The following is a 57671-nucleotide window of genomic DNA, read 5'->3' as shown; positions in this document are numbered from 1 at the left end:
CGACTTCACGCCGCGTGAAACTCTCGGTTACCTCAACTGGGCCGACAGCGATGGCAACCAAGTACTCAGCGCTTCCAGCCTAATGCGCCTGGCCAGCGGCGAACGCGTGCGCGTTTTGCTGTCCCTGGACCGCAGGGACGACCAGGCACTGCTCAGTGCCTACCTGCGCGCCACGGTGATCGCGTTGCCGATGCTCTTGATATTGATCGGCATGGGCGCCTGGTGGCTGGTGCAGCGCGGGCTGGCGCCGCTGAAGCAGTTCAGCCGAGTGGCGGCCAAAGTCACCACGCAGGACCTGACCCATCGCCTGTCCGTCGACAACCTGCCGCACGAACTGGGCGAGCTGGCGCAAGGCTTCAACGTGATGCTCGACCGCCTGGACGCCGGGGTGCAGCAGCTGTCGCAATTCTCCGATGACCTCGCCCACGAACTGCGCGCGCCGCTGACCAACCTGATGGGCAAGGCCCAGGTGACGCTGTCGCGCGAACGCCCGCCGGAGGCCTACAAAGCGGTGCTGGAATCCAACACCGAAGAGCTGGAGCGCCTGGCGCGTATCGTTTCCGACATGTTGTTTCTGGCCCAAGTCAGCCACCCGGCGGCGCGAGCTTCGTTTACTGCCGTGTCGCTGACGGCTGAGGCAAACCGGGTGATGGACTTGTTCGCCCTGAGTGCCGAAGACAAACAGCTGACCCTGACCCTCAGCGGCGAGGCCCAAGTACACGGCGATCGCCTGATGATTCAACGTGCCCTCTCCAACCTGCTGTCCAACGCCATCCGCCATAGCCCATCGGGCGCGCATATTTCGTTGCTGGTGGAGGCTTACGACAACAACGTTTCGTTGTCCGTCAGCAACCCAGGCTCGGGGATCGAAGCGCAACACCTGCCGTACCTGTTCGAGCGTTTTTACCGTGTCGACAGCAGCCGCGCACGCACTGAGGGCGGCACCGGCCTGGGCCTGGCGATCGTACGGTCGATCATGACCCTGCACCAAGGGCAGGCTGATGTGCGCAGCCTGCCCGGTGGCTTTACCTTGTTCCGCCTTTTCCTCCTTGCGATGCGCCCACTGATACAACGCCGGCAGCACCAGCAAGGTCAGCAACGTGGAAGAAATAATCCCGCCAATCACCACCGTCGCCAACGGGCGCTGCACCTCGGCGCCGGTGCCGGTGGCCAGGGCCATTGGGATAAACCCCAGGGACGCCACCAGCGCCGTCATCAGTACCGGGCGCAAACGGGTGAGCGCGCCTTCGTTGATCGCCACCGACAATTAGCGCCCTTCCTCGCGCAGGTTGCGGATGAAGGCAATCATCACCAGCCCGTTCAACACCGCCACACCCGACAACGCGATAAAGCCCACCCCCGCCGAGATCGACAATGGAATATCGCGCAACCACAGCGCCATGATCCCACCGGTCAACGCGAACGGAATCCCGGTAAACACCAGCAGCCCGTCCTTGAGGTTGTTGAACATCATAAACAGCAGCCCGAACACCAGCAGCAACGCCACCGGCACCACGATGCGCAAACGTTCGGAGGCTTCCTTCAACTGTTCGAACTGGCCGCCCCATGTCGTCCAGTAACCCGCCGGCACCTTCACCTGGCTGCTGATGGCCGTCTCGGCCTCATCAACAAACGAACCGATATCCCGCCCGCGCACGTTGGCGCTGACGATCACCAGACGCTTGCCATTCTCGCGACTGATCTGGTTCGGCCCGAGTACCAAATCCAAACTGGCAACCTGGGACAAGGCGATAAAACCCAACTGCCCCGACGCGTTACTGGCCAGCGCCGGTACCGGGATCAACAGCCGTGATAGCCCGTCGATATCGGTACGCAACGCGTCGGACAAACGCACAACCATGTCGAAGCGGCGGTCACCTTCGTACAACGTACCGGCCTGGCGCCCACCGACAGCGACGGCAATGGTGTCCTGCACATCGCCCACATTCAGGCCGAAACGCGCGGCCTTGTCGCGGTCAATATTGATCGTCAGTACCGGCAGCCCGGAAGTCTGTTCCACCTTCACTTCCGAGGCGCCCTCAAGCTTTTGCAGGGTCTCGGCGATTTCCCCGGCGGTCTTGTTGAGCACCGCCATGTCGTCGCCAAACACCTTCACCGCCACATCACTGCGCACCCCAGAAATCAGCTCGTTGAAACGCAGTTGGATCGGTTGCGACAGTTCATACGCACTGCCCGGCACAATCGCACTGGCGCGCTGGATATCTTCGATCAGCGCTTCACGAGATTTCTTCGGGTCCGGCCATTGGTCCTTCGGCTTGAGCATCACATAGCTGTCGGAAATATTCGGCGGCATAGGGTCGGAAGCGATTTCCGCGGTGCCGGTACGCGCGAAGACCCGTTCGATTTCCGGCACCTGAGCCATCAAGGTTTTTTCCAGCTGCTGCTGCATCTGCACCGATTGCGTCAGGCTGGTGCCCGGCACACGCAAGGCTTGCTGGGCGAAGTCACCTTCACTGAGGCTGGGGATAAATTCGCTGCCCATGCGGCTGGCCACCACGCCCGAGGCGACGATGGTCAGCACCGCCAAGCCAAACACCAAAGGGCGGCGCGCCATCACCCAATCCAGCACCGGCGCATAGACCCGACGTGCCGTGCGCATCACCAGGTTTTCTTCTTCCTTGACCTTGCCAGTGACGAACAGCGCGATCGCGGCTGGCACGAACGTCACCGACAGAATCATCGCGCCGAGCAGGGCAATCACCACGGTAAAGGCCATGGGGTGGAACATCTTCCCAGCCACACCCGTGAGGGCGAAGATCGGCAGGTACACCACCATGATGATCAGTTGCCCGTAGATCAAAGCCCGCCGAGCCTCCTTGGCGGCCGCGAACACTTCATGCAGGCGTTCGCTGCGGGTCAGCAGGCGGCCATGGCGCTGCTGCGCATGGGCCAGTCGGCGGATGGCGTTTTCGACGATCACCACCGCGCCGTCGACAATAATGCCGAAGTCCAGCGCGCCAAGGCTCATCAGGTTGGCGCTGACTTTGTTGGTGAACATTCCGGTAAACGTGAACAGCATCGCCAGCGGGATCACCATCGCAGTGATCAACGCCGCGCGGATGTTGCCCAGGAACAGGAACAGCACGGCGACGACCAGCAGCGCACCTTCGAAGAGGTTTTTCTTCACGGTGGCGATGGCTTTTTCCACCAGGTTGGTGCGGTCGTAGACGGTGACGGCCACCACGCCTTGGGGCAGCGAACGGTTGATCTCTTCCAGTTTTTTCGCCACCGCCTGGGACACGGTACGGCTGTTTTCACCGATCAACATAAACACCGTGCCCAGCACCACTTCACGGCCATTTTCCGTGGCGGCACCGGTACGCAGCTCACGACCGATTTCGACGTGCGCCACATTGCGCACGCGAATCGGCGTGCCATCCGAGGTGATGATGACGATATTAGCGATGTCATCGATGGACGCCACTTGCCCCGGAGCGCGGATCAACAGTTGCTCGCCGCTGCGCTCGATGTAACCGGCGCCGACGTTGGCGTTATTACGCTCCAGCGAAGTGACCAAATCGGTCAACGTCAGGTTGTAGGCCGCCAGACGCTTGGGGTCCGGGGCGATCTGGTATTCCTTGGCAAAGCCGCCGATGGTGTTGATCTCGGCCACGCCCGGCACATTGCGCAGTTGCGGCTTGATGATCCAATCCTGGATCACCCGCAGGTCGGTCGGTGTGTAAGGCGTACCGTCTTCTTTGAGTGCACCGTCTTCGGCTTCGACGGTCCATAGGAAAATCTCCCCGAGACCGGTGGAAATCGGCCCCATCGCGGTTTCGATGCCGGTGGGCAATTGTTCGCGGGCCACTTGCAGGCGCTCGTTGACCAATTGGCGGGCAAAGAACAGGTCGGTGCCGTCTTTGAAGATCACCGTGACCTGGGACAAGCCGGAGCGCGACAACGAGCGCGTCTGCTGCAAACCCGGCAAGCCGGCCATGGCGGTTTCAATCGGAAAGGTGATGCGCTGTTCGGTCTCCAGCGGCGAAAACCCGGCCGCCGCCGAGTTGATCTGCACCTGCACATTGGTGATGTCGGGCACTGCGTCGATGGGCAACTTCTGATAGCTGGCGATGCCGACACCGGCCATCAACAGCACCGCCAGCAGCACGATGATGCGCTGTTCGATGGCGAATTGGATAAGGCGCTCAAACATGGGAAATCACTCGCAGGATCAATGGGCGTGCTCGGCCGAGCCTTTACCCAGTTCGGACTTGAGGATGAAGCTGCCTTCGGTCGCCACTTGCGCCCCGACGTCGAGGCCTTTGCGTACTTCGACATAGCCGTTTTCACTCACGCCCAGTTCGAGGTGGCGGGTGATGAAACCGTCCGCAGTGCGCACAAACACCGAAGGTTTGTCCTCGACGGTCTGGATCGCGGTTTGCGGCACGGTGACCTTGGCCTGGTAGGTGTCGGTGGCCAATTGCACGGTGACAAACAGCCCGGGGCGCCAGGCGTCGTCGGGGTTGGGCACGGTCACGCGCACGGTGGCGGTACGCGTCTGCTCGCCGAGCAGGTTGCCGACGTAGGCCACGGAGCCTTGTACTTCAGTGCCCATTTCCGTGGAGGTGACTTTCACCGGTTTACCGACGCGCACCTTGTTCAAGTCCTTGGGAAACACGCCGAAGGTGACCCACACCTGGGACAAATCCGAGAGCGTGAAGGCATTGCTGGTTTCGCCCACCACCTCACCGACGCCCAGGTGTTTTTCCACCACCACACCGGCGAATGGCGCACGCAGCTCATAGCGATTGCCGCCCGCCAGAACGGCACTGCCGCTGAGCGCCGTCATCTTCTGACGAGCGTTGTTCAAGGCGATTTCAGCTTCCTGCAAGGTCTGGCGCGCCAGCAGGTAATCTTGCTCGGCGGAGATCTCGTCCTTCCACAGTTGGCGCTCGCGCTGGAAAGTGGTGCGTGCCAGTTCGACACGACGCTCACTGGCCGCCAGCTCGCTGCGTTGATCAGAAATCTGCTGGCTGGAGATCACCGCCAACAGTTCGCCTTTCTTCACCGACTGGCCGAGGTTGACCTTGACCTCCTCCACCACACCGGCCGCACGCGGGACGATGTGCGAGGTACGGTCCTCGTCAAAACGCACTTCGCCCGGCAGCGTCAGCAGGGTGCTGATCGCGCGGGGTTGGGCCTGGGCGAGTTGGATACCGGCAGCCTGGATCTGCTGCTCAGTGAGTTCGAGTTTGCCTTCTTCTTCCTCTTCGGCATGGGCAAAACCAGACAGCATCAGGCCCAGGGCGACGGCAAGCGCCACACCGTGTTTATGCTTCATAAAAGACTCCAGAAAAAATCAAAACCGGGCGAGGTCGCCGTAAATCCGTTCGATGCGTACCCAGGCGTCAGTCGCCTGGGCGGTCGCCGTGAGGTATTGGGTGCGGGCTGCGATCAAGGTGCGCTGGGCGTCGAGCACGTCGAGGAAGTTGAACTTGCCCATCTCGAAGCCACGAGTGGCGCTGTCCACCGCGCTTTGGGCGGCGGGCAGGATTTGTTGGTTGAACGTGCGCACTTCAGTGTTGGCGGTTTGCCACAGGTCCAGGGCCTGACGGGTTTCGGTGCGCAGGCGCAGCTCAACGGCATTGCGCAGGTCGCGGGCCTGATCGGCGCGGCGGCTGGCGGCGAGCACGTTGCCCTGGTTGCGGTTGAACAGCGGGATCGGCATCGACACGCCCACCAGGTTCACCCGCTCACGCACGCTGGCGTCGTACTGGCTGCCGATCGACACATCGAGGTCAGGAATGCGCTGGGCTTTTTCCAGGCCCACGCTGGCTTCGCTCTGGATAATCTGCATGTCGGCCAGGCGCAGTTCGGTGGTTTGCTCAAGTCGCGCCAGCAATTGTGCGGAGGCCGGCAAGGGCGGTGCGGATTGGCTTTGAGTGGCCACGGCCTGGAAGTCGGGGGTGGCGCTGCCGGTGCTGGCGGCAAGGCGGCGATAGGCATCGCTCAGGCCGACCTGCGCGCGGTTCAACTCCAGGCGGATCTCCGACAGCTGCACCTGCGCGCGCGTGGCTTCCACCGGCGATGACTTGCCGGCGGTGACGCGGCCCTTGGCGACCACTAGGCCGCGCTCGGCAAGCGCCATCGAGCGTTGCGCCAGGTCGAGGCGTTCCTGGGCTCGCAGCGCGCCGTAATAGCTGTCGATCACATCGGCGCGCAGGCCATTGCGACGCTGCTCAAGGGTCAGCGCGGCGGCATCCTGGGCACGTGTCGCCACGTCAATCCGCGCACCGCGCTTGCCGCCCAGTTCCAGGGTTTGGCTGAGTTTAATCGTGGTGGTGCGCGTGTTGCGGCGCGTGTCTTCGGCATCCCATGAGGCTACCGGGTTGGGGATCAAGCCAGCCTGTTGGCGACCGCCTTGGGCAATCTCGATTTCCCATTGCGCGGCAGCCAGGTCGGGGTTGTTGGCGAAGGCAGCTTGCAGGGCTGCATCAAGCGTGAGGGTTTGCGCCTGAGCAGCACTGGCTGCCACCCACAACGCAGTCGCCCCTAACAGTGTTCTAACGGCCAACAGTGTTCTAACGGAAAGTGCCATAACGAGAGTTCCAGGCCCAGAAAGTCGCTGAGGTTTCCCAGCGAGGGCAATGTAACTTTCGGTACTTATCAGGGCGGTGGGCGGAACATTACAAATCTGTTAGCCGGGATCAGGCATGCACGTCGTCATGTTCATCGTGCTCAAACCCCTCGCCTTCCACCTGCAAAGTGACGTGGGAAATATCGAATTGTTCGTGCAGCAACTCCGTCACCAGCGTGAGGATTTGTTGTTCGGTGCCCAGCGCCGAGTCCGCCACCAAGTGCGCACTCAGCACATTCTTGCCACTGGTCAGGGCCCAGATATGCAGGTCGTGCACGTCCTTGACCCCAGGCACGTTGCGGATGCCCTGCTCGACCTGATCAATATCAATGCCGTCGGGCACGCCTTGCAGCAGCACGTTCATGCTTTCCTTCAGCAAGATCCAGGTGCGTGGTAATACCCAGAAACCAATCCCTGCCGCCACCAAGGAATCGACCCAGCCCCAACCGGTGAGCATGATCACCAGCGCCGCGATGATCACGCCAATGGAGCCGAGCATGTCGCTCCACACTTCCAGGTAGGCGCCTTTGACGTTGAGACTTTCGCCGCTGCCGGCACTGAGCAGGCGCATCGAAATCAAGTTGATGATCAGCCCCAACACCGCGATCACCAGCATGCCGGTGGACTGGATTTCAGGCGGCGCCTGCAGCCGTTGATAGGCCTCATACAGAATGTAAAAGGCCACGGCAAACAGCAGCAGCGCATTGAACGACGCCGCCAGAATTTCGAAACGCGCATACCCGAAGGTGCGCTTACGGTCAGCGGCGCGCTTGGCCATCTGGATGGCAACCAGGGAAATCGCCATCGCCAGGGTGTCCGTCATCATGTGGGCCGCGTCGGACAACAGCGCCAGGCTGCCGGTGACGAAGGCGCCGATGACCTCGGCGATCATAAAACTCCCGGTTAAGCCGAGCGCCATCCACAACTTGCGTTCGTGACCTGCGCGTACCTGGGCGTGATTGTGTCCGGCGCTCATGTGATGTCCTCGTCATAACGGAATGGGCTGATCATAGGGCCATAAAACCATAGCACCGGCACGCCTTGCGAAATTGTCATTCAGCTGTCAGCCAAGCGTTAACCAGGCTCGCACCAAAACTGCGCAATAGCGCTGTGGCACGGTTCTATCAGGTATGCTTTTCGGACAGGAAACAAAAAGAAACAAATTAGCCAACCTGTTCGATAAGGAGCCCCGTTTTGGAGTTATCGACTGCCGCGTGGATGGTTCACGACACCCGCCTTATGTTCTGCGTGCTGCTGGCGATCGTCAGCATCATTGTGTTGATCAGCGCGACCAAGCTGCCGCCGTTCCTGTCGATTCTGATCGGTACGTTTATCGCCGGTGTCGGCGCCGGGTTGCCCCCGGAAGAAGTCGCCAAAGCCTTCAGCAAAGGCGCCGGGGCGATCCTCGGTGAAGCCGGGATCATCATCGCCCTGGGCTCGATGCTCGGTGCGTTGATGGCCGAATCCGGCGCGGCCGACCGCATTGCCACCACCCTGCTCGGGCTGGGCAAAGGCAAGTCGCTGCCCTGGGTAATGGCGCTGGTCGCCATGGTGATCGGCCTGCCGCTGTTCTTCGAAGTCGGCTTGGTGATGATGGTGCCGATCATCTTCGTGATGGCCAAACGCTCGAACCAACCACTGCTGAAAATCGCGATCCCGGCGCTGGCCGGCATGACCACCCTGCACGCCCTGATGCCACCGCATCCGGGCCCGCTGATTGCGGTGAGCGCGCTGCACGCCGACCTGGGCCTGACTATGCTGCTGGGCTTTTGCCTGGCGGTGCCGGCGGTGATTCTCGCGGGCCCGCTCTACGGCAACTGGCTGTCCAAACGCCTGCACGTGGATGAACCGGCCGACATCGGCGCGCTGTTCAGCGCACCGCCCAAGGCGCCACGCCAGCCGAGTTTCGGGGTGTCGTTGCTGATCATCTTGCTGCCGGTGATTCTGATGCTCGGCAGCACCTTGGCCAAGGTTGCGATGTCGCCGGAAAACCCGGTGGCATTGACCTTGAAATTCCTCGGTGAGCCGCTGATCGCACTTGGCCTGGCCGTCATCGCCGCTGTGATCTGCCTGGGCTGGGCCGCCGGTATGCCACGCAGCGACGTCGGCAACACCCTGCGCAAAGCCCTCGCGCCTATCGCCGTGCTGCTGTTGACCATCGGTGCCGGCGGCGGCCTCAAGCAAACCCTGCTGGACGCCGGCGTCAGCCAGACTATCAGCAAGGTCGCCGAAGGCGCACACATGCCCTACTTGCTGCTGGCATGGTTGATCGCCGTGGCCCTGCGCCAGGCCACCGGCTCGGCGACCGTTGCTACCACTACCACGGCGGGCATTCTCGCACCGATGATGGCGGGTTTGGCGGCGACCCAGAGTTCATTGGTAGCGCTGGCGATTGGCGCCGGCTCGGTGTTCTTCTGCCACGTCAACGACGCCGGGTTCTGGATGGTGCGGGAGTACTTTGGCTTGCAGCTGAAGCAGACGATCTGGGTGTGGTCGGTGTTGCAGACCATCGTTTCCGTCGTCGGCTTGGTGGGTACGTTGGTGCTGTGGCACTTTCTGACTTAAACCTCAGGAGGCCAAGGTGTGGCGCTTACCAAAAATCGCCACACTCGCCACCCCCACCGCGCCCATCACCACGCAATAGCCCACGCAAATCCACGGGCTGGTAGGCATCAGCGCAATCAACAGCAGCGGCGTAGTACTCGCCCACAACGCGTAGGCAATGTTGTAGGTGAAGGAAATTCCCGACACCCGCACCTGCGCCGGGAATAGGCCGACCATCACCGACGGCACCGCGCCCACTACGCCGCAACTCAAGCCCGCCACGGCATATGCCGCGCCCAGCCATACGCCGCCGTTGATCAGGCTGGCGTACAGCACCGCAATGCCCACCGGCAGCAACAAGCTGTAGACCTGCACCGCGCGCCAGGCGCCGATGCGGTCCACCAGCAGGCCGGCCAGGACACAGCCGATATTCAGGAAGACGATGCCCAATGCGCTCAAGGCGAAGGTGTGGCTGGGGCTCATGCCGAAGGTTTTTTGCATCATGGTTGGGGTGATGACCACCAGCACCACCACCGCCGAGGTGAGCACGCAGGTGAGGATCATCGCCGGCAGCAACACGGCGCGATGGTCGCGCAGCACGGTGCGCAGAGGCAGTTCGGCGGCGGCCTGGCGACGCGCCTGCATTTCGAGGAACACCGGGGTTTCGTTGAGCCAGCGGCGCAGCCACACGCCGATCACGCCGAACACACCACCGAGCAGGAACGGGAAGCGCCAGGCGTAATCGAGGATTTCAGCGGGGGTGAAAACTTGCGCCAGCAGGGTGGCAGTCAATGCGCCGAGCAGGTAGCCGAAGGTCAGGCCGGCCTGCAGGAAGCCCAGGGCATAGCCACGATGCTGGGTTGGCGCGTGTTCGGCGACGAAAGTCCAGGCGCTGGGCACCTCGCCGCCCACTGCCGCGCCTTGCAGCACGCGCAGCACCAGCAGGATCAATGGGGCGAAATAACCGATTTGCGCGTAGGTCGGCATGATCCCGATCAGCAGGCAGGGCAAGGCCATCATCAGGATGCTCAGACTGAACACGCGTTTGCGCCCCAGGTGATCGGCGAAGTGCGCCATCAAAATGCCGCCCAGCGGGCGCGCCAGGTAGCCGGTGACGAAGATGCCGAAGCTTTGCAGCAGGCGCAGCCACTCGGGCATTTCTGGCGGGAAAAACAGCTGGCTGAGGGTCAGCGCAAAGAATACGAAGATGATGAAGTCGTAGATTTCCAGGGCGCCGCCGAGGGCGGCCAAGCCCAGGGTTTTGTAGTCGGAGCGGGAAAAACGCTGCGCCTGTGGAGAAAAGGTGGCAGTCATGTGGAGGCTCGGCAGACAAACAAAATGGCGTGCAGGTTATGAGCTGAGCCCAATGATGGCAATCACGACAGATATATTTGTTTTCCTCATGGATCGATGAAGATAACTGCATTCCCATATCAATGGCCGTAGCGGAACATGCCGTAAAACTGCCAACACCATAATAAATACAAGAGGAAAGACTCGTGGCCGATGCTATCGAAGAAAGCCGCTATGCCCGATTTGCCCTGCGTTGTTCCAACTTCGCCGAACGCTGGTTTCCTGACTCCTGGGTGTTTGCCGCCCTTGCGGTGATCATCGTCGCCGTGGCGACCCTGGGCATGGGCGCCGCGCCGACCGAAGCCGCCAAAGCCTTTGGTGATGGGTTCTGGAGCCTGATCCCGTTCACCATGCAGATGGCCTTTGTGGTGATCGGCGGTTATGTGGTGGCCAGCTCACCGCCTGCGGTGAAACTGATCGACCGCCTGGCACGCATCCCGAAGAACGGCCGCTCGGCCGTGGCCTGGGTGGCGCTGATCTCGATGGTTGCCTCCCTGCTCAACTGGGGCTTGTCCTTGGTGTTCGGCGGTTTGCTGGTGCGCGCACTGGCCCGTCGCACGGATTTGCGCATGGATTACCGCGCGGCCGGTGCTGCCGCCTACTTGGGCCTGGGCGCTGTGTGGGCGCTGGGGCTGTCGTCGTCGGCCGCGCAATTGCAAGCCAACCCGGCCAGCTTGCCGCCGTCGATTCTGTCGATTACAGGGGTGATTCCGTTCACCGATACCATCTTTCTATGGCAATCCGGGGTGTTGTTGATGGCGCTGATCGTGGTGTCGCTGATCATCGCCTACGCTACCGCGCCGGGGCCGAACAGCGCCCGTGATGCAAAAGCCTGCGGCGTCGACCCGGCCTTTAACCTGCCCAAGATTCAAGCGCCAACCCGCCCGGGCGAATGGCTGGAACACAGCCCGCTGTTGACCATTTTGCTGGCCCTGCTGGCGGCCGGCTGGCTGTTCCATGAGTTTTCAACCAAGCCGGCAATCAGCGCCATCTCGGGGCTCAACACCTACAACTTCCTGTTCATCATGGTCGGTGCGCTGCTGCACTGGCGCCCACGCAGCTTTCTGGATGCGGTAGCGCGCGCCGTGCCGACCACCACCGGCGTGCTGATCCAGTTTCCGCTGTACGGCTCGATCGCCGCGTTGATGACCGTGGTCAAGGGCGGCGACGGCCAGACCCTGGCACACCACATTTCGACCTTCTTCACGTCCATCGCCTCCCACGACACCTACGCGCTATTAATGGGCGTGTACTCGGCGGTGCTGGGCTTCTTTATTCCGTCGGGCGGCGGCAAGTGGATCATCGAAGCACCTTACGTAATGCAAGTGGCCAACGACCTGCAATACCACCTGGGCTGGGCGGTGCAAATCTACAACGCAGCTGAGGCGCTGCCGAACCTGATCAACCCGTTCTATATGCTGCCGCTGCTGGGCGTGTTGGGGCTCAAGGCGCGGGACTTGATCGGGTTTTCGTTTGTGCAGTTGCTGGTGCACACGCCGTTGGTGTTGTTCCTGCTGTGGGCGTTGGGGACGACGTTGAAGTATTTGCCGCCCGTCATGCCCTGACGCGGTCAGTGTGGGAGCGGCGGTGTGACTGGCTCGCTCCCACATTATTAACGACAAGCCGCAAGCTGCCGTTCTGATGCAATGTGTGGGGTTCGTCCCACTCTGTGTGTCGACAACGCCTGACTTCTATCGCCAGCGCCTTTGATTAACCTGACTCGGATTACCACTTTCATTTCGCTGTCTTCGTTCGGTCATATTCGGTTGCTACCGTCCTGGCGAAACATCTTGCAACAACTAGCCAGCAGGGACTCCCAGTAATGAGTGACGAGCACCAAGACCGCCCTTCCTCCGATTCCACAGCTCTACCACCGGTGGATACCAGCCGCCGGCGCTTCCTGGGAGGCGCAGCGGTACTGGGGGTCGGCGCGACCTTGGGTGCCTGCGGCAATACCGGCGAGCCCTCGGGCAAACCGCAAGTGCGCCCACTCACGCCGCAAGAGCTGGACAAGGCCCTGCACGACAACGTGAAAAATGTGGTGGTGATCTACGGTGAAAACCGCAGCTTCAACAACCTGTTTGCCGACTTCCCCGGCGTAGAGAGCCCGCTGTCCGCGCTCAAACCCGCCGACTACCAGCAACGTGACCGTGACGGCAGCCTGCTGCAGACGCTGCCGCAAGTGTGGGGCGGCGTGACTCAGCTTGGGCCGCAGACGATCGACGGCGTGGTTTACCCCGTCGCCACCCAATATCAAGAACACTTACCCAATGCACCTTACGCATTGAAAGGCCCGGACGGCGAAGACCTGCCGTTGAGCCTGATCACCCGCGACCTGTGGCACGTGTTTTATCAGAACCAAATGCAGATCAATGGTGGCAAGAACGACCAGTTTGTCGCCTGGGCCGACTCGGGCGCGCTGACGTTTGGCCATTACCCGCAAACGCGCTACTCACTGCGCCTGTGGGACGTCGCCAAGGAGTTCGTGCTCTGCGACAACTTCTTCCAGGGCGCCTTTGGTGGTTCTTACCTCAACCACCAGTATTTGATCAGCGCTCAAGTGCCGTTTTACCCGGATGCTGCCAATTCAGTGGCCAAATCGCAGATCGCCACGCTGCAGAGCGACGACCCGACCGACACGCGCCTCAAGCCGCTGGACAAGTCCCCGGCCAGTGCCATGACTGGCCCGCCACAATTCGGCCCCAGCGCATTGACGCCGGACGGCTACGCGGTGAATACCATGGCGCCGCCGTATTGGCCGACCTGGATCCGCGACCCGGAGCGCCCGGACTACGCCAAACCCGACTTGCCCAGCGTGCTGGTGCCGCAGTCTCACGAACACATCGGCGACAAGCTGTCGAAGAAAAACGTGGACTGGGCCTGGTATGGCGGTGCCTGGCAGGCGACGATCGACGAACACAAGGATTCGGCAGCGATCCCGAAGATTCCGAGTTTTCAGTATCACCATCAGCCGTTCAACTACTTCAAGCAGCAAGGCCCGCAAAACCCGGTTGAGCGCAAGAAACGCCTGCGCGACGGCGGCCTGGGCGATGAACCGAGCACCAACCACTTCCTGGCTGATGCCCAGGCGGGAACACTGCCGGCGGTGACCTTCTACAAACCCCAGGGCAACCTCAACATGCACGCCGGTTACGCCGACGTGGCCTCGGGTGACCGCCATATCACCCGCGCCCTGAAGGTGCTGCAGGAAAGCCCACAATGGAAAAACATGGTGGTGATCATCACCGTCGATGAAAACGGCGGCTGGTGGGACCACGTTGCACCGCCAAAAGGCGACCGCTGGGGCCCGGGCACGCGGATTCCGGCCGTGGTGGTCTCGCCATTTGCGCGCAAAGGCACGGTGGACCATACGGTGTACGACACGGCGTCGATCCTGCGTTTGATCACCCGGGTGTTCCAGCTGGAGAAACTGGACGGCCTCAAGCTGCGTGATGACGCGATGACCGCCCGCGGCCAGAAGCCCATGGGCGACTTGAGCAACGCGCTGGAATTCAAGGCGTAGGTTTTCTTATCCAATAGCGACACGCCTGGCGATTTAACACGCGATTTTCCTGGTCAGCCGCTACTGTGTGGAGGTGGGCTTTCAACCCGCGCAGACGGGCTTTCGCTGACAAGGAACCAACTATGTTTAAACCGACCAGGCTGTCCTTCACCCTGGCCGCACTGCTGGCCAGTGCGGTCGTACAGGCCGATATCGAAGTACCACTGGGCAGCACGCAACGCGTCACCCAGTTGTTCGCGTTCCCCAATAACTGCAACGTGATCTGCTTTCGGCCATGGACGCTGGAGCAGACCGCCGAGCACTACTTGAACCAGAGCCTTCAGCGCGACGGCTACAGCCGTGCCAAGGTCAGCGTGAAGACCCACGACGGCCAGGTCTCAGCCACCTTCAGCGGCGTGCCGGACCACTACGGGCAGCCGTTGACCACGTTGCTCAATACCGCTGACCTTGCCTACCAAGGCGCCAGCAAACTCAACGCCGACGGCAAGTGGGCCTACAACTGGTACCTGTTCCTGCCGCTGGGCATGGCGCTGGAACACCGCAAAAGCATCGAGTTGCTGCACTTCCCGCCTGACTATTCGCTGACCCAGGCCCAGGATTACCTGGAATCGGCCACCACTGACCGATGGGCCAGCTTGCTCACCGACAATGGCATCCCGGCCACCGAAACACCGGCTTACCAGACCATCATCGATATTGCACCGATCGCCGCGCCGTCCAACGCGGGTAAAGACCTGGAAAACGTCTACAGCTACTTCGCCGACTATCAGACACGCATGGTCAAGGAACTGAGCCTGCGCGCTAACGGCTCGTTGCCGATGGTCGCGTTCGGTGCCCCGGTGCGCAGCTGGATCAAGCAACAGTACGGCCAGACGGTGAGCGTGCTGGGCTTGGCGCAAATCAGCCCGGCAGCGGGCAAAACCGTGTCGGTACTGGGCGCCAACCATCCGAGCTACATCTGGTATGCGGCAGACCCGGCCACCTATGACGGCAATGAACAAAAGGCCGACGAGGCTGGTTTAAAGGTGATGGGCCAGGATCTGAGCGCTGCCTGCTGGCAGGCCGGCATGGGGCAAAAACCCGCCAGCGACCCGAATGTATTGCTCAAGGCCTGCATGAACACTTGGCAAGTCACGCGCAAGGAGCAGACCTGTGAGTTGTTCTACACCTCGGTGCGCAGCCTGACCCCGGAGCAGGCCAACGCAAAATGCGCCACGCCCGCCATCAAGGCACAGTTGAAACAGCTCAAGAACACCGCCCCAGCCCCCCTAGTCACAGCGCCAGCGCTGTAGTGCGCACAAAAAATCAGCGAGTTCTACTGTGAAGGTTGACAGTAGAAATCGCTGACGTGTTCAGCGAGTCTTGATCCAGGCCCATTCGCTGCAAGACTGGCAGTCAGACACCGTTCGCAAGTCGATGCAGCCCACCACAGGAGAGTGATGAAAACTCAAGCCATGGATAAGGCTAATAGTGCGGACGATGACTGCCTGTACCCCTTCGCGACAACGCTGGCCGTGTGCGGCTATCCGTCGTCCCGGCAATTTGAGGTAATACGTGACAAACACGGCGAGGTCATCGGCATCAAAGCCCGTGTGGGCTTCGACAGCCGCACACTCATTGCCCGCGTGTTCGGCTATGCCTTGAGCGAACGGCGCCCGCATACCTTCCAGATCTCGGCACGCATCCGGCTGTACGACCCGTGGGTCTGCGGCCAACTGCATCACTCCTGCGATCCAAATGTATATCTCGATACATCCTATCTGGAGCTCTGGTCAGTCATGCCGATTGCCGCCGGCACGTGGCTGACCATCGATTACGCCAAGACCGGCGACGTCTTGCACCGCCAGTTCGCCTGCCAATGCGGCAGCCCCAACTGCAGGGGCTGGATCAAAGGCCCGGAGGAACAACTCAGCCTGGAAGGCAAGCTGTTCCTGGAGCAACGTGACGACAAGACGCGCCCTTAAGCTTCACCCAACGGGCGTAGGCGGTATTGCGGCGGCAACTGCTCGAAGCCACTGATGGTGGTGTTCAAGCTCTTCCAACGACCGTCCTTGATGCCGTAGATGCAGCCATGGATCGACAGACTCTGCCCACGGTGCCAAGCGTTTTGCACAATGCTGGTATGACCGACGTTGGCCACCTGCTGAATCACGTTCAGCTCGCAAAGGCGGTCCACGCGTTCTTCTTCGGTCGGCAGTTGGGCCAGCAGGTCGCGGTTTTCGTAGTAGAGGTCACGAATGGTGCGCAGCCAGCCGTCGATCAAGCCGAACTGGCGGTCCTGCATCGAGGCGCGCACACCGCCACAGCCGTAGTGGCCAGTGACAAGGATGTGTTTGACCTTGAGCACATCGACCGCGTACTGGATCACCGACAGGCAATTGAGGTCGGTGTGCAGCACCACGTTGGCGACGTTGCGGTGCACAAACAGATCGCCCGGCAGCATGCCGACGATCTCGTTGGCCGGCACCCGGGCGTCGGAGCAGCCGATCCACAGGTATTCCGGGGTTTGCTGGCGGGCGAGCTTGGCGAAGAATTCGGGATCTTCCTGTTTGATCGCGTCCGCCCAGCGTTCATTGTTATCAAGCAGGTCTTGTAGTTCGTTCATCAGGGAAAGCCTCAGGAATGATGCGCAGCTGTGTGACAGACAACCGCTGTGCACGGGTCACGCCAAGCCGTAATTAGCTTGAATTTTTAGGGCGCCGTGCCTGTCCACACACTATAAGCCCCACAGTATGAGGATTGGCCATGACTGAATCACGACGTCCCTACGGCGCTACACAGCCGGAACCGATTGATGACAACGAAGATCGCATGGGCGAGATGCGCGAGCTGGACTTTGACGAGGAGACACCGACTGCAGAAATCGGCGATGAAATCCCACCTCGCGAGCGTGAGCACCTGATGCCCGACGAACGGGTACGCGAAGCTGGGATGACCGGTGCTTCGACGGATGACCATGAGTCCACCGATGATGATATGAGCCCGGAAACGCTGATCCATGAGGATGGCGCGCGGGATGCGCAGGAGGCGGGTGAAGACAACCCGGCGGATTACGATTTGAGCATCGTCGAGGAAGATGAGATCGGCGGCGGGAATGGGCTGGATGAAGCCGAGTTGGCCGATATCGATCCCGTAGACGGTAACCGCTGACGCACCACAGGCCCAGCGGTGAACCGGCGGGCTCAGTGCCCGAGTGAGGCCGAGGTGAGGCTCTCGCAGCGGTTCGACAAGCCAGCCCCCACAGGGGCCTGCTTGCACATGGGATGCCTGCGTTTTAGTCGATCAGGGTGCAGGCCATGACGACCGCATCTTCACGCCCGCCCACAGCGGGGTAGTAATCGCGGCGGCGGCCGATTTCGTTGAAACCGTAGCGCTCGTACAGGCGGAACGCGCCGGTGTTGCTGTCACGTACCTCCAGGAAGCACTCGCGCGCACTGGCCGCATACGCGCGGGACATCAAGTGCTCAAGCAGCGCCAGGCCAAGGCCACGGCCCTGGTTCTCCGGTTTGACGGTGATGTTCAGCAAATGCGCCTCATCGAGGATGATTTGCACCACACCGTGCCCCACCTGCTGCTCGCCCTCGAACATCAGCCAGATCTGGTATTTGCCCAACCCATCGAGAAAAATCCCACGGGTCCAGGGATGGCTGAACGCCGCGTATTCGATCTTCAGTACAGCGTCGAGGTCCGCCTCGGTCATCGGGCGGAAGGATAAAGCTTCACTCATCGGTACTTTTCCAGCGCGCCATCAGCCGGCGCATGGCTTGCCAGACATCAGCCTTACGCTGTGGCTCTTCCATTAATAATTCAAGGCCCGGCAGGGCCCACACCGAGCCCAGGCCTTCGACCTGCAGTTCGCGGTACCAGGCTTCGGCATTCGCTTCGCCGGCAAACCGCACGGCGGGCAGGCCGATCAGCCACAGGCACACGCAGGGTTCGTCTTCCAGGCGTGCCGAAACAAAACCTTGTACAAAATCCCGCGCGGCTTCCGGGCCCTGGTCCATGGTGCCGCGCACCAGCAGCGGCCAGCGCACCGGGTCGCCGACAATTTGCGGGCTGTCGGGCAGGCCGGCGGCGCGCAGCATGTCTTTGAGCAGCATGTAAGCCGGGTCGCGGGTCTGGAAACGCTCGCCGGTGGGCAATTCCACCAGCAGTAGGCAACGCCCGGCGCGCAACAATTGCAGGGCAAAGCGCGGCGGCGGCACCACCGGGGCCTTGGCGACCGGCGCAGGCTCTTCAACCACTGCCGGCTTGACCATCGCAGAGGGGCGCGGCACTTCAATCTTCGCCCGCTCGACGGCAGGACGCGCCTCGGGGGCGGGCTTGACCACCGCCACCGGTGCGGCGGCCTCCTCCCCCGAAACTTCGAACGCCTCAGAGGGCTCAAGCGCTTGCAGCAGCTCGGGCCGCGACGGGGCGGCGAACGGCAGTTCGGTGCGGGGCAGCCAGTTGACCACCTGCATGGCGGTCAAGTAAGCGCGACGTCGGGACTCGATAAGCACAGCTCGGCCACTTGTGGATAAGTAAAGAGCGGGGATTCTACCGCTGTTCGGTAACAATCGCCCACTGCGCACTGACCGGCTGTGGATAAATCCCGCGCCTGATGCAGTACAATCGCGACTTTTAATCGCCAACCAGCCGGCCATTCCATGATCGAACCCAAGCGCGTCCTGCGCGCCCTCGCCGAACACTGGGCCTTACTTGAGCCACTGTGCGAACACTTCGACCAAGGCACCTTGAGCCTGGGCGAGCTGCGCGCGCAATTGGCCGCCCAACAACTGGACAGCACGCCCCAGGACATCACCAGCCTGCTGGACGTGTGGATTCGCCTGGATATCCTGGTGCCTGTCGCCAAGAGCCCGAACCGTTTCGAGCTCAACGCACAGATCCACGACTTCCTCGCTTATCTTCGCAAGGAGCACCGGCTTGGCCTGTGCCTGGAAATCGAAGCCTACCTGCGCCACCTTGAGCGCCTGGCCGGTTATATCCAGGACGCCTTCGACATCCGCGATGGCCACGACCTGGCCCGTCAACTGCGCCTGCTGGATATGCGCGTACGCGACGTGCTGAAAAAGCTCGCCAACGACGAACAAGCCCTCGCCGCCGTGGCCGACCGCGCCAAGACCAGCGACCGGCAGATCCCATTGCGCCAGCGTTACGCCGAGGTCCTGGCGACGTGGGACGAATACGTCGAACCGATGATCCAACTGGTGAACGCCGACGGTGCCTTCGAGCAAGGCGTGCGCAAGGTCGAGAACGTGCTGCTGCGCATGCTTACCGAACAGCAGCGCCTCGGCCACCTGGTGGACGATGACATGCTGCTGCGTACCCACGCGCGCATCCTCGAAATGCAGACCAGCGCCCAGCTGACCTTGCGTCACGCCCGCGAACTGCTGTTGCCGCTGCGTGAAGAAGCACGCCGGCACAACGCCGTGACCCGTGGTGCGGCGTTGGCCTTGTCGGCCATTCGCCGTAAAGGCCTGGACGCGGTGCCGCAGGCGGCGATGCCGATGTTCACCCGGCCGCAAAGCACCTTCCTCGGCAGTGCCAGCCAGGTCGAGGCCTATGTGTATGCCCTGGCGAATTTCGAGCCGAAACCGGCGCGTTTCCCCAAGGCGCACAAATCCCACAAGGGCGAAGCCCAGCGTGCACCGCGCACGGTCAAGGAAATGCTCGAGCGCTGCGAAGATGCACTGCCGATGCCGGACCTGATGACTTGGCTGCTGGAGCAGGAACCGGACGGCGCCACCGACGAATTGCTGTACTGGTTCTCGCGACTCTCACGCGAGAAACGTTTCAAGCGCGAACGCCTGGAACGCCGCGACTATCACACACACGAGCACCAGGTCAGCCTGCGCTCATTCGCCCTGCTCCCGGCCGGCTCTGATACGGCCGAGAATTCTGCGAGTACACCTAATGCAACTTGATCTATCCGAACTGTCCCAGCTGGCGCCGATCTTTCGCGAGCTGTTCAAGGGTTATCACGTCAGCCGCCGCGACCCGGAGCTGTACGCGCAATTGTCGAACTTCCAGGACCAGTACCGCACGCTGTTCAAGGCCCTGGGCTTTGAACTGGTGTGCGATACCCGTGGTTTCTATTACTTCGTACCGGACTCCGCCATCGCCAGCGCGCAGGTGAACAAGACCGCCCAGCGCCTGGCGCTGTTCACCTTCATCATCGTCGAGCATTTGGCCGACCAAGGCCGCGACCCGATCGCCGTGCTCGACGGTGGCAGCTTGGGCCGCGATGAGTTGCCCTCGCTACTGGAGAAGTACCGCGACCTGTTTATCCAGGCCGAAGTGCAGACCCAGGAAGAACTCGAAGAAAAGATCATGCGCCGCATGACCCAACTGGGCTTTGCCAGCGAAGACAACGGCGTGTACCGCTTCTTACCGCCGATGCACCGTTTCCTCGACGTGTGCCTGTCGGTGCAGCAAGACCGTGACCTCGCGGCCAGCGTGCACAGCGTGTTGCCATTGCCGGCGCCGGTGATCATCGACGAAGACAGCGACGAGAAACTGCTGAAGACCGATGACCCGCTGGATTTGAGTGACTTCGAAGAAGAAAGCGAAGAAGACGCGATGGCCCGCGCCATTGCCGAAGAACAGGAGACCGATGCATGAGTAAGGAACGCTACGGCATCCGCCGCTTCGCCCTATTGAACACCGCCGGTTACAGTTTGGGCCTGTTCCCGCTGGAAGAGCCGCTGTCGGTGTATGGCGCGAACAACCTGGGTAAATCCGCGTCGATCAACGCCCTGCAATTCCCGATTCTGGCGCGCATGTCGGACATGAGTTTCGGCAAGTACACCCTGGAGCAATCGCGGCGCTTCTACTTTGCCACCGACACCAGCTACATCCTCGTGGAAGTCTCGCTGCCCCACGGCCCGCACGTGATCGGCGTGGTCGGGCGTGGCCCCGGCGGTGGTTTTGGTCACCAGTTCTTTGCCTATGCCGGCAAGCTGGATTTGGCTCACTACCAGAAAAACGACACCTGCCTGCGCCAGAAAGAGCTGTTCACCAACCTTGAGCGCGAAGGCCTGAAAGCCTACGAACTCAAGCCGGATGAACTGCGCCGTTTGCTGGTGGGCGGCCACACGTCGATCCCGCTGGACCTGACCCTGATTCCGCTGCGCTCCACCAGCGAGCAGAGCCTGAAGACCTTTCGCGCACTGTTTATCAACCTGCTGCACATGCGCGAAATCACCGCGGCCAAACTCAAGCAATTGTTCCTGGATGCCTTCGAACACAGCCTGCGCTCCGGCAGTGTCGATTACATCGCCGCGTGCGAAGAAGCCTTCCGCGATGTGCGGCGCATGGAGCAGGACTACAACTCCTTGGTCGCCGCAGGACCGTTGGTTGAAGCCCTGGCCAATGGCGTTCGCCAGCGCGACACGTTGCGCGGCAAATTGCATCGCCTGTCGCCATTGCTGGACTCGTTGCTGGGCACCTGGTCGGACTACGCCAGTGCGCGCAAGGAAGAGCTGACCATCCAGGTCGAGCACTACCGCAATGAACAGGACGCGCTGCAAAACGATCAGCGCGGCGGCACCCAGGAGCTGATGCGCCTGGAGCGGGAAATCAGTGGCATTCAGCGTTGGTTGGGCGAGCTGTCGGTGCTCAAGCATCGCTTTGCGCTGGTGGATGACGTCAAGGTGCTGGAGCAGCAACTGCTGGCCGCCAAGGATGCCCACGATGAGTTGGCAGGTGCGTTGGCACAGTCCCGGCAGTTCAGCGCCGAGGACTTGGACGAGCGTCTGCGCGACCTGGAAAAGCGCCTGAAGTCGGTCAAGCAACAGCTCGACCACGCAGACAACAACAGCTACGCCAAACTGCGCGAGGAGTTTTCGCAGCAGGATGTCGAGCGTCTGATGCGTTTGTTCAACAGTTCGTTGTTCAGCCTGCCATTGGGCGAGCATGGCATCACGCTGGACGAGGACGGCCAGTGGGTGAAATCCCTGGAGCAGATCCTTGATGGCTTCAAAGGTGAGCATTTTGAAGTGCCGGGGCTGTCCATCGACATTTCCCACATCGAGCCACCTGCGTTGCAGGCCTTGGCGGATCGCGCGGCGTTGCGCGACCAGAAAGAGCGCCTGGAAAAAGAACTCAAGCAGCTCAAGACGCAGCAGGCTGTAGCTTCTGACCGTGCGGCGAGCAAGACCCAGACCGAAGCGCTGTACCAGCAAGTGCTGGATGCGCAGAAAGCGCTGGAAGACTTCCGTCGTGCGCAGACCTTGAGCGCCGAAGAAGGCGAGAAGCTGGAAAACCTGGCGCAGATGGAAGCCGCGCAGGATGAGTTGAAGCGCTCCAGTGATGCCTTCACCGAACGTGTGCAGCAACTGTCGGCCAAGCTGCAATTGGTTGGGCGTCAGATAGGCGATATGGAAGCCAAGCAACGCACGCTGGATGACGCGCTGCGCCGTCGCCAGCTGCTGCCGGCGGACTTGCCGTTCGGCACGCCGTTCATGGACCCGGTCGACGACTCGATGGACAATCTGCTGCCGCTGCTCAATGACTATCAGGACAGCTGGCAAGGTTTGCTGCGCGCCGATGGCCAGATCGACGCACTGTATGCACAGGTGCGCCTCAAAGGCGTGGCCAAGTTCGACAGTGAAGATGATATGGAGCGTCGCCTGCACCTGCTGATCAACGCCTATGCACACCGTACCGATGAAGCCCTGACACTCGGCAAGGCACGCCGTGCGGCGGTGACCGACATCGCGCGGACCCTGCGCAATATCCGCAGCGACTACGACAGCCTGGAACACCAGTTGGCCTTGTTCAACCGAGAGATCAACAAGCGCCAGGTGTCCAACCTGCAAAGCTTCCGCATCGTGCTGGCGCCGAACAAGGAAGCCCTCAAGCATATCGACCAGATCATCCACAGTGCCGGTCAGTATGAAGAAGGCGAAACCCTGTCGGTGTTCGACTTAAGCCAGAGCGCCGAGCAGGACAACAAGAACGAAGAGGCCAAGGAATACCTCGCGCGCCTGGTGGCGGCCAACCATAACCAGTTGGGCCTCAAGGACTTGTTCGAGCTGGCGTTCGAGATCACCAAGGTGCATGGCCAGCCGGTGATTCACACCGACATCGACGGTGCGGCGTCCAACGGCACCACCATGACCATCAAAGCGCTGACCAACATGTACTTGTTGCTGCACTTGATGGACCGTGATCAGGCCGGGCGTGTGCGTTTGCCTTACTACCTCGACGAGGCGGCGGACATCGATGAGAAGAACCAGGCGGCGCTGCTGGAAACCAGCTTGCAGTTGGGCTTCGTGCCGATCCTGGCCAGCGTGAAGCCGCAGGTGTCCGCCCAAGTGGCGATCGACCTGGAAGGCGGCAGCGGGCCGAATGGCATCTACATTGATGAGGCGGACTGGAAGTACATCCGTCGTCACGATGCAGTAAAGGCTACGGTGAATGTGCAGGCGGATGAGCCGGAGTTGGATGAGGTTTGATCGGCTGAACTGAAATGCAAAAAGGCCCCTGGGTGAGAATCCAGGGGCCTTTTTTGTCGCCTGTTACGGCCTCTTCGCGGGCAAGCCCGCTCCCACAGGTGAGCGCATTCCTACAAGATAAATGCGGTTGAATGTGGGAGCCGGGCTTGCCCGCGATGGCCGCGCCTCGGTTTATTTGCCGAGCGGAATTTTAGGCGCCCACGTCAGCCATTCATCTTCAAACTTGTCGAACAGCGGGAAGGTTTGCTGCGGCCGTGCAGTGTTGCCCATGCGCTCGCCATCTGGCGTAGCGAAGGCGATGCCGCCCGCGACCAGGGTCTCCAGGGACTCGGTACGTACCGTCGCGCCTTTGAACAGGCCGAAGTCGAGCCCGAAGCCGCTGGTGTTCCAGAAGCGGCTGCCGCTGCGTACCAGTGGCGCGTACTTGGGCTCAATCAGGATATGGATCAGTACGCGGTCGGCGGTCTGGCCCAGCTCGTAGCCGGTGACTTTGCCGACCGTGACTTCGCGGTAGGTGACGGGGACGCCTTCCTTCAGCGAGCCACGGCGTGCAGCGCTGAGCACCAGGCTCAAGCCTTCCTCCTGATGGACCGCCTCGGGTGGCTTATCCAACGCAACGAAGCTTTTTTGTGGCCCGGCGTTTTTCGCGGAGGGCTGTACTTCGATGTATTGGCCGGTGACCAGGGTTTCCAGGTTCGAGGTTTTCATCAGGCCCAGTTCTGGCTTGACCACCCAGAACTGGCTGCCGGTGCGTGCGATCCGGTCAGCCACTTGGGTGATGCGCGCGCTGAGCAACACCGACTGCATGTCGGCACTCAGGTCGACGCTCTCGATCTTGCCCACGTCCAGGCCTTTGAAGCGTACCGGCGTGCCGGGGCGCAAACCGTCGGCACGATCAACCTTGATGGTTACCAAGGTGCCGTGTTGATTGGCAGCCTCGCGATCAGCAAACAGACGGAAGCGCGGAATACGTTTTTTCAGCGGCACGTTCGGTTCCGGGGTTTCGAAGGCGATACCGCCGGCCATCAGGCTGGCCAGGGATTCACTTTTCACTTGGATGCCGCCGGTGAGCCCGCCCGTCAGCGTGACACCGCTGGCATTCCAAAAGCGTGTCGAACCGTTGACCAGGTTTTCATATTCCTTCTCGATGTGAACGCCGATCACCAGTTGCTTGTTCTTGCGCGAGAACTGGTAGCTCTGCACCGAACCGACCTTGACCTGCTTGTAGAGGATCGGGCTGCCGACATCCAGCGAGCCGAGGTTATCGGTGAAGAGCACCATGTGCAGGCCAGGGGAACGCAGGTCCAGCGGTGGCGCCTTGGCCCGGGCAACGAACTCACGTTGTGGTGCGCTGCCTTTGTCACCGGGGCGAATGGCGATGTAGTTACCTTTGACCAAGGCTTCCAGGCCAGTGATACCGGCCAGGGAGATGGACGGCTTGACCACCCAGAACTGGGTGTCTTGCACCAGGTAGTCTTCGGCGAGTGGGTCGAGGGTCAGCTCGGCATTGGCGCTGGACAGGTCCGGGTCGATCTTCAGGGTTTTCAGGCTACCGACCTGAATGCCTTTGTACATGACCGGGGTGCGCCCAGCCTGCAGGCCTTCGAAGTCGGTGAGTTTGACCTTGACCTTGATACCGGCGGCGGCAGCGTCAAAGTCTTCGTACAAGCGGAACGGCAGGCTCGGGTCGGTTGGCGGGCTGTCCTTGCGATTCTCCGGTGTGGCGAAAGCGATGCCGCCGGCGACGATGCTGGAAAGGGATTCACTGCGCACTTTGACGCCGGAGAGGTTGGCGTCGATGCTGATGCCGCTGGCGTTCCAGAAACGCGTATGTTTGCGCACCAGGCTGGCGTAGGTCGGTTCGATGTAGACCTTGATTTCGACGGTGCTCTGGTCTTCGGACAGCAGATAGCTTTTGACCTGGCCGACCTGGATCTGCTTGTAGAACACCGGGCTGCCACGATTCAGCGAGCCGAGGCGATCGGCTTTGATGGTCAGGTGCAAGCCGGGCTTGGCATCAGATAAAGGCGGCTCTTCGGAGAGGGCCTTGAACTTGCGAGTCGGCTCACCGTCGCCTGGGCTGGCGGCAATGTAGTTACCCGAGACCAGGGTTTCCAAGCCGGTGATACCGGCAAGGCTGACGCTGGGTTTGACCAGCCAGAAACGCGTATTGGTCTTGAGGTATTGCTCGACATCCTTGTTCATCTCGACGGTGGCGATCACCCCGCGATTGCTGCCCTCATCGTCCAGCGCCAGGGTCTTGACCTTGCCGACGGTCATGCCTTTGTAAACCACTTCGGTCTTGTTGACCTGGATACCTTCGCCACTTTCAAAGCGCACCTGGATCTCGATGCCTTGCTGGGAATAAGCACGCCATCCGAGCCAGCCGCCGATGATCAGGGCAATCAAGGGCAACACCCAAATGGCCGACCAGTTGGAGGCTGGGCGGGTTTTAGCTTTTGGCAAATCACTCATGGTCGTCGTCCGACTCCGTGTTGTCCCAAATCAGTCGGGGATCAAAAGTTACTGCGGCAAGCATCGTCAAGATCACCACACTGGCGAACGCTGCAGCACCGAGATTGGCCTCGACACTGGCAAGTCGCCCAAAGTTAACAACCGCAACCAGGATGGCGATCACGAAGATATCCAGCATGGACCAGCGGCCAATGAATTCGATAAAGCGGTACATGATAATGCGTTGTTGCGCGGACAGCGGTTGGTGACGCTGCACCGAGAACAGCAGCAGGCCAATGCCTACCAGCTTGAACGTCGGCACCAGGATACTGGCGATAAACACCACCGCAGCGATGGGGAACATGCCGTGCTGAACCAGCTGGATCACGCCGGCCATGATGGTACTGGGTTCGCCCTGGCCAAGGGAGTTGACGGTCATAATTGGTAATAGATTGGCGGGGATATACAAGATCGCCGCCGTGATCAGCAACGCCCAGGTACGCGTGAGGCTGTTGGGGCGACGGGCATGGATCAGCGCGCCGCAACGGGTGCAGAGCTGCTCATCAGTATCGGTCTTCTGCTTGTTCAACTCGTGGCATTCAGTACAAATCAGAATGCCCGCATCAATCGCCCGCATGATCATCCTCTCCTGACAACGCCTGCCAGATCTGGTGGGGCGACATCACCACCTCAAGCAGTACCTGAACGATTAATAGACTGACGAAACAAATGAGCCCGAGGCCGATGGTGATGGAGGCCATGTCGGCGAGCTTTACGATCGCGACGAGCACACCCATCAGGTAGACCTCTAACATCCCCCAATCCTTGAGGTGATGGTAAATGCGGTAGAGCAGCAGCCCATAACTGCGGCCGATCTTCCAGCGAATGCTGAGCAGCACGGCCAATTGGCAGAGCAATTTGAGCAGCGGGATGCCCATGCTGCACAGAAACACTACGGCCGCGACACTTTGCATACCGGTATCAAACAGGCCGATAACGCCGCTCCACACGGTGTCGTCTGAGGACTGCCCGAGTAGATTGAGCTGCATGATGGGTAAAAAGTTCGCGGGGATGTACAGCAATAGCGCTGCCAGCACCAAGGCGAGGCTACGCTCAACGACGTTGTGGCGGTGAGCATAGAGCTCGTAACCGCAGCGTGGGCATTGGGCTTTTTCACCGAGGGCGAGTATGGGCTTGCGCATCAGCAAGTCGCACTCATGGCATGCCACCAGATCCTCCAGTGGTAAGTCCGACACCTCGAGGGTATCAACCGGATCGGGCATAGATAGGGCTCGAGCTCTAAAAAAGGTAGGTGCCTATTCTAGTGGTCTGGTTCAGAAATAACTGTGCAATTTTGTCGGGAGGTATTGGTGGATTTGAGATGCAAGAAGGGAGGGGCACTTAGGTGATGCTTAGTATCAGTTGGCCGCTTAACGTTAACGTGCTTGGCGAGCAAAATTGCCTCTACGCTTTTCGACCGCCCAAAACAAAACCCCTGTTCGCGTTAGCAAACAGGGGTTCTGGAATTTAATCTTGACGATGACCTACTCTCACATGGGGAAACCCCACACTACCATCGGCGATGCATCGTTTCACTGCTGAGTTCGGGATGGGATCAGGTGGTTCCAATGCTCTATGGTCGTCAAGAAATTCGGGTACTGAGTCGTGACCTTATGGCCTCGCTTCAGCAAATTGGGTATGTGATAGCTTTCGGTGTTTTGTGAGATCGAACTTTCGGTTCTATCGTCTTCACACACCGCAATCTGATGCTTCTACTTGTTTCCAAGTCCGAAGTAGTCAAATTGCTTGGGTGTTATATGGTCAAGCCTCACGGGCAATTAGTATTGGTTAGCTCAACGCCTCACAGCGCTTACACACCCAACCTATCAACGTCGTAGTCTTCGACGGCCCTTCAGGGGACTCAAGGTCCCAGTGAGATCTCATCTTGAGGCTAGTTTCCCGCTTAGATGCTTTCAGCGGTTATCTATTCCGAACATAGCTACCCGGCAATGCCACTGGCGTGACAACCGGAACACCAGAGGTTCGTCCACTCCGGTCCTCTCGTACTAGGAGCAGCCCCTCTCAAATCTCAAACGTCCACGGCAGATAGGGACCGAACTGTCTCACGACGTTCTAAACCCAGCTCGCGTACCACTTTAAATGGCGAACAGCCATACCCTTGGGACCGGCTTCAGCCCCAGGATGTGATGAGCCGACATCGAGGTGCCAAACACCGCCGTCGATATGAACTCTTGGGCGGTATCAGCCTGTTATCCCCGGAGTACCTTTTATCCGTTGAGCGATGGCCCTTCCATACAGAACCACCGGATCACTAAGACCTACTTTCGTACCTGCTCGACGTGTCTGTCTCGCAGTCAAGCGCGCTTTTGCCTTTATACTCTACGACCGATTTCCGACCGGTCTGAGCGCACCTTCGTACTCCTCCGTTACTCTTTAGGAGGAGACCGCCCCAGTCAAACTACCCACCATACACTGTCCTCGATCCGGATAACGGACCTGAGTTAGAACCTCAAAGTTGCCAGGGTGGTATTTCAAGGTTGGCTCCACGCGAACTGGCGTCCACGCTTCAAAGCCTCCCACCTATCCTACACAAGCAAATTCAAAGTCCAGTGCAAAGCTATAGTAAAGGTTCACGGGGTCTTTCCGTCTAGCCGCGGATACACTGCATCTTCACAGCGATTTCAATTTCACTGAGTCTCGGGTGGAGACAGCGCCGCCATCGTTACGCCATTCGTGCAGGTCGGAACTTACCCGACAAGGAATTTCGCTACCTTAGGACCGTTATAGTTACGGCCGCCGTTTACCGGGGCTTCGATCAAGAGCTTCGCGTTAGCTAACCCCATCAATTAACCTTCCGGCACCGGGCAGGCGTCACACCCTATACGTCCACTTTCGTGTTTGCAGAGTGCTGTGTTTTTAATAAACAGTCGCAGCGGCCTGGTATCTTCGACCGGCATGAGCTTACGGAGCAAGTCCTTCACCCTCACCGGCGCACCTTCTCCCGAAGTTACGGTGCCATTTTGCCTAGTTCCTTCACCCGAGTTCTCTCAAGCGCCTTGGTATTCTCTACCCAACCACCTGTGTCGGTTTGGGGTACGGTTCCTGGTTACCTGAAGCTTAGAAGCTTTTCTTGGAAGCATGGCATCAACCACTTCGTTAACTAAAAGTTAACTCGTCATCAGCTCTCGGCCTTAGAATCCCGGATTTACCTAAGATTCCAGCCTACCACCTTAAACTTGGACAACCAACGCCAAGCTGGCCTAGCCTTCTCCGTCCCTCCATCGCAATAACCAGAAGTACAGGAATATTAACCTGTTTTCCATCGACTACGCTTTTCAGCCTCGCCTTAGGGACCGACTAACCCTGCGTCGATTAACGTTGCGCAGGAAACCTTGGTCTTTCGGCGTGGGTGTTTTTCACACCCATTGTCGTTACTCATGTCAGCATTCGCACTTCTGATACCTCCAGCAAGCTTCTCAACTCACCTTCACAGGCTTACAGAACGCTCCTCTACCGCATCACCTAAGTGATACCCGTAGCTTCGGTGTATGGTTTGAGCCCCGTTACATCTTCCGCGCAGGCCGACTCGACTAGTGAGCTATTACGCTTTCTTTAAAGGGTGGCTGCTTCTAAGCCAACCTCCTAGCTGTCTAAGCCTTCCCACATCGTTTCCCACTTAACCATAACTTTGGGACCTTAGCTGACGGTCTGGGTTGTTTCCCTTTTCACGACGGACGTTAGCACCCGCCGTGTGTCTCCCATGCTCGGCACTTGTAGGTATTCGGAGTTTGCATCGGTTTGGTAAGTCGGGATGACCCCCTAGCCGAAACAGTGCTCTACCCCCTACAGTGATACATGAGGCGCTACCTAAATAGCTTTCGAGGAGAACCAGCTATCTCCGAGCTTGATTAGCCTTTCACTCCGATCCACAGGTCATCCGCTAACTTTTCAACGGTAGTCGGTTCGGTCCTCCAGTTAGTGTTACCCAACCTTCAACCTGCCCATGGATAGATCGCCCGGTTTCGGGTCTATTCCCAGCGACTAGACGCCCTATTAAGACTCGCTTTCGCTACGCCTCCCCTATTCGGTTAAGCTCGCCACTGAAAATAAGTCGCTGACCCATTATACAAAAGGTACGCAGTCACCCAACAAAGTGGGCTCCCACTGCTTGTACGCATACGGTTTCAGGATCTATTTCACTCCCCTCTCCGGGGTTCTTTTCGCCTTTCCCTCACGGTACTAGTTCACTATCGGTCAGTCAGTAGTATTTAGCCTTGGAGGATGGTCCCCCCATATTCAGACAAAGTTTCTCGTGCTCCGTCCTACTCGATTTCATGACTAAGAGATTTTCGCGTACAGGGCTATCACCCACTATGGCCGCACTTTCCAGAGCGTTCCGCTAATCTCAAAGCCACTTAAGGGCTAGTCCCCGTTCGCTCGCCACTACTAAGGGAATCTCGGTTGATTTCTTTTCCTCAGGGTACTTAGATGTTTCAGTTCCCCTGGTTCGCCTCTTACGCCTATGTATTCAGCGTAAGATAACCATCTTATGATGGCTGGGTTCCCCCATTCAGACATCTCCGGATCAAAGTCTGTTTGCCGACTCCCCGAAGCTTTTCGCAGGCTACCACGTCTTTCATCGCCTCTGACTGCCAAGGCATCCACCGTATGCGCTTCTTCACTTGACCATATAACCCCAAGCAATCTGGTTATACTGTGAAGACAACATTCGCCGAAAATTCGATAATACTCAATTACGAGTAACTCACAAATTTTACCTTAGCCTGATCCGTTACCAGTGAAAGTAACGTTCAGTCTATCTTTCTATCACATACCCAAATTTTTAAAGAACGATCTAATCAAAGACTAGAAATCAACATTCACCATCACTTCGATGGAATGCTCATTTCTAAGCTTTCAAAACTTTCAGAAGCAGTAGTGGTGGAGCCAAACGGGATCGAACCGTTGACCTCCTGCGTGCAAGGCAGGCGCTCTCCCAGCTGAGCTATGGCCCCGTATTTCTACAGGCGTTTCCCACACAAAATTGGTGGGTCTGGGCAGATTCGAACTGCCGACCTCACCCTTATCAGGGGTGCGCTCTAACCAACTGAGCTACAGACCCAATTTCGGGCTGCTTCTTATCGTCTTCTTCAATGAATCAAGCAATTCGTGTGGGAACTTATGGAGCAGCTGATGTCGTCGATTAAGGAGGTGATCCAGCCGCAGGTTCCCCTACGGCTACCTTGTTACGACTTCACCCCAGTCATGAATCACACCGTGGTAACCGTCCTCCCGAAGGTTAGACTAGCTACTTCTGGTGCAACCCACTCCCATGGTGTGACGGGCGGTGTGTACAAGGCCCGGGAACGTATTCACCGCGACATTCTGATTCGCGATTACTAGCGATTCCGACTTCACGCAGTCGAGTTGCAGACTGCGATCCGGACTACGATCGGTTTTGTGGGATTAGCTCCACCTCGCGGCTTGGCAACCCTCTGTACCGACCATTGTAGCACGTGTGTAGCCCAGGCCGTAAGGGCCATGATGACTTGACGTCATCCCCACCTTCCTCCGGTTTGTCACCGGCAGTCTCCTTAGAGTGCCCACCATTACGTGCTGGTAACTAAGGACAAGGGTTGCGCTCGTTACGGGACTTAACCCAACATCTCACGACACGAGCTGACGACAGCCATGCAGCACCTGTCTCAATGTTCCCGAAGGCACCAATCTATCTCTAGAAAGTTCATTGGATGTCAAGGCCTGGTAAGGTTCTTCGCGTTGCTTCGAATTAAACCACATGCTCCACCGCTTGTGCGGGCCCCCGTCAATTCATTTGAGTTTTAACCTTGCGGCCGTACTCCCCAGGCGGTCAACTTAATGCGTTAGCTGCGCCACTAAGAGCTCAAGGCTCCCAACGGCTAGTTGACATCGTTTACGGCGTGGACTACCAGGGTATCTAATCCTGTTTGCTCCCCACGCTTTCGCACCTCAGTGTCAGTATTGTCCAGGTGGTCGCCTTCGCCACTGGTGTTCCTTCCTATATCTACGCATTTCACCGCTACACAGGAAATTCCACCACCCTCTACCATACTCTAGTCAGTCAGTTTTGAATGCAGTTCCCAGGTTGAGCCCGGGGATTTCACATCCAACTTAACAAACCACCTACGCGCGCTTTACGCCCAGTAATTCCGATTAACGCTTGCACCCTCTGTATTACCGCGGCTGCTGGCACAGAGTTAGCCGGTGCTTATTCTGTCGGTAACGTCAAAACAACACGTATTAGGTAACTGCTCTTCCTCCCAACTTAAAGTGCTTTACAATCCGAAGACCTTCTTCACACACGCGGCATGGCTGGATCAGGCTTTCGCCCATTGTCCAATATTCCCCACTGCTGCCTCCCGTAGGAGTCTGGACCGTGTCTCAGTTCCAGTGTGACTGATCATCCTCTCAGACCAGTTACGGATCGTAGCCTTGGTGAGCCATTACCTCACCAACTAGCTAATCCGACCTAGGCTCATCTGATAGCGCAAGGCCCGAAGGTCCCCTGCTTTCTCCCGTAGGACGTATGCGGTATTAGCGTCCGTTTCCGAACGTTATCCCCCACTACCAGGCAGATTCCTAGGCATTACTCACCCGTCCGCCGCTCTCAAGAGAAGCAAGCTTCTCTCTACCGCCGACTTGCATGTGTTAGGCCTGCCGCCAGCGTTCAATCTGAGCCATGATCAAACTCTTCAGTTCAAACATCTTTGGGTTTTTAAGAAACCCTAAACTTGGCTCAGCAATCGTTGGTTACATCTTTGATTTCTCGCGGAGTAACTTGTGATGCTGATAATCTTGTTGACTATCAGTCTGACTCCACAAGCACCCACACGAATTGCTTGATTCAGTTGTTAAAGAGCGGTTGGTTAAGATCTTTCGTCTCAACCGAGGCGCGCATTCTACAGCAGCCTCATTTGCTGTCAAGTGATTATTTTCAGAAGTTTTCGAAGACTTCTTCAACAACTTCAACCACTTGCGCTTCCGATCTCTCGTTAGCGGGAGGCGAATTCTACAGCGTTACACGCTGCTGTCAACACCTCTTTTTCTCCGCTTTCGACCGAGAAGATCGAAACGCTAATAGAGCCAAACAACACTGCTCCACTAACTCCTTCTGGGCTTCGATGAACTGAAGCAAGCCGCTGTCGAATTCTGCATAACTCTTTGTTTACCAAGGAGTTTTCCGTTTCGACTGCGCCGGAAGTGGGGCGAATTATAGACTTCCAGAATCTGCCGTCAACACCTTTTTTCACATTTCTGTCATATCGGTCACCCCCCCCCAGAAACGCAAAAGCCGGCCCCAAGGGGCCGGCTTTCAACTACAACGCCTTACAAGCTAGGAAAGGCAAACTGCGACGCTTCATGGCTGGCCCGTTGCGGCCAGCGCTGGGTGATCGCCTTACGACGGGTATAGAAACGCACCCCGTCCGGCCCGTAGGCATGTAAGTCGCCAAACAGCGAACGCTTCCAGCCACCAAAGCTGTGATAAGCCACCGGCACCGGCAGTGGAACGTTCACACCAACCATACCCACTTCAATCTCGTCACAGAACAGACGCGCCGCCTCCCCGTCACGGGTAAAGATGCACGTACCGTTACCGTATTCGTGATCATTGATCAGTTGCATCGCCGCTTCCAGGCTGCTCACCCGCACCACACACAGCACCGGACCAAAGATCTCTTCTTTATAGATACGCATCTGCGGGGTCACGCGGTCGAACAGGCTGCCACCCAGGAAGAAACCTTCTTCATGGCCCGCAATACTCAACCCACGACCATCCACCACCAGCTCAGCGCCCGACGCTACGCCGTCTTCTATATAGCCACTGACCTTATCCCGCGCCTGGCCCGTCACCAACGGCCCCATATCCAGACCACAGGATGTGCCCGCGCCAATTTTCAACGCCTTGACCTGCGGCACCAGCTTGGCGATCAATGCATCCGCCACCTGATCGCCTACGCATACGGCGACCGAAATCGCCATGCAACGCTCACCGCACGAACCATAGGCCGCGCCCATCAAGGCACTCACGGCGTTATCCAAGTCCGCATCCGGCATCAGCACCGCATGGTTCTTCGCCCCGCCCAGTGCCTGCACGCGCTTGCCGCGCTTGGTCGCTTCGCAATAGATGTATTCGGCAATCGGCGTCGATCCCACAAAGCTCAGCGCTTTGACTTCCGGCGCTTCGATCAGCGCATCCACCGCGCCCTTGTCACCGTGCACCACACTCAACACACCTTTCGGCAAACCAGCTTCCTGCAACAACTGCGCAATCAGCAGCGTAGAGCTTGGATCACGTTCCGAAGGTTTCAGGATGAAACAGTTACCGCAGACGATCGCCAGCGGGTACATCCACAGCGGCACCATGGCAGGGAAGTTGAACGGCGTAATACCGGCCACCACGCCCAACGGCTGGAAGTCCGACCACGCATCAATGTTCGGCCCCACGTTACGGCTGTACTCGCCTTTGAGAATCTCCGGCGCCGAGCACGCGTACTCCACGTTCTCGATGCCACGCTTCAACTCGCCCGCGGCGTCTTCCAAGGTCTTGCCGTGTTCTTCACTGATCAACTGCGAGATACGTGCTTCGTTCTGCTCCAGCAATTGCTTGAAACGAAACATCACCTGGGCACGCTTGGCCGGCGGGGTGTTACGCCAGGCAGGGAACGCCGCCTTGGCTGAGTCGATAGCGCTTTGAATGGTTTCACGGCTGGCCAACGGCACCTGGTGAATCACCTGGCCGGTGGACGGGTTGTACACGTCGGCGGTGCGGCCGGACTCACTGACCAACTGGCCATTGATCAAATGTTGGATAAGGCTCATGCAGGGCTCCTGAAAAGTTGTTCTATATAGAAGGAGAAATCAGTCGATCTTGTTCAGCACTTCGCCGACCGCGTCAAACAGACGATCCAGGTCCTGCGGCTTGCTGTTGAAGGTTGGCCCGAACTGCAACGTGTCGCCGCCAAAGCGCACGTAGAAGCCGGCTTTCCACAAGGCCATGCCAGCCTCGAATGGACGCACGATGGCATCACCGTCACGCGGGGCAATCTGGATCGCACCGGCCAAGCCGTAGTTACGAATATCGATCACGTTTTTGCTGCCCTTCAAACCGTGCAGTGCATTCTCAAAGTGCGGGGCGACTTCGGCTACGCTCTGCACCAGGTTTTCTTTCTGCAACAAGTCCAATGCCGCAAGGCCCGCAGCACAAGCAACCGGGTGCGCCGAGTAGGTGTAGCCGTGGGGGAATTCCACTGCGTATTCCGGCGTCGCCTGGTTCATAAAGGTCTGATAGATCTCGCTGCTAGCAATCACCGCGCCCATTGGGATTGCGCCGTTGGTGACTTGCTTGGCAATGCACATCAGGTCCGGGGTCACGCCAAAGCTGTCGGCGCCGAACATCGAGCCGGTACGGCCGAAACCGGTGATCACTTCGTCGAACACCAACAGAATATTGTGCTGATCGCAGATCTCACGCAGACGCTTGAGGTAACCCTGTGGCGGCACCAGCACACCAGCGGAGCCGGCCATCGGCTCAACGAACACCGCAGCGATGTTCGACGCGTCGTGCAATTCGATCAGCTTGAGCAACTCATCGGCCAAGGCGATACCACCCAGCTCCGGCATGCCACGGGAAAAAGCATTGCTCGCCAGCAAGGTGTGCGGCAGGTGGTCCACATCCATCAAACCCTGGCCAAACAGCTTACGGTTGCCGTTGACGCCACCCAGGCTGGTGCCGGCGATGTTCACACCGTGATAGCCACGGGCACGGCCGATCATTTTGGTCTTGGTGGCCTGGCCCTTCAGGCGCCAGTAGGCACGCACCATTTTCACCGCGGTGTCGGCGCACTCGGAGCCGGAATCGGTGAAAAACACGTGGTTCAGGTTGCCTGGGGTCAAGTCGGTAATCTTTTCCGCCAGCTGGAACGACAGCGGATGACCGTATTGGAAGCCCGGGGAGTAGTCCAGGGTGCCCAACTGCTTGGAGACCGCTTCCTGGATTTCCTTGCGTGTGTGCCCGGCGCCGCAGGTCCACAGGCCCGATAACGAGTCATACACCTTGCGGCCCTTATCATCGATCAACCAACTGCCTTCGGCCGCCACGATCAGACGCGGGTCACGTTGGAAGTTGCGGTTGGCGGTGTAAGGCATCCAGTGAGCATCCAACTTCAGTTGGCTGGCCAGGGACGAAGGGGCGTTTTCGGGCATGTTCATCAGCAAAACCTCGCAAGGCAAAAGGCAGCGTCGGGATTGAAACGCGTTGTTGCAGCTAAATTGCCATGGGGATAAAGTCGGTGAAATCCAACTCTTCTAACCTTTAGTCAGGCCTTCACTAAACTATGAGCAGCCGTCGACCCGACCCACTGGCCCAAGTCAGCGACTTCGATATCCGCCTGCTGCGCATCTTTCGCAGCGTGGTGGAGTGCGGTGGCTTCTCGGCAGCAGAAACCGTGCTCGGCATCGGCCGATCGGCCATCAGCCAGCAGATGAGCGACCTCGAACAACGCCTGGGCTTACGCCTGTGCCAACGCGGACGCGCCGGCTTCTCCCTGACCGAAGAAGGCCGCGAGGTCTACCAATCGGTCCTGCAACTATTAAGTGCCCTGGAAAGTTTTCGCACCGAGGTCAACGGCCTGCACCAGCATTTACGCGGCGAGTTGATCATCGGCCTCACCGACAACCTCGTCACCCTGCCCCACATGCGCATCACCCACGCCCTGGCACAGTTGAAGGAACGCGGCCCGGACGTGCAAATCCAGATCCGCATGATCGCCCCCAACGAAGTCGAGCAAGGCGTGCTCGACGGCCGCCTGCATGTCGGCGTGGTGCCCCAGGCCAGCGCGCTGTCCGGCCTGGAATACCAGCCGCTGTACAGCGAACGTTCGCTGCTCTATTGCGCGGTTGGACACCCACTGTTTTATGCCGACGACAAACAGCTGGACGACGCGCGCATCGACACCCAGGACGCCATCGCCCCCACTTTCCGCCTGCCCGCCGACATCCAGGCGCATTACCAAGCACTCACCTGCACCGCCAGCGCCTCGGACCGCGAAGGCATGGCGTTCCTGATCCTCACCGGCCGCTATATCGGCTACCTGCCCGATCACTACGCCAGCCTGTGGGTGCAACAAGGCCGACTGCGCGCGCTGAAACCGACTACACGTTTTTACGATTTAAGCCTCGCATCGGTCACACGCAAAGGCCGTCGCCCTCATTTGGTGCTGGAAAGTTTTCTCGAGAGTCTGGCGGCAACGCGCTAACTCGGGCCTCTCGCCAAAAGCTGAGCAACTGGACAGCTTTTTGCAAGAGAGCAGGACCTTGAACCGTCCTCCTTGAGTTTGCCCACCATGCCACCAAAATCCTCCAGCCCCAGTGACCTGATCTACGGCCTCGACGACCGGCCAAAACCGCTGCCCGCCCTACTGGCTGCACTGCAACATGTGCTGGCCGCTTTCGTAGGGATCATTACCCCGCCACTGATCATCGGCTCCACCCTGGGCCTCACCGCCCATTTGCCCTACTTGATCAGCATGGCGTTGATGGTCTCCGGCGTCGGCACGTTCATTCAGGCACGCAGGCCATTTGGCATCGGCGCCGGAATGATCTGCCTGCAAGGCACCAGCTTTGCGTTTCTCGGCGCGATATTGTCGGCGGGTTTCTTGGTGAAACAACGCGGCGGCAGCCCGGAAGACATCATGGCGATGATCTTCGGCGTGTGTTTTTTCGGCGCAGCCGTGCAGATCGTGTTGAGCCGTTTTATCGGCCAACTGCGTCGCGTGATCACGCCCTTAGTCACCGGGATTGTCATCACGCTGATCGGCATCAGCCTGATCAAAGTCGGCATCACCGACCTAGGCGGCGGGTTTAACGCGCCGGACTTCGGCGCGCCCATCAATCTGGCGCTGGGCGTGTTCGTAGTGCTGACCATCATTGTGCTCAACCGCTCAAACACGCCATGGGTGCGCCTCTCGGCGATTATCATCGGCCTGGCCCTCGGCAGTCTGGCCGCGTGGTTCAGCGGCAAACTGGTCCCGCAAGCCTTGCCAGACTTGCCGTTGATCAGCGTGCCACTGCCGTTTCGCTTCGGTTTCAACTTCGACTGGAGCGCGTTCCTACCGATCGCGCTGATTTATCTGATCAGCAGCATCGAAACCGTCGGCGACCTCACCGCCAACTGCATGATCGCCCGCCAGCCCATCAGCGGCCCTTCTTATATAAGCCGGCTCAAAGGCGGTGTATTGGGCGATGGCGTGAGTTGCATGATCGCCGCCACATTCAGCGCCTTTCCCAACACCACCTTCGCGCAGAATAACGGCGTGATCCAACTCACTGGCGTGGCCAGTCGTTACGTCGGCTTATACATCGGCGTGTTGCTGTTTTGCCTCGGCTTGTTTCCGCTGATTGGCGCCGTGCTGCAGCAAATCCCCAAGCCAGTATTGGGCGGCGCGACCTTGGTGATGTTCGGCAGCGTCGCCGCCGCCGGTGTGCGCATCCTCGCCCAGGCACCGCTGGACCGGCGCAGCATGCTGATTATCGCCACCTCGTTCGGCGTCGGCCTGGGCATTGCCGCCCAACCGGGCCTGCTGCACTTGATGCCAGCCCTGGTGCAAAACCTGTTCGATTCCGCCATCACCAGCGGCGGCCTGACCGCCATCGTGTTGTGCCTGTTATTACCGGAAGCCAAAGTGACCTGCGCTGGCGCAAACCACGCGCCGGAAAGCGACACGCTGGAACCGCTTTGACGGTTTTATTGCATCGGGACTTGTCTGAGGCTTGAGGGTGGGTTATCTGTGCACACGTCGTCTCTATCGATCAGCACGGAAACCTCCATGAGCCTCGAAGTTCCTGCCCACAGCAACCACGCCGGTAAACCCGCCAGCCGCATTCGGCAAAAGAATGAACAAGCAATTCTCCAGGCTGCTGAAGATGAATTCGCGCGCCATGGCTACAAAGGCACCAGCATGAACACCATTGCCTCGAGTGCCGGGCTGCCCAAGGCCAACTTGCATTACTACTTCACCAACAAGCTCGGCCTGTACATCGCGGTGCTGAGCAATATCCTCGAACTGTGGGACAGCACCTTCAACGCGCTGACCGCCGAGGACGACCCAGCCGTGGCGCTCACCCGCTACATCCGCACCAAAATGGAGTTTTCCCGGCGCCACCCGCAGGCCTCGCGGATCTTCGCCATGGAGATCATCAGTGGTGGCGAATGCCTCACCGAATATTTCAGCCAAGACTACCGCGCCTGGTTCAGCGGCCGCGCCGCAGTACTCCAGGCCTGGATCGACGCCGGCAAGATGGACCCCATCGACCCCGTGCACCTGATCTTCCTGTTGTGGGGCAGCACCCAGCACTACGCCGACTTCGCCACCCAGATCTGCCGCGTCACCGGTCGCACCAAGCTGACCAAGCAAGACATGGAAGACGCCGGCACCAACCTGATCCACATCATTCTCAAAGGCTGTGGCGTCAAGCCAGCCCTATAAACGAAGCGACTTATGCCTTTCACCCTTACCGGCCTTTGCGAATTTCGTGAAGAAATACGCAAAAGCCGCTTCATCACCCTCGCGGCGCCGATCACCAGCGCGCAAGACGCCCAGGCGTTTTTCGAGCAGTACAGCGACCTCAACGCCACGCACAACTGCTGGGCCTGGAAACTGGCCGACCAGTACCGCAGCAACGACGACGGCGAACCCGGTGGTACGGCCGGGCGCCCGATTCTGGCGGCCATCGAAGCCCAAGGGTTTGATCAAGTCGCCGTGCTGGTGATTCGCTGGTACGGCGGCATTCAGCTGGGCACCGGTGGGCTGGCCCGTGCGTACGGCGGCGGCGCGAATAAATGCCTGCAGAATGCCGAACGCATCGAACTGATCAGCCGCGTGCCGCTGAGTTGCGCCTGTGGATTCTCCGAGTTGAACCTGGTGAAGCTGCGCGTCGCCGAACTCGGCGGCTTGGTGGTGGAGGAGACTTTCACCGCCAATGGCGTGGAGCTGCAATTGGCACTGGGCGAGGCGCACATCGACACCCTGCAAACCCAACTCGCCGACCTGAGCCGTGGACGCATCCTGCTGGAGCGCTGAAGCTGCTAATGTTGTTCGCTCAATGCCCCTGAACCGCGACGTCAAAGGAAGCCCTGGGGCGCACATCGACACCCTGCAAACCCAACTCGCCGACCTGAGCCGTGGACGCATCCTGCTGGAGCGCTGAAGCTGCTAATGTTGTTCGCTCAATGCCCCTGAACCGCGACGTCAAAGGAAGCCCTGCATGCCTACGCCAAAAACTGCACTGATCATCGGCGCCTCGCGCGGGCTGGGCCTTGGCCTGGTCAAGCAATTGCTCCAGGACGGCTGGGACGTGACCGCCACCGTGCGTGACCCGAACAAGGCGGATGCCCTGAAAGCCGTAGGCCCGGTACACATCGAAAAGCTCGACATGGACGACCAGCAAGCCGTGATCGCCCTGAGCCAGCGCCTCAAGAGTCGCACCTTCGACCTGCTGTTCGTCAACGCCGGCGTCAAGGGCCCGGCCAACCAGGAACCGGGCCACGCCACCCTGGCGGAAGTCGGTCAGCTGTTTTTCACCAACGCCGTGGCGCCGATCAATCTGGCCCAGCGTTTTGTCGGGCAGATCCGCAAAGACAGCGGCGTGCTGGCCTTCATGAGCTCGGTGCTGGGCAGCGTGACCATGCCTGATGGTTCGGACCTGGCGCTGTACAAAGCCAGCAAAGCCGCACTCAACTCCATGACCAACAGCTTCATCACCCAACTGGGTGATCACAAGCTCACCGTGCTGTCGCTGCACCCGGGCTGGGTGAAGACCGACATGGGCGGTGAAAACGCGCACATTGATGTGGAGACCAGCGTGCGTGGCCTGGTGGATCAAGTGAATGCCTATACCGGCAAGGGCGGTCATCATTTTATCGACTACAAAGGCAACACCATCGCCTGGTAACCCCACGGATCAACATATGCGGGCGGCGGTGCGGCTTGCCCGACGCGGGGATGCCCCTACCGCTGGACCAGGTTCAGAACTCCACGTAATCTACCGACCTCGCCCTCACCGGCGACCCTGGATCAGCAGACAGGGCAACACTGAGCTGGCAAACCTGAACCCATCATTCAGAGGAGCCGGCCAATGCCTGCGACCCATATCTGGTTAAAAAACCCCCTCGCGATTTTCACTGCCAATGGCCTCGACGCCCGTGGCGGCCTGGTGCTGCAAGACGGTGTGATCACCGAAGTGCTGGGCTGGGGCAAAGAGCCCGCCGTGCCGTGCGGACAAGTGTTCGACGCTCGCGAACATGTGATCCTGCCGGGGCTGATCAACACCCACCACCACTTCTACCAAACCCTGACCCGCGCCTGGGCGCCGGTGGTCAATCAGCCCCTGTTTCCCTGGCTGAAAACCCTGTACCCGGTGTGGGCGCGACTGACCCCGGAAAAACTCGCCCTGGCCTCCAAAGTCGCGCTGGCCGAATTGCTGCTCTCGGGCTGCACTACCGCGGCGGATCACCACTACCTGTTCCCCGACGGCCTGGAAAACGCCATCGACGTGCAAGTAGAAAGTGTGCGCGAACTGGGCATGCGCGCCATGCTCACCCGTGGTTCCATGAGCCTGGGCGAAGCCGACGGCGGCCTGCCGCCGCAACAGACCGTGCAACAAGGCCAAGTGATCCTCGACGACAGCCAGCGCCTGATCCGCACCTACCACCAGCGCGGCGACGGTGCACAGATCCAAATTGCCCTGGCGCCCTGCTCGCCGTTTTCGGTCACGCCGCAAATCATGGAAGCCAGCGCCGAACTGGCCAACAGCCTCGACGTGCGCCTGCACACCCACCTGGCAGAAACCCTGGACGAGGAAGATTTCTGCCTGCAGCGCTTCGGCCTGCGTACCGTCGACTACCTGGACAGCGTCGGCTGGCTCGGCCCACGCACCTGGCTGGCCCACGGCATTCACTTCAACCCGGATGAAATCGCGCGTCTCGGCGCCGCCGGTACCGGTATCTGCCATTGCCCAAGCTCGAATATGCGCCTGGCCTCCGGCATCTGCCCGACCCTGGACCTGCTCGCTGCCGGTGCGCCGATTGGCCTTGGCGTGGACGGCTCCGCCTCCAACGATGCCTCGAACATGATCCTTGAAGCGCGCCAGGCCCTGTATATCCAGCGCCTGCGTTACGGCGCGGAAAAGATCACGCCTGAAGGCGTGCTGGGTTGGGCGACAAAAGGGTCGGCGCAATTGCTGGGGCGCACGGATATTGGTGAGCTGGCGGTCGGCAAACAGGCTGACCTGGCGCTGTTCAAGCTCGACGAGCTGCGCTTCTCCGGCAGCCATGACCCGATCTCGGCGCTGCTGCTGTGCGGCGCCGACCGCGCGGATCGAGTGATGGTCGGGGGTAAATGGCGAGTGATTGACGGCCAGGTTGAAGGCCTGGATTTGAAAGGTTTGATCGCCGATCACACCCAGGCGGCGAAACAGCTGATCGCCGGAACCTAAGCCAAATACACATGCAAATGTGGGAACTGGCTTCTGTGGGAGCTGGCTTGCCTGCGATAGCATCATCTTGCACAAAGCCAACTCCCACAAAACCCAGCGCCCACATTGAGTTCTGCGGTCTCTATAGACCCAACAGCGACAGCATAATAAACGTCGCAAACAACACAAAATGGGTCATCCCTTCGATGGCGTTCGTTTCGCCATCGTTGAGGTTGATCGCGCTGACGATCAGCGTGATCAACACCATCACGGTTTGCACCGGTGTCATCGCCATCTGGAACGGCTGGCCGGTGTATAGCGCCATAGCCTCCATCACCGGCACGGTCAGGATCACCGTCGACAAGGACGCGCCCAGTGCGATGTTCACCACCGACTGCATGCGGTTGGCCAGGGCCGCGCGCAACGCCGTCAAAATTTCCGGCGCGGCTGAAATCGCCGCGACCACAATCGCCGTGATCACCGGCGGCGCGCCTGTGCCTTCCAGGCCGAGGTCGAGGGTCTTGGACATCACCTCAGCCAGTGCGCCAATCACGATGACGCCAAACACCAACGTACCGATGGAAAACGCGAGGCTGATCGGCGGCTCTTGTTGCTCTTCGGGCTGTTTCTTGCGGCGTTTTTCCGGGTAGCTGTAGCTGAAGAAATAACTGTGCGGCCCTACCTGCATGCGCAGGAACAGGGTGTAGAGCACCACCATCGCGCCGATGGTGAAGGCTGAGTAAATTTTCCAGTCTGCCTCGGGGATAAATTCCGGCACCACCATCGACACGCCCATCGCCGTGAGGATCATCACGCTGTAGGTGCGGGCCGAATCATCGTTGTAGGACTGTTCACCATGCTTGATGCCGCCCATCAGCGCGGCCAGGCCGAGGATGCCGTTGATATCGAGCATCACCGCCGAGTAAATGGTGTCACGCACCAGGGTCGGCGACGGCTCGTTGCTCATCATGATCGCCAGGATCACCACTTCCACCAGCACGGCGGCGAGGGTCAGGATCATGGTGCCGTAAGGGTCGCCGACCTTCTCCGCGAGCTGCTCGGCATGGTGGGCCACGCGCATCGAGGCCACGACGATAAAGCCGATCAGCCCGATACCGGCCAGCAGCGCCACCATTTGCCCGCTGTGCAGCATCCAATGCTCCAACGGGTAAGCGGCGATGGCGGCAATCAGCGCCAGTAACATGTATTTTTCTTGCTTGAGGGATGTGAGCATTCCGGGCCTTTTCATACGGCTAATCAGTCATTGATGGGGTACAGACTGCGCCACGCCGCTAACGTTTCGTTACACCTTAGTTCACGCGGCCCTTGCGTGAATAAATCCAATACTCTCCTGCTGGTCAGGTTTTGCCGATTATTTCGGCGATGGCCTGTAGAATGCCGCCATTGCACCTGATGAGATTTTACAAATGTACGATTGGCTCAACGCCCTGCCCAAGGCTGAATTACACCTGCACCTGGAAGGCTCGCTGGAGCCTGAGCTGCTGTTCGCCCTGGCCGAGCGCAATAAGATTGCGCTGCCCTGGAACGACGTCGAAACCCTGCGCAAGGCCTACGCCTTCAACAACCTGCAAGAGTTTCTCGACCTGTATTACAAGGGCGCCGACGTGCTGCGCACCTCCCAGGATTTCTATGACCTGACCTGGGCGTACCTGCTGCGCTGTAAAGCACAGAACGTGATCCATACCGAACCCTTCTTCGACCCGCAAACCCACACCGACCGTGGCGTGCCGTTCGAAGTGGTGCTCAACGGCATCGCCGCTGCACTCAAAGATGGCGAACAGCAACTGGGCATCACCAGTGGTTTGATCTTAAGCTTCCTGCGCCACTTGAGCGAAGCCGAAGCCGAGAAAACCCTCGACCAGGCGCTGCCGTTCCGTGATGCATTCGTGGCCGTGGGCCTGGACAGCTCGGAAATGGGTCACCCGCCAAGCAAGTTCCAGCGCGTGTTCGACCGTGCCCGTCACGAAGGCTTCCTCACCGTGGCCCACGCCGGCGAAGAAGGCCCACCCGAGTACATCTGGGAAGCCATCGACCTGCTGAAAATCCAGCGTATCGACCATGGCGTGCGCGCCATCGAAGACGAGCGCCTGATGCAGCGGATCATCGACGAGCAGATCCCGCTGACCGTGTGCCCGCTGTCCAACACCAAGCTGTGCGTGTTTGACGACATGGCCCAGCACAACATCCTCGACATGCTCGAGCGTGGCGTGAAGGTGACAGTGAATTCGGACGACCCGGCGTACTTCGGCGGTTATGTCACCGAGAACTTCCACGCCCTGTACACCTCGCTGGGCATGACCCAGGACCAGGCCAAACGCCTGGCGCAGAACAGCCTGGATGCGCGGTTGGTAAAGCCATAACTGGATAAACACCCGTTAACAATGTGGGAGCTGGCTTGCCTGCGATAGCGGTTTAACAGTCAACCGTGAAGGTGACTGACAGACCGCCATCGCGGGCAAGCCCGCTCCCACACGTGTTCTATGTCGCCCTCTAAGCCTCGGCCAGTTCTTCCAACGTCTTACCCTTCGTCTCCATCCCAAACACCCACACCACCAGCGCCGCCACCGCAAAACACAGCGCGCCCAAGGCAAACACCCCGCCCTGCCCGGTTATCGGAAACACCAGCCCGGTCACCAACGGCCCCAGCAACGAACCAACCCGGCCAATTGCCGAGGCAAACCCGGAACCAGTGGCCCGCGCCGAAGTGGGATACAGCTCCGGCGTGTAGGTGTACAACACCGCCCACATGCCAAACAGAAAGAACTGCATCAACAGCCCCGAGGTAATCAGCAGCCCCACGTTGCCGCCAAACACCGCGCTCTGCCCATACAGAAATGCCATCACCCCGCCGCCCAGCAACGTCACCACGCACACCGGCTTACGCCCCCAGCGCTCCACCAGCCAGGCCGCCATCAAGAACCCGGGAATCCCACCCAGGGAAATGATCACCGTGTAGTACACCGATTGGGTCACGGCAAAACCCGACTGCTGCAACAATGCGCTCAGCCAGGACGTCAGCCCATAAAAGCCCAGCAAGGCAAAGAACCATACGCTCCAGATCATCATCGTGCGTTGGCGATACTGCGCCGACCACAGTTGTTGAAACGCCGAGAAAAACGTCCCCGGCACGCTCTCAACCCGTGGCAAGGCAATCGGTTCCGGCAAGTCGGCGCGCCCCAGCGAATTGCGCACTTTTTGCTCAATGCCCAGCAACACCTTATCCGCCGCCGCCTGCCGGCCGGCCTGCTCAAGCCAGCGCGGCGACTCCGGGATAAAAAACCGAATCGCCAATACAAACACCGCAGGCACCGCCAGCACCAAAAAGATGTCGCGCCAGCCAATCACCGGCAGCAGAAAATAAGACAGCACGCCCGCCGCCACAAAACCGAGCGGCCAGAAACCATCCATCAAGGCGATATAGCGCCCGCGCCTCTTGGCTGGGATCAGCTCCGAGAGCATCGACTGCGCAATCGGGAACTCCATGCCCATGCCGATCCCCAGCAGGATGCGAAACAGCGTCAATGTCTCCACCGTCTGCGCGGTGGAACACAGGTAACTGGCGACGCCCCACAACACGATGCTCCACTGGAACACCGGCTTGCGTCCGAAGCGATCTGCCAACATCCCGGATAAAGAGGCACCGATCACCATGCCAAAAAAACTCGAACTGGCCAGCAACCCGGCCTGGGCCGTGCTCAGGCCAAACTCGGTTTTGATCGAGCCCAAGAGAAACGTCATCATCGCCAGGTCCATGGAATCGAAGAAAAACGCCAGGGCGATGATGATGAAGATGACTCGGTGGTAACCGCTGATCGGCAACCGTTCCAGCCGTTCCGCTGCGCTATAGCCTTGCATACCCATGCCGCACCCCCTGTGTGAAAAAGCCCCAGAGCGAGTGTGCGGCATCGTTTTCACCGGTAATTGCTGGATGCGACCTGACTGAAACTCTGAGCGACGATGGCCCGCCTACAACGCAACCAGCCGGTTGATTTCCACATGCCCGGTGCCGGTAACCTGCAAGGCGTGGGACTCGTTGGCCACGCTGATCCAGCCGGACTGTAAAAACAGTTGCAGCAGCCCCGCGCCCAACGGGCCACCCAGGTGCGGTTGCTGCTGGCTCCAGTCAAAACAGTCGCAAACCACAGGCGATGCCAGCGCCTGGGTAAAAATGCCCAGGCGCGCAAAGTGCTGCGCACCCGCGACAGTAATATCGGTACGCTGCTCATGGCGATCGATCCAGCCAGCATCCGCCATCTGCTGGTAAAGCCACGCCGCCAACTCACCGCCGAGGTGCCCATGGCACAAACGGGCGTGTCGCAATGGCGCCGGCGCCAGCAGGGCCTTCGGTAAAACATCCGGCGTCATGCGTGCGGCACTGGCCATGGTGGTATTGGCCAAGGCGTCGATGGCCGCACTGACATCGGCGGCCGCCACGCGAAACAGCCGCTTGCCACGCCGGGCCTCGACCCGTAGCAAACCGCCCCCGGTGAGCCGCGACAAATGTGCAATAGCCGACGCCGACGACAGCCCGGCCAACGTCGCCAATTCTTCTGAGGACTTGGCCGAGCCGTCCATCAAGGCCCAGAGCATGGCGGTACGCTTGGGCTCGCAGAGCAAGCCGGCGATATGACTGATGCACGGTGCTGCTTCCATGTATTCATTCCTTGTTAAGCATTTGTCTGCTGCGGTTGGAACGAAGTATAGGGGCGCAAACCGCCCGCTCCGCGGCGTCTGACAGCGCGGAAAGGGACAGGCTCTGAGTGAAATTTCTTACTTTGGTGGAGGCTACTGCGCCGCGTTCAATCGCTCCGGCCATTGCGCGGTCAATGTCGCACAACGGGCCACGAGCATTTCGCGCAGCAGGTTGATGGGTTTGCTCAATTGCGCGCGATGGGCGCACAGCAGATTGAGCGGCGTACGCTCACCGCGCAGCTCCGGCAGGATCACGCGCAAGCGCCCGGCCAGCACGTCACTGCTCACGTCCAGCCAAGACTTGTAGGCAATGCCGACACCCGCCACCGCCCAGCGGCGAACCACGTCGGCGTCGTCACTGAAGCGGTCGCCGGTCACCGTCAGGCTGATCTCGCGCTTGCCGTCGTGAAAACTCCAATGGTCGTGCACGCGACTGCCGAGCATGTACAGCAGGCAATTGTGCTGGGCCAGTTGCTCCAGATGGCGCGGCTCGCCATGCCGCGCCAGGTAACTGGGCGCGGCGCACAGCACGCGCAGATTGTCCGGGGCGATGGGCAGCGCGATCAGGCTCGAGTCTTCGGGCTCGCCATAGCGCAGGGCGATGTCCACCGGCTGGCGGAACAGGTCGGCAATGCGGTCACCCAGCAGCAGGCGCACGGTCAGTTGCGGGTATTCACGCTGGAACTCATCGAGCCACGGCAGCAGCTGGTTGCGCCCGAAGTCTGAAGGCGCCGACAGCTGCAGCACGCCGCTGACGTGGTCCTGGCCGCTGGCCAATAAACGCCGCCCCTCGTCCAGCGAACTCAACGCGGCGCGGGCGTACCCCAGAAAACCTTCACCCTCGGCGGTCAAACGCAGGCTGCGCGTGGAGCGTGCCAGCAAGCGCGTGCCCAGTTGCTGCTCGATGCGCTTCAACGCGGCGCTGGCCACCGCCGGCGACAGGTCCATGACCCGCGCCGCGGCGGACAAACTGCCCAGGTCCGCCGCGCGCACAAACAACTGCAAATCATCAAAACGCAGCATGCATTCTCGCCAATTATCAAAATTCTATTGAAACAGACTGCTGTTTTAGCGGGTTTTATCTTCCTGGGAAATAGCCAATCATCTGCCCATCCCGTTCATCACGTGCTTGGAGTTGAATATGTCCGCTGCCTTTAACGTCATCGCTACGCTGATCGCCAAACCCGGCCAACAGGCCACCTTGGAAACCCTGCTGCGCGGCCTGCTGGAACCGACCCGCCTGGAAGCGGGTTGCGAGCAGTACGACCTGCACCAGGACCTGCAACACCCCGAGACCTTCTACATGCTCGAACGCTGGAGCGACGACGCGGCGCTGGCCGACCACGACCAGAGCGCGCATATCCAGAGTTTCCGCGCCAAGGCCGCTGACGTGATCGAACACTTCGAACTCAAGCGCCTGAAATTTCTTGCCTGATCAACGCCCTTTTCCGGAGCCCTTATGAAAGCCATTGCCTACTACGCCGCACTGCCCATCACCGATGCAAAATCCCTGCAAGACATCGAACTACCAGAGCCGGTCGCCGGCCCGCGCGACCTGTTGGTGGAAGTCAAAGCCATCTCGGTCAACCCGGTGGACACCAAGGTGCGCCAGAACGTCGCCCCGGAAAATGGCGCCGCCAAGGTGCTGGGCTGGGACGTGGCCGGCGTGGTCAAGGCCGTTGGCAGCGACGTGACGCTGTTCAAGGCCGGTGACACGGTGTTCTACGCAGGCTCCCTCGTACGCCCGGGTGGCAACAGCGAACTGCACACCGTGGATGAACGCATCGTCGGCCACATGCCCAAGAGCCTGGGGTTTGCCGAAGCTGCCGCGCTGCCGCTGACCGCCATCACCGCCTGGGAGTTGCTGTTCGAGCGCCTGCAGGTGCGTGAAGGCAAGGAGGATGAAGGCCAGAGCCTGCTGATCGTCGGTGCCGCCGGGGGTGTGGGGTCGATCCTGACGCAACTGGCCAGCCAACTCACTGCGCTGAAAGTCATCGGCACCGCCTCGCGCCCGGAAACTCAAGAGTGGGCCAAAGCCCTCGGCGCCGACCTGGTGATCGACCACAGCCAACCGCTCAGCGAAGCGCTGAAAAACGCCGGCCACCCACACGTAACCCACGTCGCCAGCCTGACCCAGACCGACCATCACTTGGACCAACTGGTGGAGGCCCTGGAGCCCCAAGGCAAGCTGGCGCTGATCGACGATCCCAAGGCGCTGGATGTGAGCAAACTCAAGCGCAAGAGCCTGTCGTTGCACTGGGAGTTCATGTACACGCGTTCGATGTTCGAGACGCCGGACATGATCGAACAGCACCACCTGCTCAACCGTGTGGCCGAGCTGATCGACGCCGGCACCCTGAAGACCACGGTGGGCGAGCACTTCGGTGTGATCAACGCCGAGAACCTGCGCCGTGCCCACGCGTTGCTGGAAAGCGGCAAGGCCAAGGGCAAGATCGTGTTGGAAGGTTTCTGAAAAAACTTCTGTCAGTGTCGTCTTTTATTCCTGTGAGTAATGGACGGCACCATTAGTCAGAGAGTTGATCTTTGTCATATTTGTGAGCGCATTCGGGTTTATATTGGCCGCCTTTGCCACGATTCTTTTACGTGAGGAAGTCAGCAATGAAGATCCTGATAAGAGCGTTAGCAAAATCCCCCGGCAACAAATGGCAGGTCAGCCTCGACGGCGACGCGTTCACCTTCCGCAGTGAGGCCGAGGCCCGCGCCTTTGCCGACACCCTGCAAGCCCGTATCCAGGCGCCCCACCGCATCCCTCTCAGCCAGCAGCGCGCCGCCGCCGGCTGATCGAACACCTCAGCCCTGCGCTTGCACGGCCCGCGCCCGTTGCAGGCGCTGGGTCGACATGGCAATGGTCACCGCCAAGACACCGCACAAACTGATGACCATCGCCATCGGCATCGCCGTGCCATCGTGCAACACGCCGACCAGGGACGCCGCACCCGCTGCCACGCCAAACTGAATGCAGCCCAGCAGCGCCGATGCGCTACCGGCCCGTGCACCCTGGCCGCTCATGGCGCACGCCGAGGTGTTGGGCAAAATGCAGCCTAAGCTCGCGATGCAGATAAACAGCGGCACCAGCAACGGCCACAGGGCTTCGGTGCGCAAGGCAGCAATGCCCAACAGCGACAACGCCGCCGCTACGTAGACCCACACGGTGCGCGACAGCAAAAACGCCGGGCCACGTTTGGCCAGCAACCGCGCATTGAGCTGTGCCACCAGGATAAAGCCGGCCGCGTTGGAGCCGAACAGCCAGCCATAATGCTCCGCAGGCACGCCGTAGAGCTTGATAAACACGAAAGGTGAACCGGCGATGTAGGCAAACATCCCGGCAATCGAAATGCCGCCGGTCAAGGCGTAGCCGAGGTAAACCCGGTCAGACAGCAGCGCGCCATAGCGGCGCAGCGAGCCGGACAGTGGCTGGCGCGGCTGATGGGCCGGAAAGGTTTCCGGCAAGCCGACCGCCACCGCGATGGCCGCCATCACGCTGAAGATCGACAGCGCCAGGAAAATCGACTGCCAGCCCCACAACCCGACCATCACCCCACCCGCCAACGGCGCGAGGATCGGCGCCAGGCCAGTCACCAGCATCAGTTGCGAATACACCTTGGCCGAACCCACGGCGTCGCATTTATCGCTGACCACTGCGCGCGAAATCACCATGCCCGCGCAGCCGCCGAGGGCTTGCACGAAGCGCGCGCCGATCAGCCAATCCAGCGACGGCGCATAGGCGCAGGCAAAGGATGCCACCGTAAACAGGGTCACGCCGCTGAGCAGCGGCACACGCCGACCAAAGCGGTCGGCCAGCGGGCCGTAGATCAGTTGGCCGATGGCCAGACCGCCGAAATACACCGCTAGGGTCAGCTGGATATGTTTTTCGTCGGTGGCGAACGCCGTGGCCATGGCGGGGAAGCCCGGCAGGTAGAAGTCGATCGCCAACGGCGCGAAGGCGCTCAAGGCGCCCAGAATCAGGATTATGCGGAGGTTCATCAGACACCCAAGTGAGTCGGCAGCTCGACAGTCTAGCCGCGCTTGGGTGCCATGAACATTACGTTAGCTCGCTAACTATCAGAAAACTTACGCGAGCTTGGCGCTGTAGCCTTCTTCGGTGATCAGCTCGATGACCTGCTCGGCCGACAAGTGGCTTTCAACGCCCACTTCTTTGGCCGCCAGGTTGACGTTGACGCTCGCCGCCGGGTCCTGGCTTTGCACGGCCTGGGTTACCGCTCGAACGCAATGGCCGCAGGTCATTCCTTCAACGCTGAATATTTGCATGATATGACTCCTGTATTGAGAGTGAATTGAGTCTCGACCTTGCCACGATGGCAAGGTCAAGTTTCATAAATACCGGCCGGGCTGGTATTCGGCCGCCGCGTCGGCCAAGCTTCATGCATCTTAGCTATGAACCACGGAGCATTCGCCATGCGCTGGTCGCTTTTTGCCCTTGTCAGCCTGTTGAGCTTGTCTGCCGTTGCGCCCCAGGCCAGCGCCGATCAAGACTACGCGGTGCTGATCATTTCCCGCGAACGCTTGGAAGTGCTGACCAATTGCGAGATTGGCCTGTACATTCAGGACCAGTTGGCCGGGCGCCTGTTCCAGGAACAAGCCACCTCGTTCAACTTGCCGGCAGGCAATGTGTCGCTGCGCCTGAAGCTGTTGCCGGGCCAAGCCGCCGGCTGCCTACCGGGCATGCTGGCGCCGCCAGCGCAGAACATCACACTGAAGGCCGGTGACGTGCGCAAATTGCGTATCGCCCAGGGCCCGGATGGCATGTACCTGAAACCTGCGCTGGAATCGCGCTGACCTTCCCCACAGGTCAAGGTTGATTCTAGGGGCAACGTCTCCTGGAGGACTGCCCCATGAATGGATCCACCACGTTTGACCTGCCCATCAGCGGCATGACCTGCGCCAGTTGTGCCGGCCGTGTCGAGCGCGCGCTGGGCAAGGTGCCGGGGGTGCAAAGCGTCAGCGTCAACCTGGCCAACGAACGTGCCCATGTCGAAGTGCTGGGCCAGATGGACCCCGGCGTCTTGATCGCCGCCGTCGACAAAGCTGGCTACACCGCCACCCTGCCGCAAAGTGAAACCGTCACCGATGCCAACCAAGCCCAGCGCCTGCACCACGAGCGTTGGTCGCTGCTGCTGGCGATCTTGCTGGCGCTGCCCCTGGTGCTGCCGATGCTGGTGGAACCCTTCGGCCTGCACTGGATGCTCCCCGCCTGGGTGCAGTTCGCCCTGGCCACCCCCGTGCAGTTCATCTTTGGCGCGCGCTTCTATATAGCCGCGTGGAAAGCCGTCCGCGCCGGCGCCGGCAACATGGACCTGCTGGTAGCTATCGGCACCAGCGCCGGTTACGGCCTGAGTATCTACGAATGGCTCACCGCGCCTGCAGGCAGCATGCCGCACTTGTATTTCGAAGCCTCAGCGGTAGTGATCGCCCTGGTGCTGCTGGGTAAATACCTGGAAAGCCGCGCCAAGCGCCAGACCGCCAGCGCCATTCGTGCCTTGGAAGCCTTGCGCCCGGAGCGGGCGATTCGCGTGTTTGATGGCCGCGAAGAAGACGTTGCCATCAGCGCGTTGAAGCTCGATGACCTGGTGCTGGTCAAACCCGGCGAACGCTTCCCGGTCGACGGTGAAGTGGTGGACGGCCAAAGCCATGCCGACGAAGCCTTGATCAGCGGCGAAAGCCTGCCGGTGCCGAAACAACCGGGGGATAAGGTCACCGGCGGCGCCATCAACGGTGAAGGCCGCTTGCTGGTGCGCACCCAGGCCTTGGGCGCCGAAAGTGTGTTGGCGCGCATCATCCGCCTGGTGGAAGACGCCCAGGCGGCGAAAGCACCGATCCAGAAACTGGTGGATAAAGTCAGCCAGGTATTTGTGCCCGCCGTGCTGGTGCTGGCGTTGATCACGCTGGTGGGCTGGTGGCTGTACGGTGCATCGCTGGAAACCGCGATCATCAATGCGGTCGCGGTGCTGGTGATTGCTTGCCCCTGTGCCTTGGGCCTGGCCACGCCGACCGCGATCATGGCCGGCACCGGCGTCGCCGCGCGCTACGGCATCCTGATCAAAGACGCTGAAGCCTTGGAACGCGCCCATGCCGTCAGCGCCGTGGTGTTCGACAAGACCGGCACCCTCACCTCCGGCGCGCCAAAAATTGCGCACTTGGCGGCCGTGGATGGCAATGAAGCCCTACTGTTACAACAGGCCGGTGCACTGCAACGCGGCAGCGAACACCCGTTGGCCAAGGCGGTGCTGGATGCCTGCAGCGAACAAGGCCTAAACGTGGCGGATGTGACTGCTAGCCAATCCCTCACCGGGCGCGGCATCGCGGGCACGCTCGATGGCCGGCAACTGGCTTTGGGCAACCGTCGCATGCTGGAAGAGAACGGCTTGAGCGTGGGTGACTTGGCTGATTCCGCCAACGCCTGGGAAGCCGAAGGCCGCACCTTGTCCTGGCTGATCGAACAAGGTGCGCAACCACGTGTGCTGGGGTTATTTGCCTTTGGCGACACGCTTAAACCCGGCGCACTGGAGGCCGTGGAACGGCTCAAGGCCCAGCACATCAGCAGCCACTTGCTCACCGGCGACAATCGCGGCAGCGCCCGCGTGGTGGCCGAGGCGCTGGGCATTGACGATGTACACGCCGAAGTACTGCCGGCCGACAAAGCCGCCACCGTCGCCGAGTTGAAAAAGACCGGGGTGGTGGCGATGGTCGGCGACGGTATCAACGACGCCCCGGCCCTGGCCGCCGCCGATATCGGCATCGCCATGGGCGGCGGCACCGATGTGGCAATGCACGCCGCCGGTATCACCCTGATGCGCGGCGATCCACGTTTGGTGCCGGCGGCGCTGGAGATCAGCCGCAAGACCTACGCCAAAATCCGCCAGAACCTGTTCTGGGCCTTTGTGTATAACTTGATCGGTATTCCCCTGGCGGCGTTCGGCCTGCTCAACCCGGTATTGGCGGGCGCCGCCATGGCGTTGTCCAGCGTCAGTGTGGTGAGCAATGCGTTACTGTTAAAAACCTGGAAGCCGAGCACTTGGAAACCGGAGCATTTGGAGGATAAACGCCCATGAACATCGGCCAAGCCGCCCGCCAGAGCGGGCTGAGCGCGAAGATGATTCGTTACTACGAGTCCATCAGCCTGCTCAAAGCCGCCCATCGCACCAACAGCGGCTACCGCGTGTATGGCGCCGACGACTTGCACACGCTGGCGTTTATCAAGCGCTCGCGGGATCTGGGGTTTTCCCTGGAGGAAGTCGGCAAGTTGCTGACACTGTGGCAAGACCGGCAGCGAGCCAGCGCCGACGTAAAAGCCTTGGCGCGCCAGCACATCGATGAGCTGAATCAGAAAATCCTGGAGCTTGGGCAACTGCGCGATACGTTGCAGGACTTGGTGGAACACTGCCAAGGCGATCATCGGCCGGATTGCCCGATTCTCAAGGAGTTGGCGTCGGGCAGCTGTTGCGCCTGACGCTTAAACTGATTCAACCCCAAACCAACTGTGGGAGCTGGCTTGCCTGCGATAGCATCAACGGGTGATGCCTGATACACCGAGGTGTCTGTATCGCAGCAAGCCACTCCAAGCGCTTCATGGGCCTGAAGATCATTGCATCCAAGGCGGCGGCGGAGGTTCTTCCGACGCTTTACTCGGTGGCGCATCATCCGCGGCCCGAATCGCTTGCTTACGCTCTTCATCCAACCGCGCCGCTTCGATCTCGCGGATCACACCGCCCACATCCGCCAACTCTTCCGGTTCGTCAAACTCACCAGTCAATGCACTGGCCGGATGCAGCGTGCCGGCTTCGTACAAAGCCCACATTTCCTTAGCGTACTTGGTCTTCTTCAACTCCGGAGCAAAGCGCCCGAAGTAGGAAGCCATGTTGCCCACATCCCGTTCCAACATGCTGAACGCATGGTTGTTACCTGCCGCATCCACCGCCTGAGGCAGGTCGATAATCACCGGGCCGGTCGGCGTAAGCAGCACGTTGAACTCGGACAAGTCACCGTGCACCAGACCGGTACACAGCATCAGCACGATCTGGGAAATCAGGAAGGCGTGATATTCACGTGCCTGGTCCGGGTCCAGCGTTACGTCATTCAGACGCGGCGCCGCATCGCCGTACTCGTCGGCCACCAGTTCCATCAACAGCACGCCTTCGAGGAAGTCGTACGGCTTAGGCACGCGAACGCCTGCACCGGCCAAGCGGAACAACGCCGCTACTTCGGCGTTCTGCCAGGCATCTTCGGTTTCTTTCTTACCGAATTTGGAACCCTTGGCCATGGCCCGGGCCTGGCGGCTGTTACGGACCTTACGGCCTTCCTGGTACTCGGCCGCCTGACGAAAACTTCGTTTATTCGCCTCCTTGTAAACCTTGGCGCAACGCAATTCGTTGCCGCAGCGCACCACATAAACAGCTGCTTCTTTACCACTCATAAGTGGGCGCAGCACTTCGTCGACCAGACCGTCTTCGATCAGGGGTTCAATGCGTTTAGGAGTCTTCATCAGCTTTTATTGTGGGTCCTTTATTACCAAACACGCGTATGGCACTCGTTATACGGCAATCGGCTCGCCTCGGGGAGAGGCTACCGACCTTTGGCACTTAAGAATGCATCCAATATGCCAATTTTTTTGTACATTTTTAACGTTCGATAATCGCCGTCACACCTTGGCCGCCGGCGGCGCAGATCGAAATCAGCCCACGGCCCTTGCCCGCCACGTCCAACAGCTTGGCCAAGTTGGCGACAATACGCCCACCGGTGGCCGCAAACGGATGCCCGGCGGCCAATGAACTGCCCTTGACGTTGAGCCGGCTGCGGTCGATGGAGCCCAGCGGCGCGTCCAGCCCCAGGCGGGTCTTGCAGTATTGCGGGTCTTCCCAGGCTTTGAGCGTGCACAACACTTGGGCAGCGAAGGCTTCGTGAATCTCGTAGTAATCGAAGTCCTGCAGCGTCAGACCATTCCTAGCCAACAAGCGCGGCACTGCGTATACCGGCGCCATCAACAGGCCTTCGGCGCCGTTGACGAAATCCACCGCCGCCGCTTCGCCATCGCGCAGGTACGCCAGGATCGGCAAGCCGCGTTCCTTGGCCCAGGCTTCACTGCCCAGCAGTACCAGCGATGCACCATCGGTGAGCGGCGTGGAGTTGCCGGCGGTGAGGGTGCCCTTTTCGCTGCGCTCGAACGCCGGCTTGAGGCTGGCGAGTTTTTCCAGGGTCAGGTCGGGGCGCAGGTTGTTGTCGCGGGTCAGGCCGAGAAACGGCGTAAGCAAATCGTTGTGCCAGCCTTCGGCGTAGGACGCGGCCATTTTCTGATGGCTTTCCAGCGCCAACTGATCCTGCTCGGCGCGGGGAATCTGCCAGGTCTGCGCCATCAACTCGCAGTGCTGGCCCATGGACAGACCGGTGCGCGGCTCGCCATTGCGCGGCAGCTCCGGCTTAAGATGATGGGGACGAAGTTGTAACAGGACTTTTAATTTATCCGCCATGGATTTGCTGCGATTGGCTTGCAACAAGATCTTACGCAGCCCTTCGTTCACACCGATAGGCGCGTCAGAGGTGGTGTCGACGCCCCCGGCAATGCCGCAGTCAATCTGCCCCAAGGCAATTTTATTCGCCACCAGCAACGCCGCCTCAAGCCCAGTGCCGCACGCCTGCTGAATATCGTAAGCCGGGGTTTGCGGCGACAGCCGCGAGCCCAGCACACATTCGCGGGTGAGGGTGAAGTCGCGGGAATGCTTGAGCACGGCCCCCGCCGCCACCTCGCCAATGCGCAGGCCGTGCAGATTGTAGCGTTCGATCAGGCCCTCCAGGGCAGCGGTCAACATCGCCTGGTTACTCGCCGTAGCATAAGGACCGTTGGATCGGGCGAAGGGGATGCGATTACCGCCAATGATCGCTACACGGCGCAATTGAGTCATGGAAAGCTCCCTGATAGTTGTGGGTGGAATCATCAAGCCTAGCCTAGGCTGATCGAACGACTACCACACCGGGGTGGTCAACCGTTTGAACCCCAGCCTTTGGAGAGCGTTCCATGTCTGACCGTTATATCGACTTCGCCAACTCAAGCCTCGGCCATCGCCTGGTCGCCGCCATTGGCCTGCCGTCACCGGTACGCCTGGAGCGCTGGCAGGCCGGGCGCCTGCGCCCGGTGGAGGGTGCGCTGCTGCTAGGCGGCGGCGCCCTGGCCGCCAAGGTGCTGGCGTTTGCCAACAAGCTCACCGATGCCACTTACAGCTACGGCGCTGAGCCATTGGGGGCAGCAGCGTGGATTCCCGGGCATGGCCCCAAGCTCAAGGCCGTGGTGTTCGATGCCAGCGACTTGCAGCACACCGACCAACTCAAGCAGCTGCGCGAATTCTTTCAGCCATTGCTGAAAAATCTCGACCACAGCGCGCATGTGGTGATTCTTGGCCGGGCGCCGGAAAGCCTCAGCGACCCCTTCGCCGCCAGTGCGCAGCGAGCCCTGGAAGGTTTCAGT

At 60.0% G+C, this 57671-nt stretch carries 43 protein-coding genes, 2 tRNA genes, 3 rRNA genes and 2 pseudogenes (2 of these 50 running past the window's edge); 24 read left to right on the top strand and 26 right to left on the bottom strand.

Going from position 1 to position 57671, the window contains the following annotated elements; genetic code table 11:
- A pseudogene (locus GJU48_RS03305) lies at window positions 1-1113 on the top strand (heavy metal sensor histidine kinase); it begins 326 nt to the left of the window's first position.
- On the opposite strand, the pseudogene GJU48_RS03300 reads toward GJU48_RS03305, so the two are convergent.
- The 4 genes and pseudogenes from GJU48_RS03300 to GJU48_RS03285 form a co-directional block, all read right to left on the bottom strand.
- Window positions 1046-4174 (bottom strand): annotated as a pseudogene (locus GJU48_RS03300) (CusA/CzcA family heavy metal efflux RND transporter); the annotation flags it as partial. The pseudogenes GJU48_RS03305 and GJU48_RS03300 sit on opposite strands and share 68 nt — an antisense overlap.
- Before the next feature lie 18 nt (window positions 4175-4192).
- Window positions 4193-5302, bottom strand: coding sequence for an efflux RND transporter periplasmic adaptor subunit (locus tag GJU48_RS03295; protein ID WP_094948857.1), 1110 nt, complete (start codon window positions 5300-5302; stop codon window positions 4193-4195).
- Window positions 5303-5320: 18 nt separating this feature from the next.
- Window positions 5321-6559, bottom strand: a complete 1239-nt coding sequence (locus GJU48_RS03290; protein WP_094948856.1) for a TolC family protein — start codon at window positions 6557-6559, stop codon at window positions 5321-5323.
- Between the two features lie 109 nt (window positions 6560-6668).
- On the bottom strand, window positions 6669-7574 hold the full coding sequence (locus tag GJU48_RS03285) for a cation diffusion facilitator family transporter (protein WP_094948855.1): 906 nt from the start codon (window positions 7572-7574) through the stop codon (window positions 6669-6671).
- A 218-nt stretch (window positions 7575-7792) separates the two neighbouring features.
- On the opposite strand from GJU48_RS03285, the gene GJU48_RS03280 reads away from it, so the two are divergent.
- Entirely contained in the window at window positions 7793-9163 is a 1371-nt protein-coding gene (locus GJU48_RS03280) for a GntT/GntP/DsdX family permease (protein ID WP_094948854.1), read from the top strand.
- A 3-nt stretch (window positions 9164-9166) separates the two neighbouring features.
- On the opposite strand, the gene GJU48_RS03275 is transcribed toward GJU48_RS03280, so the two are convergent.
- Entirely contained in the window at window positions 9167-10456 is a 1290-nt protein-coding gene (locus GJU48_RS03275; RefSeq protein WP_094948853.1) for an MFS transporter, read from the bottom strand.
- A gap of 185 nt (window positions 10457-10641) precedes the next feature.
- Here GJU48_RS03275 and GJU48_RS03270 point away from each other — a divergent pair, with 185 nt between their 5' ends.
- From GJU48_RS03270 to GJU48_RS03255, 4 genes are all read left to right on the top strand, one after another.
- Window positions 10642-12060 carry a short-chain fatty acid transporter gene (locus tag GJU48_RS03270; protein WP_094948852.1) on the top strand — a complete coding sequence of 473 codons (1419 nt, stop codon included), beginning with the start codon at window positions 10642-10644 and terminating at the stop codon, window positions 12058-12060.
- A gap of 257 nt (window positions 12061-12317) precedes the next feature.
- Window positions 12318-14018: an acid phosphatase gene (gene acpA, locus GJU48_RS03265; protein WP_094948850.1), complete on the top strand. Its 1701-nt coding sequence runs from the start codon at window positions 12318-12320 to the stop codon at window positions 14016-14018.
- A 122-nt stretch (window positions 14019-14140) separates the two neighbouring features.
- Entirely contained in the window at window positions 14141-15310 is a 1170-nt protein-coding gene (locus GJU48_RS03260) for a hypothetical protein (RefSeq protein ID WP_094948849.1), read from the top strand.
- A 147-nt stretch (window positions 15311-15457) separates the two neighbouring features.
- Window positions 15458-15982 carry an SET domain-containing protein gene (locus GJU48_RS03255; protein ID WP_094948848.1) on the top strand — a complete coding sequence of 175 codons (525 nt, stop codon included), beginning with the start codon at window positions 15458-15460 and terminating at the stop codon, window positions 15980-15982.
- Here the strand turns inward: GJU48_RS03255 and can are convergent.
- Window positions 15979-16623 (bottom strand): carbonate dehydratase, encoded by a 645-nt coding sequence (gene can / locus GJU48_RS03250; protein WP_010213394.1) that lies wholly within the window; start codon window positions 16621-16623, stop codon window positions 15979-15981. The two genes, GJU48_RS03255 and can, sit on opposite strands and share 4 nt — an antisense overlap.
- A 140-nt stretch (window positions 16624-16763) precedes the next feature.
- Between can and GJU48_RS03245 the strand changes: the two genes are divergently transcribed.
- Entirely contained in the window at window positions 16764-17168 is a 405-nt protein-coding gene (locus GJU48_RS03245) for a serine kinase/phosphatase (protein ID WP_094948847.1), read from the top strand.
- Between the two features lie 124 nt (window positions 17169-17292).
- Here GJU48_RS03245 and rimI read toward each other — a convergent pair whose 3' ends face one another.
- Window positions 17293-17745 (bottom strand): ribosomal protein S18-alanine N-acetyltransferase, encoded by a 453-nt coding sequence (rimI, locus tag GJU48_RS03240; protein WP_094948846.1) that lies wholly within the window; start codon window positions 17743-17745, stop codon window positions 17293-17295.
- On the bottom strand, window positions 17738-18481 hold the full coding sequence (locus GJU48_RS03235) for an energy transducer TonB (RefSeq protein WP_094948845.1): 744 nt from the start codon (window positions 18479-18481) through the stop codon (window positions 17738-17740). The genes rimI and GJU48_RS03235 overlap by 8 nt, the downstream gene beginning before the upstream one ends.
- A gap of 186 nt (window positions 18482-18667) precedes the next feature.
- On the opposite strand from GJU48_RS03235, the gene mksB reads away from it, so the two are divergent.
- From mksB to mksF, 3 genes are read left to right on the top strand one after another with little or no spacing between them, the layout of a single operon-like run.
- Window positions 18668-19945 carry an Mks condensin complex protein MksB gene (gene mksB, locus GJU48_RS03230; protein ID WP_094948844.1) on the top strand — a complete coding sequence of 426 codons (1278 nt, stop codon included), beginning with the start codon at window positions 18668-18670 and terminating at the stop codon, window positions 19943-19945.
- A complete protein-coding gene (gene mksE / locus GJU48_RS03225; protein ID WP_094948843.1) occupies window positions 19935-20642 on the top strand; it encodes an Mks condensin complex protein MksE in 708 nt (235 codons plus the stop codon). The genes mksB and mksE overlap by 11 nt, the downstream gene beginning before the upstream one ends.
- On the top strand, window positions 20639-23479 hold the full coding sequence (gene mksF / locus GJU48_RS03220) for an Mks condensin complex protein MksF (RefSeq protein ID WP_094948842.1): 2841 nt from the start codon (window positions 20639-20641) through the stop codon (window positions 23477-23479). The genes mksE and mksF overlap by 4 nt, the downstream gene beginning before the upstream one ends.
- Before the next feature lie 171 nt (window positions 23480-23650).
- Here mksF and GJU48_RS03215 read toward each other — a convergent pair whose 3' ends face one another.
- The 10 genes from GJU48_RS03215 to GJU48_RS03170 form a co-directional block, all read right to left on the bottom strand.
- Complete coding sequence (locus GJU48_RS03215; protein WP_094948841.1) at window positions 23651-25954, bottom strand: PqiB family protein; 2304 nt, start codon at window positions 25952-25954, stop codon at window positions 23651-23653.
- On the bottom strand, window positions 25947-26570 hold the full coding sequence (locus GJU48_RS03210) for a paraquat-inducible protein A (RefSeq protein ID WP_094948840.1): 624 nt from the start codon (window positions 26568-26570) through the stop codon (window positions 25947-25949). Before GJU48_RS03210 ends, GJU48_RS03215 begins: the two co-directional genes overlap by 8 nt.
- A complete protein-coding gene (locus GJU48_RS03205; protein ID WP_094948839.1) occupies window positions 26557-27216 on the bottom strand; it encodes a paraquat-inducible protein A in 660 nt (219 codons plus the stop codon). Before GJU48_RS03205 ends, GJU48_RS03210 begins: the two co-directional genes overlap by 14 nt.
- Before the next feature lie 248 nt (window positions 27217-27464).
- Window positions 27465-27580: ribosomal RNA gene (gene rrf, locus GJU48_RS03200) — 5S ribosomal RNA — on the bottom strand.
- Between the two features lie 170 nt (window positions 27581-27750).
- Window positions 27751-30642: ribosomal RNA gene (locus tag GJU48_RS03195) — 23S ribosomal RNA — on the bottom strand.
- Window positions 30643-30893: 251 nt separating this feature from the next.
- A tRNA-Ala gene (locus tag GJU48_RS03190) sits at window positions 30894-30969 on the bottom strand.
- A 30-nt stretch (window positions 30970-30999) separates the two neighbouring features.
- Window positions 31000-31076: transfer RNA gene (locus tag GJU48_RS03185), tRNA-Ile, on the bottom strand.
- Between the two features lie 82 nt (window positions 31077-31158).
- Window positions 31159-32692, bottom strand: a 16S ribosomal RNA gene (locus GJU48_RS03180).
- Together the 16S, 23S and 5S rRNA genes with 2 tRNA genes alongside form the textbook arrangement of a ribosomal RNA operon.
- 627 nt (window positions 32693-33319) lie before the next feature.
- Window positions 33320-34813: a CoA-acylating methylmalonate-semialdehyde dehydrogenase gene (locus tag GJU48_RS03175; RefSeq protein WP_094951776.1), complete on the bottom strand. Its 1494-nt coding sequence runs from the start codon at window positions 34811-34813 to the stop codon at window positions 33320-33322.
- Window positions 34814-34852: 39 nt separating this feature from the next.
- On the bottom strand, window positions 34853-36202 hold the full coding sequence (locus tag GJU48_RS03170; protein WP_094951775.1) for an aspartate aminotransferase family protein: 1350 nt from the start codon (window positions 36200-36202) through the stop codon (window positions 34853-34855).
- A gap of 125 nt (window positions 36203-36327) precedes the next feature.
- On the opposite strand from GJU48_RS03170, the gene GJU48_RS03165 reads away from it, so the two are divergent.
- The 6 genes from GJU48_RS03165 (at window position 36328) to GJU48_RS03135 (ending at window position 42484) form a co-directional block, all read left to right on the top strand.
- Window positions 36328-37248 carry a LysR family transcriptional regulator gene (locus GJU48_RS03165; protein ID WP_094951774.1) on the top strand — a complete coding sequence of 307 codons (921 nt, stop codon included), beginning with the start codon at window positions 36328-36330 and terminating at the stop codon, window positions 37246-37248.
- A gap of 87 nt (window positions 37249-37335) precedes the next feature.
- Window positions 37336-38730: a uracil-xanthine permease family protein gene (locus GJU48_RS03160; RefSeq protein ID WP_094951773.1), complete on the top strand. Its 1395-nt coding sequence runs from the start codon at window positions 37336-37338 to the stop codon at window positions 38728-38730.
- An 87-nt stretch (window positions 38731-38817) separates the two neighbouring features.
- On the top strand, window positions 38818-39477 hold the full coding sequence (locus GJU48_RS03155) for a TetR/AcrR family transcriptional regulator (RefSeq protein WP_094951772.1): 660 nt from the start codon (window positions 38818-38820) through the stop codon (window positions 39475-39477).
- A gap of 12 nt (window positions 39478-39489) precedes the next feature.
- Entirely contained in the window at window positions 39490-40071 is a 582-nt protein-coding gene (locus GJU48_RS03150; protein ID WP_094951771.1) for an IMPACT family protein, read from the top strand.
- A gap of 184 nt (window positions 40072-40255) precedes the next feature.
- Entirely contained in the window at window positions 40256-40942 is a 687-nt protein-coding gene (locus GJU48_RS03140) for an SDR family oxidoreductase (protein ID WP_094951770.1), read from the top strand.
- A gap of 183 nt (window positions 40943-41125) precedes the next feature.
- Window positions 41126-42484: an 8-oxoguanine deaminase gene (locus GJU48_RS03135; RefSeq protein ID WP_094951769.1), complete on the top strand. Its 1359-nt coding sequence runs from the start codon at window positions 41126-41128 to the stop codon at window positions 42482-42484.
- A 121-nt stretch (window positions 42485-42605) separates the two neighbouring features.
- On the opposite strand, the gene GJU48_RS03130 is transcribed toward GJU48_RS03135, so the two are convergent.
- A complete protein-coding gene (locus GJU48_RS03130) occupies window positions 42606-43697 on the bottom strand; it encodes a calcium:proton antiporter (protein WP_094951768.1) in 1092 nt (363 codons plus the stop codon).
- A 193-nt stretch (window positions 43698-43890) separates the two neighbouring features.
- Here GJU48_RS03130 and GJU48_RS03125 point away from each other — a divergent pair, with 193 nt between their 5' ends.
- Window positions 43891-44844, top strand: coding sequence for an adenosine deaminase (locus tag GJU48_RS03125; protein ID WP_043051475.1), 954 nt, complete (start codon window positions 43891-43893; stop codon window positions 44842-44844).
- Window positions 44845-44974: 130 nt separating this feature from the next.
- Here GJU48_RS03125 and GJU48_RS03120 read toward each other — a convergent pair whose 3' ends face one another.
- The 3 genes from GJU48_RS03120 to GJU48_RS03110 form a co-directional block, all read right to left on the bottom strand.
- Window positions 44975-46345 (bottom strand): MFS transporter, encoded by a 1371-nt coding sequence (locus GJU48_RS03120; RefSeq protein WP_094951767.1) that lies wholly within the window; start codon window positions 46343-46345, stop codon window positions 44975-44977.
- A gap of 105 nt (window positions 46346-46450) precedes the next feature.
- Window positions 46451-47137, bottom strand: a complete 687-nt coding sequence (locus GJU48_RS03115) for an ArsR/SmtB family transcription factor (protein WP_094951766.1) — start codon at window positions 47135-47137, stop codon at window positions 46451-46453.
- 132 nt (window positions 47138-47269) lie between these two features.
- A complete protein-coding gene (locus GJU48_RS03110; protein ID WP_094951765.1) occupies window positions 47270-48199 on the bottom strand; it encodes a LysR family transcriptional regulator in 930 nt (309 codons plus the stop codon).
- A 118-nt stretch (window positions 48200-48317) separates the two neighbouring features.
- Between GJU48_RS03110 and GJU48_RS03105 the strand changes: the two genes are divergently transcribed.
- The 3 genes from GJU48_RS03105 to GJU48_RS03095 all read left to right on the top strand — a co-directional run bounded on the left by GJU48_RS03105 (window position 48318) and on the right by GJU48_RS03095 (window position 49978).
- Window positions 48318-48611, top strand: a complete 294-nt coding sequence (locus tag GJU48_RS03105; protein WP_094951764.1) for a putative quinol monooxygenase — start codon at window positions 48318-48320, stop codon at window positions 48609-48611.
- A gap of 24 nt (window positions 48612-48635) precedes the next feature.
- On the top strand, window positions 48636-49649 hold the full coding sequence (locus GJU48_RS03100) for a zinc-binding alcohol dehydrogenase family protein (protein WP_094951763.1): 1014 nt from the start codon (window positions 48636-48638) through the stop codon (window positions 49647-49649).
- Window positions 49650-49795: 146 nt separating this feature from the next.
- Window positions 49796-49978 carry a hypothetical protein gene (locus GJU48_RS03095; protein ID WP_094951762.1) on the top strand — a complete coding sequence of 61 codons (183 nt, stop codon included), beginning with the start codon at window positions 49796-49798 and terminating at the stop codon, window positions 49976-49978.
- A gap of 9 nt (window positions 49979-49987) precedes the next feature.
- On the opposite strand, the gene GJU48_RS03090 is transcribed toward GJU48_RS03095, so the two are convergent.
- On the bottom strand, window positions 49988-51181 hold the full coding sequence (locus GJU48_RS03090) for a multidrug effflux MFS transporter (protein ID WP_094951761.1): 1194 nt from the start codon (window positions 51179-51181) through the stop codon (window positions 49988-49990).
- Between the two features lie 87 nt (window positions 51182-51268).
- On the bottom strand, window positions 51269-51466 hold the full coding sequence (locus GJU48_RS03085; RefSeq protein WP_094951760.1) for a heavy-metal-associated domain-containing protein: 198 nt from the start codon (window positions 51464-51466) through the stop codon (window positions 51269-51271).
- Between the two features lie 147 nt (window positions 51467-51613).
- On the opposite strand from GJU48_RS03085, the gene GJU48_RS03080 reads away from it, so the two are divergent.
- The 3 genes from GJU48_RS03080 to cueR are packed head-to-tail and all read left to right on the top strand — an operon-like array spanning window position 51614 to window position 54665.
- Window positions 51614-51994, top strand: a complete 381-nt coding sequence (locus tag GJU48_RS03080) for a hypothetical protein (protein WP_155295923.1) — start codon at window positions 51614-51616, stop codon at window positions 51992-51994.
- Between the two features lie 56 nt (window positions 51995-52050).
- The gene (locus GJU48_RS03075; protein WP_094951758.1) at window positions 52051-54267 is read left to right on the top strand and encodes a heavy metal translocating P-type ATPase; all 2217 of its coding nucleotides are present in this window, start codon (window positions 52051-52053) and stop codon (window positions 54265-54267) included.
- A complete protein-coding gene (gene cueR, locus GJU48_RS03070; RefSeq protein WP_094951757.1) occupies window positions 54264-54665 on the top strand; it encodes a Cu(I)-responsive transcriptional regulator in 402 nt (133 codons plus the stop codon). Before GJU48_RS03075 ends, cueR begins: the two co-directional genes overlap by 4 nt.
- Window positions 54666-54797: 132 nt before the next feature.
- Here the strand turns inward: cueR and GJU48_RS03065 are convergent, their stop codons facing one another.
- Together GJU48_RS03065 and GJU48_RS03060 are read right to left on the bottom strand one after the other, a co-directional pair.
- A complete protein-coding gene (locus GJU48_RS03065; protein WP_094951756.1) occupies window positions 54798-55697 on the bottom strand; it encodes a PA4780 family RIO1-like protein kinase in 900 nt (299 codons plus the stop codon).
- 136 nt (window positions 55698-55833) lie between these two features.
- The gene (locus GJU48_RS03060; protein ID WP_094951755.1) at window positions 55834-57111 is read right to left on the bottom strand and encodes an acetyl-CoA C-acetyltransferase; all 1278 of its coding nucleotides are present in this window, start codon (window positions 57109-57111) and stop codon (window positions 55834-55836) included.
- A gap of 113 nt (window positions 57112-57224) precedes the next feature.
- Here GJU48_RS03060 and GJU48_RS03055 point away from each other — a divergent pair, with 113 nt between their 5' ends.
- On the top strand, window positions 57225-57671 hold the beginning of the coding sequence (locus tag GJU48_RS03055; protein ID WP_094951754.1) for a 3-oxoacyl-ACP reductase. Its footprint extends 906 nt past the window's final position; the window shows 447 of its 1353 coding nt (coding positions 1-447); it begins with the start codon at window positions 57225-57227; its stop codon lies beyond the right edge, outside the window.

The organism is Pseudomonas sp. IB20, assembly GCF_009707325.1.
In the GTDB taxonomy this organism is placed as follows: Bacteria; Pseudomonadota; Gammaproteobacteria; order Pseudomonadales; family Pseudomonadaceae; genus Aquipseudomonas.
Note: the sequence above shows the minus strand (reverse complement) of the source record. Positions and strands in the feature narration are given on the sequence as shown.

Excerpts from the sequence above, each read along its gene's own strand:
- GJU48_RS03110 (WP_094951765.1), bottom strand. The coding sequence starts at position 48,199 with ATGCTGCGTTTTGATGATTTGCAGTTGTTTGTGCGCGCGGCGGACCTG.
- can (WP_010213394.1), bottom strand. The coding sequence starts at position 16,623 with ATGAACGAACTACAAGACCTGCTTGATAACAATGAACGCTGGGCGGAC.
- GJU48_RS03085 (WP_094951760.1), bottom strand. The coding sequence starts at position 51,466 with ATGCAAATATTCAGCGTTGAAGGAATGACCTGCGGCCATTGCGTTCGA.
- mksE (WP_094948843.1), top strand. The coding sequence starts at position 19,935 with ATGCAACTTGATCTATCCGAACTGTCCCAGCTGGCGCCGATCTTTCGC.
- mksB (WP_094948844.1), top strand. The coding sequence starts at position 18,668 with ATGATCGAACCCAAGCGCGTCCTGCGCGCCCTCGCCGAACACTGGGCC.
- GJU48_RS03065 (WP_094951756.1), bottom strand. The coding sequence starts at position 55,697 with ATGAAGACTCCTAAACGCATTGAACCCCTGATCGAAGACGGTCTGGTC.
- acpA (WP_094948850.1), top strand. The coding sequence starts at position 12,318 with ATGAGTGACGAGCACCAAGACCGCCCTTCCTCCGATTCCACAGCTCTA.
- GJU48_RS03090 (WP_094951761.1), bottom strand. The coding sequence starts at position 51,181 with ATGAACCTCCGCATAATCCTGATTCTGGGCGCCTTGAGCGCCTTCGCG.
- GJU48_RS03095 (WP_094951762.1), top strand. The coding sequence starts at position 49,796 with ATGAAGATCCTGATAAGAGCGTTAGCAAAATCCCCCGGCAACAAATGG.
- GJU48_RS03295 (WP_094948857.1), bottom strand. The coding sequence starts at position 5,302 with ATGAAGCATAAACACGGTGTGGCGCTTGCCGTCGCCCTGGGCCTGATG.
- GJU48_RS03235 (WP_094948845.1), bottom strand. The coding sequence starts at position 18,481 with ATGCAGGTGGTCAACTGGCTGCCCCGCACCGAACTGCCGTTCGCCGCC.
- GJU48_RS03160 (WP_094951773.1), top strand. The coding sequence starts at position 37,336 with ATGCCACCAAAATCCTCCAGCCCCAGTGACCTGATCTACGGCCTCGAC.
- GJU48_RS03155 (WP_094951772.1), top strand. The coding sequence starts at position 38,818 with ATGAGCCTCGAAGTTCCTGCCCACAGCAACCACGCCGGTAAACCCGCC.
- GJU48_RS03105 (WP_094951764.1), top strand. The coding sequence starts at position 48,318 with ATGTCCGCTGCCTTTAACGTCATCGCTACGCTGATCGCCAAACCCGGC.
- GJU48_RS03170 (WP_094951775.1), bottom strand. The coding sequence starts at position 36,202 with ATGAACATGCCCGAAAACGCCCCTTCGTCCCTGGCCAGCCAACTGAAG.
- GJU48_RS03290 (WP_094948856.1), bottom strand. The coding sequence starts at position 6,559 with ATGGCACTTTCCGTTAGAACACTGTTGGCCGTTAGAACACTGTTAGGG.
- mksF (WP_094948842.1), top strand. The coding sequence starts at position 20,639 with ATGAGTAAGGAACGCTACGGCATCCGCCGCTTCGCCCTATTGAACACC.
- GJU48_RS03210 (WP_094948840.1), bottom strand. The coding sequence starts at position 26,570 with ATGCGGGCGATTGATGCGGGCATTCTGATTTGTACTGAATGCCACGAG.
- GJU48_RS03260 (WP_094948849.1), top strand. The coding sequence starts at position 14,141 with ATGTTTAAACCGACCAGGCTGTCCTTCACCCTGGCCGCACTGCTGGCC.
- GJU48_RS03255 (WP_094948848.1), top strand. The coding sequence starts at position 15,458 with ATGAAAACTCAAGCCATGGATAAGGCTAATAGTGCGGACGATGACTGC.
- GJU48_RS03215 (WP_094948841.1), bottom strand. The coding sequence starts at position 25,954 with ATGAGTGATTTGCCAAAAGCTAAAACCCGCCCAGCCTCCAACTGGTCG.
- GJU48_RS03125 (WP_043051475.1), top strand. The coding sequence starts at position 43,891 with ATGTACGATTGGCTCAACGCCCTGCCCAAGGCTGAATTACACCTGCAC.
- GJU48_RS03245 (WP_094948847.1), top strand. The coding sequence starts at position 16,764 with ATGACTGAATCACGACGTCCCTACGGCGCTACACAGCCGGAACCGATT.
- GJU48_RS03165 (WP_094951774.1), top strand. The coding sequence starts at position 36,328 with ATGAGCAGCCGTCGACCCGACCCACTGGCCCAAGTCAGCGACTTCGAT.
- GJU48_RS03100 (WP_094951763.1), top strand. The coding sequence starts at position 48,636 with ATGAAAGCCATTGCCTACTACGCCGCACTGCCCATCACCGATGCAAAA.
- GJU48_RS03130 (WP_094951768.1), bottom strand. The coding sequence starts at position 43,697 with ATGCTCACATCCCTCAAGCAAGAAAAATACATGTTACTGGCGCTGATT.
- GJU48_RS03135 (WP_094951769.1), top strand. The coding sequence starts at position 41,126 with ATGCCTGCGACCCATATCTGGTTAAAAAACCCCCTCGCGATTTTCACT.
- GJU48_RS03150 (WP_094951771.1), top strand. The coding sequence starts at position 39,490 with ATGCCTTTCACCCTTACCGGCCTTTGCGAATTTCGTGAAGAAATACGC.
- GJU48_RS03115 (WP_094951766.1), bottom strand. The coding sequence starts at position 47,137 with ATGGAAGCAGCACCGTGCATCAGTCATATCGCCGGCTTGCTCTGCGAG.
- cueR (WP_094951757.1), top strand. The coding sequence starts at position 54,264 with ATGAACATCGGCCAAGCCGCCCGCCAGAGCGGGCTGAGCGCGAAGATG.
- GJU48_RS03140 (WP_094951770.1), top strand. The coding sequence starts at position 40,256 with ATGCCTACGCCAAAAACTGCACTGATCATCGGCGCCTCGCGCGGGCTG.
- rimI (WP_094948846.1), bottom strand. The coding sequence starts at position 17,745 with ATGAGTGAAGCTTTATCCTTCCGCCCGATGACCGAGGCGGACCTCGAC.
- GJU48_RS03285 (WP_094948855.1), bottom strand. The coding sequence starts at position 7,574 with ATGAGCGCCGGACACAATCACGCCCAGGTACGCGCAGGTCACGAACGC.
- GJU48_RS03060 (WP_094951755.1), bottom strand. The coding sequence starts at position 57,111 with ATGACTCAATTGCGCCGTGTAGCGATCATTGGCGGTAATCGCATCCCC.
- GJU48_RS03275 (WP_094948853.1), bottom strand. The coding sequence starts at position 10,456 with ATGACTGCCACCTTTTCTCCACAGGCGCAGCGTTTTTCCCGCTCCGAC.
- GJU48_RS03120 (WP_094951767.1), bottom strand. The coding sequence starts at position 46,345 with ATGGGTATGCAAGGCTATAGCGCAGCGGAACGGCTGGAACGGTTGCCG.
- GJU48_RS03175 (WP_094951776.1), bottom strand. The coding sequence starts at position 34,813 with ATGAGCCTTATCCAACATTTGATCAATGGCCAGTTGGTCAGTGAGTCC.
- GJU48_RS03075 (WP_094951758.1), top strand. The coding sequence starts at position 52,051 with ATGAATGGATCCACCACGTTTGACCTGCCCATCAGCGGCATGACCTGC.
- GJU48_RS03205 (WP_094948839.1), bottom strand. The coding sequence starts at position 27,216 with ATGCCCGATCCGGTTGATACCCTCGAGGTGTCGGACTTACCACTGGAG.
- GJU48_RS03080 (WP_155295923.1), top strand. The coding sequence starts at position 51,614 with ATGCGCTGGTCGCTTTTTGCCCTTGTCAGCCTGTTGAGCTTGTCTGCC.